The sequence below is a fragment of the Mycobacteriales bacterium genome (genome assembly GCA_040902655.1).
Taxonomy (GTDB): Bacteria; Actinomycetota; Actinomycetes; order Mycobacteriales; family SCTD01; genus SCTD01.
On sequence record JBBDWV010000061.1, the window covers coordinates 1 to 41,185 of the forward strand.

Here is a 41,185-nt window from a genome sequence, read left to right on the forward strand (position 1 = left end):
CCGAGCACATCCTGCTCGGCCTGATCCGCGAGGGCGAGGGCGTCGCCGCGCAGGTGCTGGTCAAGCTCGGTGCCGACCTCAACCGGGTCCGCCAGCAGGTCATCCAGCTGCTGAGCGGCTACCAGGGCAAGGAGTCCGCCACCGCCGGCGGTCCCGCCGAGGGCGCTCCGTCGACGTCGCTGGTGCTCGACCAGTTCGGCCGCAACCTCACCCAGGCGGCGCGCGAGTCCAAGCTCGACCCGGTCATCGGGCGCGAGAAGGAGATCGAGCGCGTCATGCAGGTGCTGTCGCGCCGTACGAAGAACAACCCGGTCCTGATCGGCGAGCCCGGCGTCGGCAAGACCGCCGTCGTCGAGGGGCTGGCCCAGGCCATCGTCAAGGGCGAGGTCCCGGAGACGCTCAAGGACAAGCAGCTCTACACCCTCGACCTCGGCGCGCTGGTCGCCGGCTCCCGCTACCGCGGTGACTTCGAGGAGCGGCTGAAGAAGGTCCTCAAGGAGATCCGTACCCGCGGCGACATCATCCTGTTCATCGACGAGCTGCACACCCTGGTCGGCGCGGGCGCCGCCGAGGGCGCGATCGACGCCGCCAGCATCCTCAAGCCGATGCTGGCCCGCGGTGAGCTGCAGACGATCGGTGCCACCACCCTCGACGAGTACCGCAAGCACCTGGAGAAGGACGCCGCGCTCGAGCGCCGCTTCCAGCCGATCCAGGTCGGCGAGCCCTCGCTGGCCCACACCATCGAGATCCTCAAGGGCCTGCGGGACCGCTACGAGGCGCACCACCGGGTCTCCATCACCGACGGCGCGCTGGTCGCCGCCGCCACCCTGGCGGACCGCTACATCTCCGACCGCTTCCTGCCGGACAAGGCGATCGACCTCATCGACGAGGCCGGTTCCCGCATGCGCATCCGCCGGATGACCGCGCCGCCGGACCTGCGCGAGTTCGACGAGCGGATCGCCAACGTGCGGCGCGACAAGGAGTCCGCGATCGACGCGCAGGACTTCGAGAAGGCTGCGTCGCTGCGTGACAAGGAGAAGACGCTGCTGGGCGAGAAGGCCCAGCGCGAGAAGGAGTGGAAGGCCGGGGACATGGACGTCGTCGCCGAGGTCGACGACGAGCAGATCGCCGAGGTCCTCGCGATCTGGACCGGCATCCCGGTCTTCAAGCTGACCGAGGAGGAGACTGCCCGCCTGCTGCGTATGGAGGACGAGCTCCACAAGCGGGTCATCGGCCAGGAGCAGGCCATCAAGGCGGTCTCCCAGGCGATCCGCCGCACCCGCGCCGGTCTGAAGGACCCCAAGCGTCCCGGCGGCTCGTTCATCTTCGCCGGCCCGTCCGGCGTCGGGAAGACCGAGCTGTCCAAGACGTTGGCGGAGTTCCTGTTCGGCGACGAGGACAGCCTGATCCTGCTCGACATGAGCGAGTACATGGAAAAGCACACGGTCTCTCGTCTGGTCGGCTCGCCTCCTGGTTATGTCGGTTATGAAGAGGGCGGCCAGCTGACCGAGAAGGTGCGCCGCAAGCCGTTCTCGGTGGTGCTCTTCGACGAGGTCGAGAAGGCGCACCCGGACGTGTTCAACACGCTTCTGCAGATCCTGGAGGACGGTCGGCTGACCGATTCCCAGGGCCGGGTCGTCGACTTCAAGAACACCGTGCTGATCATGACGAGCAACCTGGGCACCCGGGACATCTCCAAGGGCTTCAACCTCGGCTTCCAGAAGGACAACGACACCAGCGGTGCCTACGAGCGGATGAAGACCAAGGTCCAGGACGAGCTCAAGCAGCACTTCCGGCCCGAGTTCCTCAACCGCATCGACGACATCGTGGTGTTCCACCAGCTGTCCGAGCCCGAGATCCTGCAGATCGTGGACCTGATGCTGGCCCGGCTCGACACCCAGCTGCGCAACAAGGACATGGGCCTGGAGGTCACTACGGCGGCCAAGCAGCTGCTGGCCAAGAAGGGGTATGACCCGGTGCTCGGTGCCCGGCCGCTGCGCCGCACCATCCAGCGGGAGCTGGAGGACCAGCTGTCCGAGCAGATCCTCTACGGCACGCTGTCGGCCGGGCAGATCGTCGTGGTCGACGTCGAGGCCGCCGAGGGCGCGGAGCAGAAGTTCAGCTTCCGCGGCGAGGCGAAGCCGACCGCGGTGCCGGACGCGCTGCCGGTCGACCTCGCGGGTGGTCCCGCCGCCGAGCAGCAGTAGCACCTGCTCTCCCCTTGCGTCCTGCAGCCAGGGCCGATCCGCGGCGCAGGCTGCAGGACGCAAGGGTCTGCCAGTGCACGGGGTCTGCCAGTGCACGGGGTCTGCCAGTGCACCTCAGGCCGGCAGGGCGTACCACCCGTCCGGGAGCGGCTCGATCAGCCCGTCGGTGACCAGCCCGTCCAGGGCCCGCGCCCGCTGCACCGGCTCGTCCCAGGCCGCCGCCAGCCGGTCCGCCCGTACCGGGCCGGGAGCGTCGCGCAGGACCGCCAGCAGCCGGCCGCGCACCTGCCGGTCGGTTCCGGCATAGGGCTGCGGCCGGCGTAGGGGGGCGTCCAGCTCCGGCCGGCCCGCCGTCGACCAGGCGCACGCCGGTTGCACGGGGCAGGACGGGCAGCGGGGTGCGCGGGCGGTGCACACCAGCGCGCCCAGCTCCATGAAGGCGGCCGAGGCGGTGACCGCCGCCCCGGGATCCTCCGGCAGCAGCGACTCGACCAGCGCCAGGTCGCGCCGGGTGACGGGTGCATCCGCCCGCCCCTGCACCACCCGGGCCACGACCCGCCGGACGTTGGTGTCCACCACCGGCACCCGCTGGCCGTAGGCGAACGCCGAGACTGCGCGGGCCGTGTAGTCGCCGACCCCCGGCAGCTCCAGCAGGTCGGCGACGGAGACCGGGAGCGATCCCCCGTGCCGCTCCACGACCACGACGGCCGCCGCGTGCAGCCGCAGCGCCCGCCGCGGGTAGCCCAGCCGCCCCCACATCCGCACCGCCTCGCCCGGTGGGTCGGCGGCCAGCGCGGCCGGGCTCGGCCACCGCTGGAGCCAGGCGGTGTACGGCCCGACCACGCGGGCGACCGGGGTCTGCTGGAGCATCACCTCGCTGACCAGCACCGCCCAGGCGTCCACGCCGGGTCGACGCCAGGGCAGGTCGCGCGCCGCGTGCGCGTACCAGCCGGTGACGGCGTCGGCGAGGTCGACCACGGGGCGAGCGTAGGCGGCTAGTCTCCCGAGGCGATGGCCCTGCACTGGCGGCCGGTCGGACCGGAGCCCTCGTCCACGTACTGGCGACGTCGTGCCGCCCTGGCGGCGGTCCTGCTCCTGCTGCTGGTGCTCCTGACCCGGCTGCTCTCCGGCGACGACGGGCCGGACTCGGTCGCCGCGCCGAGCCCCGCCCCGCAGCCAGCCTCCCCGCCAGCCGCCCCGACGGCCGTTCCGACGGCGCAGCCCGCGGTGCCCACTGCCGGTCCGAGCCCGCCCGGTCCGCCGATCTGTCAGCCCGAGGCGCTGAAGATCCAAGCCTCCGCCGATCGCTCCAGCTACCGCGTGGGCAGCAGCCCGCGGCTGTCCCTGAGCGTGGAGAACACCGGCGGCGGGCCGTGCACCCGCGATCTGGGCCAGGCGGCGGTCGAGCTGCTGGTGACCTCGGGCGAGGACCGGATCTGGTCCAGTGACGACTGCGCGCCGGGCGGCGCGGAGCGCGTCACGACGCTGCAGCCGCGCAAGCCGGTGGTGCAGCGGGTGACCTGGGATGCCCGCCGGTCCCGCCCGGGCTGCACCGGTGGCAAGGAGCGTGCCGAGCCGGGCACCTACCGGGTCACCGGCCGGGTGGGTCAGCTGCGGGTCGAAGGCGACGCCTTCCGATTCACCCGCTGAGCCGGTCGCTCCTCAAGCCGCTTCGTCGGCGCGTCGAGACCTCCGGAGCGGGGACCCCCGCCGCCAGGTGAGGAGTGCGTCAGTGCAGGACGACCGGGGGCAGCGTCGTCGTCCCCTGCCGCCCGAGTCACTCGCCGGGCTACGGTCCGCCTTCGCCGGTGAGGTCGGCGAACGCCTGCCGCGCCTGCTGCGGCTGCTGCACGTCCCACCCGGCCCGCACGCGCTGCGGGACGCGCACGCCCTCGGCAGCAGCTCGGTCGTCGTCGGCGAGATCGCGGTCTCCCGGTGCGCCCGCGCCCTGGAGGCCGAGCTGGCCCGCGACGCGCCCGACCCTGCTCGTACGACCGAGTTGGTCCGTGAGCTCGCCGGCCGCCTCGAGGGCTGGGTCGGCAGGTGAGTGTCCCGGAGCCGAGTGCGCCGATCACGGTGGTCCTCGTCGACGACTCGCCGGTCCAGCGGCGCTTCCTGCGGGCCGCGCTCGAGGCCGGGCAGGGCCTCACCGTGCTGGGCGAGGCCCGCAACGGCAAGGAGGCGGTGGCGCTGGTCGGGCGGCTGCGCCCGGCGGTGGTGCTGATGGACCTGGACCTGCCGGTCATGAGCGGGATCGAGGCGATCGAGGCGATCATGAGCGCCAGCCCGACGCCGATCGTGGTCTACAGCGCCTTCGTCGGCGGCACCAACAGCGAGAACGCGCTCGAGGCGCTGGCAGCGGGAGCGGTCGACGTCCTCGCCAAGCCCGGGCCGGACGACGACGGCAGCCTCGAGGACTACGCCGAGGTGCTGCGGCGCACCCTGCGCGTAGCGGCCCGTATCCGGGTCATCACCCATCCCCGCGGCCGGCTCCGGACGCAGGGCATGACCGGTTCCGTCCCGGCCCTCGGCGGCGGCAGCCGCCGCCCGCTGGCCGTCTCTGGGCTCTCGCAGGTCCGGCCGGGTCCGCCCGGTGGCCAGGTCCGCCTGGTCGCCGTCGGTGCCTCCACCGGTGGACCGCAGGCGCTGCTCGCACTGCTGGGCCGGCTTCCGGGCGACCTCGGGCAGGCGGTGCTCGTCGTGCAGCACATGGCCGAGGGGTTCATCCCGGGCCTGGCCGCCTGGCTGGACGGGCTGGTGCCGATGCCGGTCGTCGTGGGCGAGAGCGGCCGGAGGCTGGTCCCCGGCACCGTCACCCTCGCACCGAGCGGCGGGAACCTGCTCGTGCAGGACGACCGGCTGCGGGTCCTGTGCACCCCGCCCGCGCCCGGGCAGTTCCACGTCCCGGGCATCGATGTGACCTTCGAGAGTGTGGCCCGGTCGCTCGGTCCGGAGGCGGTCGGCGTGCTGCTCACCGGCATGGGCCGGGACGGCGCGGCGGGGCTGCTCGCCATGCGCCGGCGGGGCGCCTTCACTCTTGCTCAGGACGAGGCCACCTGCGCGGTCTACGGCATGCCGGCGGCGGCGGTGGCCCAGGGCGCCGTGGAGCGCCAGCTGCCGCTCGAGCGGATCGCGCCGGCGCTGCTCGCCTCGCTCGGCCGGACGTCGGTATGAGCACGGCGGCCGTGGTGCTGAGCGACGAGGAGTTCACTCGGCTTCGGCTGCTGCTGTCCCGCTGCGCCGGCCTGGTCTTCGACGAGGGCCGGCGCTCCTCGCTCGGCTACTCGATCCGTGAGCGGCTGCGCGCCACCGGGATCCTCCGCGTCGGGGACTACCTCGACCTCGTCACCGCACCGGGCGCGCCGGAACGCCAGCGGCTGCTCGACGAGGTGACGATCCAGGAGACGCACTTCTTCCGCAATCCGCCGCAGATGCAGGCGCTGCGCACCCACGTCCTGCCCGAGCTGCTCCGCGAGGCGGACGCGCGTGGCCGGCGGCTGCGGATCTGGAGCGCCGGCTGCTCGACCGGGGAGGAGCCGTACACGATCGCGATGATGGTCCGGGAGCTGCTGTCGAGCACGGCCGGCTGGGACATCTCGATCCTCGGCACCGACCTCTCGCAGGCCGCCGTCGCCGCCGCCCGCCGCGCGACGTACGGCGCCCGCGCCGTACGGCTGGCCACACCGGAGCAGCTGGCCCGCTTCTTCGTCCCGGCCGGGGACGGCCGCTTCACGGTCGGCCCGGAGGTCCGCGAGCTGGTCCAGCTGAGCGCTTCGAACCTGGTCCTGGACGCGCCACCCGACGCAGGCCTGGACCTCGTGCTCTGCCGCAACGTGACGATCTACTTCGACCGGGAGACCACCCGGGCGCTCATGACCCGGCTGCACACCGCGCTGCGCAACGGCGGCTATCTGCTGCTCGGCCACTCCGAGACCCTCTGGCAGGTCAGCGAGAGCTTCCGCCTGGTCGCCCTCGGGAGCGCGGACACCGCGGCCTACGTCTACCGCCGGCTGGACGAGCCGGCGCCGCAACGCCGGGCCGTGCTGCCGCAGAGCCGTTGTACCGAGCCGGCGTGCCCGGACCCTGCCGCAGGCACGGCCCCCGTCGGCGACCTGCCCGCCGTCCGCGAGGCGCTGGCCGGTGGCCGGTACGCCGATGCCGCCCGACTGGCGCGGCTGTCCGCGGAGGCGGACCCGCTGCGCGCCGAGGTGCACTACCTGCTGGGCCTGGCCCTGGTCGACCAGGGGCTGGACGGGGAGGCGCTGCCCGCGCTGCGCCGCGCGGTCTACCTCGACCCCGACGCCGGCCTCGCGCACTTCCTGCTGGCCGGCGCGCTGGCCCGCTGCGGCGACCCGGCGGCCGCAGCCCGGGAGTACCGCGCCGCCGCGGCGACGCTCACCCTCGACGGCGACGCCACCGCCCCCGAGCTGGGTGGCCGCAGCGCACGGGAGCTGGCCGAGCTGTGCGCCCAACTCGAGGGACAGCTGTCCCACGGGAGCCGGCGATGACCGGCCTGGTGACCTTCCGGCTCGGTGCCCGCGAGTACGCGACGCCGCTGTCCGACGTGCGGGAGGTGGTCCGGCTGGAGGGGCTGGCCGACCTGCCCGGGATGACGCCGCCGCTCGCCGGAGTGCTCGACCTGCGGGGGACGGCGCTGCCGGTGCTGGACCTGCGCCGAGGCGCGACGTCCGGCCGGCGCGGCGACGTGCTGGTGCTCGAACGCGGCCGCTCCGACGGTCGTGAGGGACTGGTCGACGGCAGCACCGTCGGCGTCGCCGTCGACCAGGTGCGGGCCGTCGTGCCCCGCGAGGGCCTGACGCCGGCCGGCGCCGCGCCGGAGGCGGGGGTGCTCCCGGCGTACGTCGTGGAGGTCCTGCGGGGCGCCGACGGCATCGTCTTCCTCGTCGACCTCGCGCGGATGGTCGACAGCGTCCGTCAGACGTAGCGCTCGAGGATCGAGCTCTCGGCCAGCCGGGACAGCCCCTCACGGACGCTGCGGGCGCGGGTCTCGCCCACGCCCTCCACGACCTGCAGGTCGTCGATGCCGGCCGCCAGCAGCTTCTGCAGCCCGCCGAAGTGCTCGACCAGCCGGTCGACCACCAGGCCGGGCAGGCGGGGGACCTTCGCGAGCAGTCGGTAGCCGCGCGGACTGACGGCCGTCTCCAGCGGGTCGGCCCCGGCCGGGAAGCCGACCGCCTTGGCCACCGCCGACAGGTCGAGCAGCTCGGCGGCGGACAGGCTGTCGAGTGCGGCCAGCGCGTCCTCCAGCCGGCGTGTCCTGCGGCCGCTGCCGGTGACCAGGTAGTCGCGGACCACCAGCTCGCGTTCGCCCTCGACGCCGGCCATCAGCTCGTCCAGCTGCAGGGACAACAGCCGTCCGTCGGTGCCGAGCTCGACGACGTAGCCCTCGATCTCGGTGGCGATGCGCCGCACCATCTCCAGCCGTTGGCTGACCGCCATCGCGTCGCGAACGGTGACCAGATCCTCGATCTCGAGCGCCGACAGCGTCCCGGCGACCTCGTCCAGCCGCAGCTTGTAGCGCTCGAGGGTCGCCAGGGCCTGGTTGGCACGGGACAAAATGGACGCGCTGTCGTCGAGCACGTAGCGCAGCCCGTGGACGTAGAGCGCGATGATCCGCATCGACTGGCTGACCGAGATGACCGGGTGCCCGGTCTGTTTCGCGACCCGCTCCGCGGTGCGGTGCCGGGTGCCGGTCTCCTCGGTCGGGATGTCGGGGTCGGGCACCAGCTGGACGCTGGCCCGCACGATCTTGGTGAGGTCGCCGGTGACGACGACGGCGCCGTCCATCTTCGCCAGCTCGCGCAGCCGCTGCGCGGAGAAGTCGACGTCGAGCTCGAAGCCGCCGGTGGCCAGCGCCTCGACCGTCTTGTCGTAGCCGATGACGATCAACGCACCGGTGCTGCCGCGCAGGATCCGCTCGAGGCCGTCACGCAAGGCGGTGCCGGGGGCGACGGCAGCCAGCGTCGAGCGCAGCAGGTCATCGGCGCTCGTCACCGGCGTCCTTCCTGTCGCTGGGTCTACGGGCGGAGTCTAGGAGCCGATGTCACCGCCGCCGGCCGGCGTATCCGGCCAGCGCCTCCAGGGCCCGGCCGAGGTGCTCGAGCTCGACCATGTGGACCCCCTCGGGCACCGCCGTCCGGCGCTTCGACGAGCCCGGCGGCACCAGGATCCGGCGATAGCCGAGCCGGGCTGCCTCGGCGAGCCGCTGGCTCAGGTGTCCGACCGGGCGGATGTCACCGGACAGCGCGACCTCGCCGATCACGGCGACGTCCGCCGGCATCGCCACCTGCAGACCGGCCGAGGCGACGGCCAGACACACCGCGAGGTCGGTGGCCGGATCGGACAGCTTCGCGCCGCCGACCGTCGCGACGAACACGTCACGGTCCAGGACGATCCCGGCGGCCCGCTCGGTGACGGCCAGCAGCATCGCCACCCGGGAGGTGTCCAGGCCGGTGACGCCGCGGCGAGGATTGCCGGACTGCGTCGTCGCCACGAGTGCCTGCACCTCGGCCGGCACCGCCCGCCGACCGTCCACCGCGAGGGCGACCGCCGTCCCCGGGACCGGCACCTCGCGGTGGCTGCGAAACAGCTCGGAGGGGTCGGGGACCTCGCGCAGCCCGTCGTCGCACTGCTCGAAGCAGACCACCTCGTCGGCCGGGCCGTAGCGGTTCTTCACCGCCCGCAGCAGCCGCAGCGAGGTGTGCTTGTCGCCCTCGAAGGTCAGCACGGTGTCGACCATGTGCTCCATCGCGCGCGGCCCCGCCACGGCGTTCTCGCGGGTGGACTGCCCGATCATCAGGACCGGCATCCGGCGGGCCTTGGCGACCCGCACCAGCACCTGCGTGACCTCCTGCACCTGCGCCATGCCGCCGGCCCTGCCGTCGACGGCGGTGGATGCCACGGCCTGCACGCTGTCGACGATGAGCAGCACCGGGTCGTGTGCCTCGACGTGCCCGAGCAGGCAACCCAGGTCGCTCTCCTCGGCCAGCAGCACCCCGGGCGCGGTCGCGCCGATCCGCCGGGCCCTGAGGCTGATCTGCTCGACGCTCTCCTCGCCGGAGACGTAGAGGACGTTCGTCGTCTTGTTGCGCAGCGCCATCGTGTGGGCGACGTGGTTGAGCAGGGTCGACTTGCCGGCGCCGGGCTCGCCGGCCAGCAGGACGACCTGCCCGGCGACCAGGCCGCCGCCCAGCACCCGGTCGAACTCGGCCAGCCCGGTCAGCTCGCGGGGCGTCCGCTCGGCGGCCACCTCGACCAGCGGCCGGGCCGGGTGCTCGGGCGTCGACCCGGTGCGGGCGGTCTTGAGCCCGGGCAGCGCGCGCACCGCAGCCGCTTCGGCGATCGATCCCCAGGCCTGGCACTGCGGACAGCGGCCGACCCACTTGCCGACGGTGCCGCCGCACTCCGTGCAGCGGTGGGCGGGGCGTTCCCTGCGGGCGGTCGTGGCCATGGCGCGGACGCTAGCGGCGCCGTCCGACATCGCCCCGCTGCCCCGCCGGGCGCTCGGGCTAGTGCGGCGCCGGTGTCTCGCCGACGGTCGAGGAGGCCTTGCGGGTCTTCTCCTCGTCCTCGCCGCCGTGCCCAGCCCCGTGGTCGCCACCGGCCGGTGCCTGCAGGGCAGGTTCCTCGCCGCCCTCGAACCGCTCCCCGGTGTAGACCGGCCGGTCCGTCCTGCCGGTCGTCGCCACCGGCACGAGCACCTCGGTCGTGCCGTTGCGCGCGAAGCGGAAGACCAGGTCGACGTACTCCCCGGGGCGCAGCGGGCGGGTCAGCCCGCGCAGTTGCAGGTGCACCGAGCTGCCGGTCGAGCCCTGACCCGGCACCACGAGCTCGTCGCCGGCGCCGTCGGTCACGACCGCCACCTCCCGCGCCGCCGAGGAGGTCACCTCGATGAGGCGGTCCTCGTCCGGCCCCGCGTTGGCCACGGTGACGGTCGCGCGCGCGTCGTCGCCGATCTCGTAGCGCTCCCCTGAGGAGGGCGCCAGGACACCGACGTTGCGCAGCGCCAGCGCCCCCACCGCCGCGCCGCTGGACTCGGCGTTGCTCCGCTGCTGGTAGGTCTGTGCGTCCAGACTGGCGCCGCAGCCGCTGACGGCGACGGCGGTGGCCGCGGCCAGCAGACCGGCAGCGAGGCGGCGCGGGGCCGGCCGGTCGGACACGATGCTCACGGTGCGTCTCCCTGGGCGAGAAGGGGGAGGTCGGCCGCCAGGTCGGCGGGCCGCACATCTCCCGGGTCACGGACCGGCATGCGGTCGTTGCTGTCGAGGGCAAAGATCACGATGGGCGTGCTCCACACCGTATCCAAGCGGTCCGGAGTGCTGGTGAGGGGCCAACCATTGTCTCAGCCCGGGACCAGGACGGCACCGCGGGCGACCAGCAGGATGACCGAGACGGCCGCGACCAGGATCGCCGCGCGGAACGGTTCCCGCGAGCCCGGCCGGCGGGCGCGCACCAGCCCCCAACCGGTCACGCCCGCCGCCGCGAGCACGGCCAGCAGCGCCCCCGGTCCCGGCTGGCCGGGGCCCGCGGCCAGCAGCCCGGTGGCGGTCAGCAGCAGCAGCGCGGCCAGCGCGCCGGACCGGCGGGAGCCGAGGACCTGCGGCAGGCCGCGGACGCCTGTGGCGAGATCCTGCTCGAGGTCCGGCAGCGCGTTGCACAGGTGCGCCCCGACGCCGAGCAGGGCACCGGCCGCGGTCGCCCACCACGGCGCCAGGGCCCGCTCGGGCAGCGCCAGCGTCACGACCGACGGCACAGCGCCGAAGGCCAGGGCGTACGGCGCCCAGGACAGCAGGGTGCTCTTGAGCCGGGCGTTGTACGCCCAGGCCGCCGCGACGGCCGAGAGGTGCAGCAGGCCGGCGCGCAGGCCGAGGGCCAGGGAGAGCGGCACGCACAGCGCGGCGGCGGCCAGCGCCGCCGTCCGGAGGACACCGACCCGCAGGCTCCCGCGGACCACCGGTTTGTCGGCCCGTCCGGTGCGCCGGTCGCGTGCCGCGTCGATCCAGTCGTTGCTCCAGCCCACCGACAGCTGCCCGCTCAGGAAGGCCGCGCTCAGCAGCGCGCTGCGGGCACCGAGGCCGCTGGACAGCGCCAGAGCCGTCGCGATCGCCGTCACGGCGACCGTCGGCTCGGGGTGGCTGGCGCGCACGAGGGCCCCGGCGGAGGTCACCAGGCCAGTGTCGCGGAGCTGTTGGGACAGTGGCCCATGCGTCCAGCGAAGCCGAGCAGGAGGAACGACCCCCGCCAGTACGACGAGCTGGTCGATCAGTGGTGGGAGCCCCGTGGTGACTTCGCGATGCTGCACTGGATCGCCCACGCCCGGGCCCGGCTCGTCCCGGTCGCGGTACGGGAGGGCAGCCTGCTGCTGGACCTGGCCTGCGGCGGGGGGGTGCTCGCCCCGCACCTGAGGGGCAAGGGCCACCGGCACGTCGGCCTCGACCTGTCGCCGACCGCGCTCCCGCTGGCCCGCGAGCACGGGGTGGTGCCGGTACGCGGCGACGTGCTGGAGCTGCCCTTCGCCGACGAGGTGGCCGACGTGGTGGTGGCCGGTGAGGTGCTCGAGCACGTCGCCGACCCGCCGGTGCTGGTCGCCGAGGCCTGCCGGGTGTTGCGGCCGGGCGGAACTCTGGTGGTCGACACGATCGCTGCCACCTGGTGGGGCCGCTTCTCGTCCGTCACCGTGGGGGAGCGGATCCCCGCGGGGCCGCCCCGGGGGCTGCACGACCCGGCGCTGTTCGTCGACCGCGCGGACCTGGTCGCGGCCGCGGAGCGGGGCGGGGTGCGCCTGCAGCTGAGCGGCCTGCGGCCGAGCGCGACGGAGTACCTCGGCTGGCTGCTGGGCAGGAGGAGGTCGGTTCGCATGCTCCCGACCCGCTCCACGGCCGGCCTGTTCCAGGCGTCCGGCCGCAAAGGCCCCTGACCCCGGCTGAGGAAGGACCCCCTCATGGCCGCAGCCCTCACCGGCGGAGCCCACGCCCTGCCCGCCCCGATGGACCAGCAGCGGTTGTGGGACGGCTTCTTCCGCGAGCACTACGCCGACGCGCCGCTGGCCCGTAAGGTATGGGAGCACTCCGGCATCAGCTCGCGGTGCGGCGTGGTCGACCCCACCGTCGAGGACGTCTCGGGCTGGACGACCGGTGCCCGGATGCGACGCTTCCTGGCCGAGGCGATGCCGCTGGGCAAGCAGGCCGTCGCCTCCGCGCTGGACGCCGCCGGGCTGGACGCCGCCGACGTCGGTCTGTTCACGGTGGTCTCCTGCACCGGCTACGCCACCCCCGGCCTGGACGTCCTGCTGGCCCGCGACCTCGGGATGACCGACAGCGTGCAGCGCCTGCACATCGGCCACATGGGTTGCTACGCGGCGCTGCCCGGTCTCGGCGCGGCCGCCGACTTCGTGACGGCGCGGTCGAAGCCTGCCCTGCTGCTCTGCCTCGAGCTGACCAGCCTGCACGTGCAGCCGGCCGGCGACACCGCCCGCACCGGCTCGCCGACGCCGGAGGACCTGCAGCAGATGGTCGCGCACGCGCTGTTCGGCGACGCCGCGGCCGCGGTGGTGCTCGAGCCGGTCGGGGTGGCCGGGATGGGTGGAGATGCGGCGCCGGGGCTCGAGGTGGTGGACCTGGTGGCCCGCACCGACGTCGGCACCGCCGACCTGATGACCTGGGACGTCACCGACCTGGGCTTCAAGCTGGGCCTGTCGCCGGCCGTGCCGGACGTGCTCGCCCGGCACGCCCGGTCGGTCGTCGAGGAGCTGCTCGGCCGGCACGGACTGGCCGTCGGCGACGTGGACGGCTGGGCGATCCACCCCGGCGGACGCCGGATCGTCGAGGTCGTGGGCGAGGTCCTCGGGTTGGCCGAGGAGCAGCTCGTCCCGTCCTATGACGTGCTCCGCGACGTCGGCAACTGCTCCAGTGCGACGGTGCTGCTGGTGCTCGAGCGGCTCGCCGGCACGGTCGACGTCCCACCCGGCGGGACGGTGGTCGCGATGGCCTTCGGTCCCGGCCTCACGCTGTACACCGCGCTGCTCCGCCGTCGCCGCTGACCCGGCCGGAGCACCCCGGAGCCACTATGTCAAGAGCTGAGAGGCCCTCTGACCTGCGACGACGCGCCTCCGGCCGGTGCCGCCGGGTGTTACCCTTGGCTCGGCGAGAGGGGCTACACACACATGACGTTCGCAGTCGGCGAGACCGTCGTCTACCCGCATCACGGGGCCGCGCTCATCGAGGCCATCGAGACCCGCACCATCAAGGGCGAAGACAAGATCTACCTGGTCCTCAAGGTCGCCCAGGGTGACCTGACCGTTCGGGTCCCCGCGGACAATGCCGAGATCGTCGGGGTTCGCGACGTCGTGGGACAGGCAGGCCTCGACAAGGTCTTCGAGGTGCTCCGCGCCCCTGCGGTCGAGGAGCCGACCAACTGGTCGCGTCGCTACAAGGCCAACCTCGAAAAGCTCGCCTCCGGCGACATCAACAAGGTCGGCGAGGTCGTCCGCGACCTGTGGCGCCGCGACAAGGAGCGGGGCCTGTCCGCAGGCGAGAAGCGGATGCTCTCCAAGGCCCGGCAGATCCTCGTCAGCGAGCTGGCCCTCGCTGAGGGCACCAACGAGGACAAGGCCGAGACCATCCTCGACGAGGTCCTCGCCTCCTAGCCGGCGGCGGGACCTCCATGGACAAGCGTTCGGGCCCGGTTGTCCACCCCTCAGAGGGGGGCGGCGACCCGGGCCCGCGGCGTCTTCCCCTCTCCCGGCCCACCCGCACACCCCGTACGCCGTACGCCGTGCTCGAGGCGCTGCGGCTGCTCGTCGTGGTGTTCTTCGCCGGGGCGGGCTACCAGGTGGGTTCCTCGGTCGAGCCCGACCGCCCGGTCCTCGGCGCGCTCAACGGCACTGCCCTGGGGCTGGTGCTCGGCTCCGGCCTGGGCTACGTGCTGGGCGGGGTCCTCGGCCGCAAGACTGCCGCCACCGCCGAGGTGGCCCGCTCGCGGTTGCGGGACGTGTCGGCCGAGCAGCTGGTCGCCGGCGGCCTGGGTCTGGTCGGCGGCGTGCTGGTCGGCGCGGGCGTGGCCTGGCCGGTCTTCTTCCTGCCACAGGCCTATCTGGCCTTCCCACTGTTCGCCTTCGTGGTCGTGGTGCTCGGCTACTTCGGCTCGCAGGTCGCGATGAGCAAGCGCGAGGGCGTGCTGGCGATGTTCGGCGAGCGGGCCGGCCTCGCGCCGCGCGCAGCCCCGCCCGCGGCGCTGCCCCGCGTCATCGACAGCTCCGTCGCCATCGACGGCCGGGTCCTCGACGTCGTGCGGGCCGGCTTCCTGCACGGCACGATGCTCGTCGCGGGCCCGGTGCTGGCCGAGCTGCAGGGGCTGGCCGACGCCGGCGATGACCTGCGCCGCTCCCGCGGCCGCCGCGGCCTCGAGGTCCTGGAGGCCCTCCAGCGTGAGGACGGCGTGCAGGTCGAGGTGCTCGACCTCGACGTCCCGGGGGTGCACGAGGTCGACGCCAAACTGGTGCGCATCTGCCTGGACCGCGACGCCGCGCTGCTCACGCTGGACACCAACCTGGCCAAGGCCGCAGCGCTGGCCGGGGTGCGGGTGCTGAACCTGCACGCCCTCGCGCTGGCGCTGCGCCCGCCGGTGGCCGCCGGCGATGACGTACCGGTGCTGCTGCTCAAGGCCGGCAAGGAGGCCGGGCAGGCGGTCGGATACCTCGACGACGGCTCGATGGTGGTCGTGGAGGGCGGTCGTGGCCGGCTCGGCCAGGAGGTCGGCGTGCGGGTGACCAGCGTGCTCACCACCGCCAACGGCCGGCTGGTCTTCGGTCGGCCGACCGACGACGACACGACGGCGCCCCCACGAGGCACCCGTACCCCCCGCGCGGCCCCGGGCCGCCCGACGCCGTCGGCCGTCCCCCCGCGGCCGGCCTCGGCCCGGCCCGGTCCCCCGGCGGCCCCGCGCCGCAGCTCGTGAGCCCTGTGGTCGGGGTGCTGGTCCCGGCCGCCGGTCTCGGCGTCCGCCTCGGCGCCGGCGCTCCCAAGGCGCTGCGGACGCTGGCCGGTGAGCCGCTGCTCGTGCACGCCGTCCGCGGCCTGCGCGCCACGCCGTCGGTGGGTCCGGTGGTGGTCGCGGCGCCGGCCGCCGAGGTGACCGCGGTGCAGGCGCTGCTGGCGCCGTACGACGTCGCCGTGGTCGCGGGCGGAGCCGAGCGACAGCACTCGGTGCGGGCGGCGCTCGCGGCGCTGGATCCTGCCGTCGACCTCGTCCTGGTGCACGACGCGGCGCGCTGCCTGGCGCCCGCCGAGCTCGTGGAGACGGTGGTCGCCTGCCTGCGTGGCGGGGCGGAGGCGGTGGTGCCGGTGCTGCCGGTCGCTGACACGGTCAAGTCGGTGGACGGTGCCCGGGTGCTGGCGACGTTGGACCGCTCATCGCTCCGGGCGGTTCAGACGCCGCAGGGCTTTCGGCGTGACGTGTTGGAGCGGGCGCATGCGGCGTCGGTGCAGCATTCGCCGGGACGTCCGGACGCCGCTCCACCTGTCGCGACCGATGATGCGGGGCTGGTGGAGGCGCTCGGGGTCTCGGTGTGCACCGTCGCCGGCCACGAGGAGGCCTTCAAGGTGACCCGTCCGCTGGACCTGCTGCTCGCCGAGGCGGTACTGGCGCTGCGTGCGCCGGCCCAGGGTCGCCATGCCGGCTGACCGGTCGGGAACGGCGCTGCTGCCCCGCGTCGGCGTCGGCACCGACGTGCATCCCTTCGAGCCCGGCCGGCCCTGCTGGGTGGCCGGGCTGCTGTGGGAGGGCGTCGACGGGCTGGCCGGGCACTCCGACGGCGACGTCGCCGCGCACGCCGCCTGCGACGCGCTGCTGTCCGCCGCGGGGCTGGGCGATCTCGGCAGCAACTACGGGACCGGCGAGCCGCGCTGGAAGGGCGCGTCCGGCGCCGACCTGCTCGCGGAGACCCGCCGGCGAGTGGAAACGGCGGGCTTCGCCGTCGGGAACGTCGCCGTGCAGGTGGTGGGCAACGCACCCCGGCTGGGCCCGCGCCGGGCCGAGGCCGAGGCCGCGCTGTCGGCGGTGCTCGGCGCACCGGTCAGCGTCAGCGCTACGACCACCGACGGCCTCGGCCTGACCGGCCGCGGCGAGGGGCTCGCCGCCGTCGCCACCGCCCTGATCGTGACGTCATGCTGAGAGGAGCACCCTGGCGCTGGGGGAGCAGGACGCAAGGGCCGCGCCGGTAGCCTCGGACCTCGTGACCCTGCGCCTGTACGACACCGCGACCCGTGCGGTGCGGCCGTTCGAGCCGCTGCGCCCCGGGCACGCCGGTGTCTACACCTGCGGGCCGACCGTGCAGGCCCGCCCGCACGTCGGTCACCTGCGCAGCGCCATCGCCCTGGACGTGCTGCACCGGTGGCTGCTGGCCAGCGGCTACGACGTCACCTTCGTCCGCAACGTCACCGACGTCGACGACAAGATCATCCACGATGCCGGCCATGCGGGCCAGCCGTGGTGGGCGCTGGCGACCCGGATGACCCGCGCCTTCACGCAGGCCTACGACGCGGTGCAGGTCCTCCCGCCGGCCGCCGAGCCGCGGGTCACCGGCAGCCTGCTGTCGATCCTCGCGCTGATCGAGCGCATCGTCGCCCGCGGGCACGCCTACGCCTCCGGCGGTGACGTCTACCTCTCCGTCCGCACGGTGCAGGGGTACGGCGCGCTGTCCGGCCAGGACCCCGACGCCCTGCGCGCGTCGGAGCAGACGGCGGGCAAGCACGATGCGCTGGACTTCGCGTTGTGGAAGGCGGCCAAGCCCGGCGAGCCGTCCTGGCCGTCGCCATGGGGGCCGGGCCGGCCGGGTTGGCACATCGAGTGCTCGGCGATGGCGGTGGACCACCTGGGCGAGGAGTTCGACCTGCACGCCGGGGGGCTGGACCTGGTCTTCCCGCACCACGAGAACGAGGTGGCGCAGTCCCGCTGCGCCGGTCACCCGTTCGCCCGGCACTGGCTGCACCACGGCCTGGTCACCGTCGCGGGCGGCGGCGGCGAGAAGATGAGCAAGAGCCTGGGCAACTCGACCACCGTCGAGGACGTGCTGCAGACCGTCCGACCGCAGGTGCTGCGCTACGCCCTGGGCGCCGGGCACTACCGCTCCTCGCTGGAGTGGTCGCCCACCACGCTCGCCGACGCCGACTCGGCGTACGGCCGGATCGAGACCTTCGTCCGCAACGCCACCGAGGCGACCACGGGTGTCGAGCCGGGGGAGAGCAAGGCGTCGTGGGAGGAGTTCGTCGCGGCGCTCGACGACGACCTCGGCGTCCCGCAGGCGCTCGCCACGATCCACTCCGGCGTACGCGCAGGCAACGCGCTGCTGGCCGCGCGCGAGCTGCCGGCCTTGGCCGGGACGCTGGCGGTCGTCCGCCGGATGCTCACCGTGCTCGCCCTCGACCCGGTGGAGCAGTGGCCCGACACCGGCGGTTCGCAGCTGTCGGGAGTGGTCGACGCGCTGGTCCAGATCGCGGTGGAGGCGCGGGCCGGTGCCCGCGCCCGCAAGGACTGGGCGCAGGCCGACGCGGTCCGCGACCGGCTGAACGCCTCGGGCATCGTGCTCGAGGACACGATGGTCGACGGGGTCCCCGGCGTCCGGTGGAGGCTGTCTTGAGCAGGGACGCGGCATGACCGGCAAGCAGCGCAGCAGCAGTGGGGGCAGTGGGGGCGGCAGTGGGGGCAGTGGCGGCAGGGGCGTGGCCAAGGGCGGCCAGGGCGGTCGCGGCGCCAAACCCGGCACCCACCGCAAGGGCGCGGCCGTCGGCTCCGGCGGCCAGGGCCGCAGGAAGCTCGAGGGCCGTGGCCCGACACCACCGGCCGAGCAGCGCACCAAGCACCCGGCGGCGCGCAAGGCGGCGGCGGCCGCCAAGCGGGCTGCGCGCGGCGGAGCAAATCCGGCCAGCGCCACCCGTCCGGTCGATCGCGCCGCCGGCCCGCGCGGCGTCCGCAGGGGCGCCGGCGAGGCGCCGGAGACCGTGGTGGGCCGCAACCCCGTCGTCGAGGCGCTGCGCGCCAAGGTGCCGGCCACCGCGCTCTACGTCGTGATCGGCGTCGACGCGGACGAGCGGGTCACGGAGGCGGTGGCGATGGCCGGCAAGGCGCGGCTGTCCCTGATGGAGGTCAGCCGGGCCGAACTGGACCGGATGACCGGACGTGCGCTGCACCAGGGACTGGCGCTGCAGGTCCCCCCGTACACCTATCTGCACCCGGACGACCTGCTGGCGAAGGCCCTTGCTGCGCCTGCGCCGCTGCTCGTCGCGCTGGACGGTGTCACCGACCCGCGCAACCTGGGGGCCGTCGTGCGCTCGGCGGCGGCCTTCGGGGCGCAGGGTGTGCTGGTGCCGGAGCGCCGCTCGGCCGGGATGACTGCCGCGGCCTGGCGCACCTCCGCCGGTGCCGCCGCCCGGCTGCCGGTGGCCCGCTGCACCAACCTGGCGCGCACGCTGAAGGAGTACCGCGACGCCGGCCTGTTCGTGGCCGGCCTGGCGATGGACGGCTCGGTGTCGCTGGACGACCTGGAGCTGGCGACCGAGCCGCTGGTGCTCGTCGTCGGCTCGGAGGGCGAGGGGCTGGGCCGCCTCGTCGCGCAGAGCTGCGACGTGACCGTCTCGATCCCCATGGCCGACGGCAACGAGTCGCTCAACGCCGGCATCGCTGCGGCCGTCACCCTGGCCGAGGTCGCGCGCCGGCGTCGGGCCGGCTGAGTGGGCCCTGCGCCCGCTGTCACCCGATTGCCGAGCCGCGACCGGGTGACACCGCTGCGCCGAGAGGTACGCTGCGATCCGGATGTGGGGCGACTCACAGCCTTTCTGCAGGTGGGGCGGCGTGTCACGCTCGCCGGTACCACTCGCGGAAGAGTTCGGGACGGTGGCCGCAAGGATGCCGGAGCCTGCAGGTCCGACGGCAGGACGGTCCCTCACCGGGTCGTCCGGCGTCAGTTCGTCACCCATGACGGCGAGGGGGTTCCACGACGTGCGGCTGCCCTGCGCGCGGTCCGACGCCGCCGGTGACGAGTCGGAGCCGACGCTGCTGACGGTGGTCCCCGAGCTGGTCGAGGGTGCCGTCCTGGTCGAGGAACTCGCGGTGACGGTCCAGGCCGAGGTGTTGGTGGGCGACGGCGACGTGTCGCTGGTCGACGAGATCGCCCGAGCCGAGGCGCTGGTTCTCGAGCTCGATGCCGAGGTCCACGGCGGCAGGCCGGTGCGTGAGCGCTGGCGCAATCCCGACGGCAAGACCGACGAGGACCTCGTGCTGGAGGTCCGCGGCGGCAGCGAAGCCGCCCAATCCGAGCTGCTCGCCAAGTACCGCGCGTTCGCCCGGGTGAAGGCCCGTTCGTACTTCCTGGTCGGTGCCGACCGCGAGGACATCGTCCAGGAGGGGATGATCGGCCTCTACAAGGCGATCCGCGACTTCAACCCCGAGCTGCAGACGTCGTTCCGGGCCTTTGCCGAGCTCTGCGTCACCCGGCAGATCATCACGGCGATCAAGGCGGCGACGCGGCAGAAGCACGGCCCGCTGAACAACTACGTGTCCTTCTCGCGACCGGCCCTCGGCGAGAACGACGGCGAGCGGGTGCTGTCCGACGTCCTGCCGACGGTGGCGATCAGCGACCCGGCCGATCTCGTCATCTCCGCCGAGCGGATCCGGGCTCTGCAGGCGCACTTCGACGAGGTGCTGTCCGACCTCGAGACCGAGGTGCTGCGCCTGTACGTCGAGGGCAAGAGCTACCAGGAGATCGCCGAGCGGCTCCAGCGGCACGTCAAGTCGATCGACAACGCGCTGCAGCGCATCAAGCGCAAGCTCGAGGGCCACCTGCAGGCCCGCTCGGTCGCCGAATCCGGCTGATCGCTCAGGGGCGGCTGATTGTTCAGAGCCGGCTGATCGCTCAGTGCCTGCTGACGACCTCGTCCGGGACCTCGACCGCGAGTGGCTCCGGCTGGGGCACCTCGTGCGGCGCCCAGCTGCGGAAGCGGTAGGTGGTTCCCTCGTCCTGGACGACGTAAGTCGTGACGCCGCCGCGCTCCCAGTGCAGGACCAGCAGCCCGTAGCGCTCGGCGAGCCGGACGAGGTGATCGACGCTGTCCACGTCCACGACCGGTCGTCCAAGGGTGAGGGCGATGGGCAGCACCGGCAGCAGCAGGTCCTTGTGTCGCTGCCGGATCCGGTCGGCCTCGCTGGCCGGGCTGAGGATGCGGCCCAGGACCAGCAGGACCAGGCCGAGGAACGCGGCCAGCAGCAGGGCGGCAACCGAGACCGTACGGGCGGTGGAGACGTCGACGCTCCGGGCGAGGGCGGACAGCTGGGCGGGGGCGGTGCCGGCCTCCGGCTCGGTGCTGCTGGTGGAGGCGGTCAGCGCCTCCTCGCTGGCCGGCTTGAGGGTGAGGCCGTCGAGTGTGAGGGGCAGCCGGGGGGCGAACTGGCCGCCGCCGTCCATCCAGATCCTGGGGATCACGGTGACGGTCAGGCTGCCGGCCGGGATGCCGATGACGGCCGCGGCCGCCTCGGCCCGGTCCTCGAAGGCGGAAAGGTCGAGGGTGACGCTGCCGTCGTGTTGCGCGGGCAGCGGCCGCGCCGGGGCGAGGTGGAGCGTGGAGCGCCACCCGCTGGCGGTGGACAACTCGGCATCGACGGCGATCCTGCCGGGGCGGCCGTCGTAGGAGTAGGTGACATCGACCGAGTCGGTCAGTGCGCGGAAGACCGGCTGCGGCGCAGTGACGGTCGTGCCGTCATAGGCGGCGGACTCAGGAACCGTTGCGGTGTAGGAGAAGTCGATGCTGGAGTCGACGCTGGCCGGGGCTGCCGCCGTCGTCGTGGTGGGACGGGTCCAGCTGAGCCCGCCGAGGGCGACGCCGAGCAGGCCCACGGCGGCCGCGGTTGCGGCAACCGGACGCAGTGCCGGCGGCAGCGTGCTGAGGGAGGCGGAGGACGTGCTGCGGTGGCGAGACACGGTACGGCGCTCCTTGCGGCGTTGGCGCTTGGTCGTGGCGGCGGCGGCGCCACCGGCGAGCAGGAGGAACGTGTACGCGGCGAGGGCCGGCGGACTGGTCAGCCGCTTCAGCCAGATCCCGCCCTGCGGGATGTGCAGCAGCTCCTTGCCGACCAGATCGTCGAGCGTGGGCTTCTCTGGGTCGAGCCAGGAGTTGTTGTCGCCCTGGAAGACGAAGCGGTCGCCTTCGACGGCGACGATGCGGTGCAGGACGACGGTCTCGAGCATCGGGCTGTAGTAGGCGGCGGAGTCGCCGACGCCGTACGAGGAGGCGGGGCCGACGAGGACGAGGTCGCCGGCAGCGATCCGCGGCTGCATGGAGATGCCGTTGGTGGTGACGACGGAGAGCGTGCCGGTCAGCACGAGGGCGACGGCGCTCATCACGAAGGCCGCGATGAGGCCACCCGCCAGGGCGAGCTTGCTCATCGCGGCCTCCTCGACGTACTGGCCTTGAGGCCGGGGGCGGCCCGCGTCAGCGCGGACCGCCCCCGGTAGGGGACTAGCTGGTGGCGACGACAGTCAGGTTGTCGGCGGCGAGAACGGTCTCGCCGTTGCCGGTGACGTCACAGGTCCAGGTGATGCCGAGCCCACCAGCGCTGGTGCAGGAGTTGACCGTTCCCGTCTCCAGGCGCAGGTCGTCGGAGCGGACCCAGCTGCCGGCGTCCTTCGTGCGCATCGCGACGTAGCGAGCCGTCTTGTCGAGAGTGAACTCGACGCTGTCCAGGTTCTCTGGGTCGGTGCTGTTGGCGTTGTACTGGATGTCGCTCGTCGCGTACGGGCTGATGACCGTGGTGCCGAAGCCGGCGTCGCTCGCTGCGACGGTGTTGCCGGCGGTGAAGGCGGAGCCGGAGGCGGCGACGACGCCGGCGACGGCGACGGCGCCCAGGAGCTTGAAGTTCGTGCGCATAAGGGGTTTCCCTGTCTCTTCGGTAACCCGGCTGACCCCCTGTTGGGGCCCCGTGGCTTTGCGTCCCCGACTCGCACCGGGTTTGCCGTTTCGCTTGACAATCTGCTGCTTCGTCTGGGCGTCGCAAGTTCTGTAGGCAAACTCACCCACCAATATTTCCGGGACGACCGGCCGCGATGGCTCCGGGCGCGGTACCGCCCTCTCCGCCGCTGGCCGACACGGAGATCCACACCAGCCCACCTTCCGAGTCACGGCGACGCCGACCGGAGGGGATGCCGGCCGGCTGGGATGCCGACCGGCTGGGATGCCGGCCGGCTGGGACGCCGGGGGCCCGTCGTTCGGCGTTCCACCACCACCGGCACCGCCCGGGTCGCTGGCCGGTGCCGGGGGCGGGAACGTCCGACTAGGGTTGCTCACCTGCGCCGGATTAGCTCAGTGGTAGAGCAACCGCCTTGTAAGCGGTAGGTCGTCGGTTCAACCCCGACATCCGGCTCCAGCCTGTGCACGCAAGCCCTCTCATGATCAACTCTCATGATCAACGCCGGACTTCCGCGGTTTTCGGCGGACGAGAATGTGCGGAAGGCCGGCGTTGATCATGGGGCGGTACGGTCCGCGGGATTACCGGGTCCGCGGAGTGGCTCCCGCACGCGCCCCGCCGGCGCGCACTGGTCCGCGAGCACTGTCAGTCGTCGGACAGCTGGTAGCGGTTCCCGCCCGATCGCTTGGCCCGGTACATCGCCTGGTCGGCCCGGGCGATCAGGCTCTCGGCGGACAGTCCCTCGTCCTGCGTGACCGCGATGCCGACACTCGCGCTCGGACGTTCCGCCACCTCTGCCGGCACCTCGCACGTCCGCACGCCGTCGAGCACTCGCCCGGCCACGGCCTCGGCCTCAGCCGACTGGTGCAGGTCCTCAAGCAGGACGACGAACTCGTCTCCGCCGAAGCGGGCCACGGCGTCGCAGGGCCGGACGCTGCGTTGCAGCTCCTCGGCGAAGCAGCGGATGAGCTGGTCGCCCGTGGCATGGCCGTACGCGTCGTTGACCTGCTTGAGTCGGTCGAGGTCGATGAACAGCACGCCCACCCGCTGTGGGTGGCGCGCCGTCCGGGCCAGCGCGCGGGAAATCTGCTCGAGGATCACCGGACGGATCAGCAGCCCGGTCAGCGGGTCGTGCAGGACGCGCACGGCCAGCTGGTCGCGGGTGTCACGCAGCTCGGTGTTCAGCGCCTGCAGCTCTCGGGCACGCGCGAACAGGTCGGCTTCGACCTCCTGCATCCGCCGCTCCCAGGCCTGGTCCTCGGCCGGCTCCCCGTGACCCTGTTGCCGCGCGCGGACGAAGTCTGTGACGTCTTCCGCCCGGTGCAGCAGCAGCATGGTGTGGCCGTCCTCGTCCAGGACGGGAACCTGGATCGGACTCCAGTACCGCTCCTCGAAGATGCCGCCGGTGCCGGCGATGTCGTACCGCTGGACGGCCATCGTGTCCGGGCGGCCGGTGTCCCGGGCACGCTCCAGCGAGGCCCGCAGGTTGGCCACCCCGTCGTGCTGCGTGTGGGCAGGCTCCGGGAACACGTCGAACAGGTACCGGCCGAGCAGCTGCTCCCGTGAGTAGCCGGGTAGCGCCCTCAAGTAGGTGTCGTTCGCCTCGAGAATGATCAGATCGGGGCTCAGGACGAGCAGTGGTGTAGGCGCTGCGGCGAAGACGTCCCGGTAGGGGACGTCCTGGTGTTGGGGTGACATCGGTGTCAGTGCCTCGCTCACACGGCAGGATCGGGTTGGCGCCGTACGGCCGAGTCGCCGACGCCCGCACGGCAAGGCCGATCTCGTTGCCTTCCCGCCACCCAACGCTCACCAACCCACGCATCCGGGTGAACTTCACGCTCCGGACGCGCGATTGCCGTTCAGCCCAGGCCAGACCGGCGCCTGGGGTGAACGGGCAGGAGTTGGCCGACCTACTCCCCGGCTCCGCCGACCTGCAGGGCGAGGTACTCCTGCTCGCCGAGGCCCTTCATCAGCGACAGCTGCGTCTCGAGGTAGTCGATGTGCTCCTCCTCGCTGCTCAGGATGTCCTCGAGCAGGAGCCGGCTGACGGTGTCGTCGGCCTGCCGGCAGACGTCGAGCCCGCGGCGCAGCGTCGCGATGGCCTGCACCTCGACCGCCATGTCGGCCTCGAACTGCTCGCGGACGCGCTCACCGATCCGGATCGAGCCGAGCCGCTGCAGGTTCGGATGCCCTTCGAGGAACAGGATCCGGTGGATCAGCAGGTCGGCGTGCTTCATCTCGTCGATCGACTCGTCGTAGCTGTGCTGCGCCAGCCGGCTGAAGCCCCAGTTCTTCTGCATCGCGTAGTGCAGGTAATACTGGTTCGTCGCGCTCAGCTCGTTGGTGAGGACCTCGTTGAGGACCTCGATGACCCGCTCATCGCCCTGCATGCGTCTCCTCGAGTCTGGACCGGAACAGCGACGCTACTAGCCCGCGAGCGCCTCGTCCCGGTGCATCTCGCAGGCGGGAGCGGTCCGACCGCACAGCTCGCGCAGCATCGGGATGCAGCCGCCGCAGCCGGTGCCGGCCCTGGTGGCCCGCACCACGCCGCGCATACCGTCGGCTCCGGCGTCCAGGAGCTGGTCGACGCGGGCGTCGTTGACGCGGTAGCAGTGGCACACCAGCACGGGAGTCAGACCCTTTCCGAGCGAGCGGACGGTGCGGTACGGGGGTGGTCGCCGGGGCGACGAGCCGTAAGGGCAGCCTAACCTTCGTCGTGCCTCTCCTGTCAAGGCCCCAGGGGTTGGCACTTAGGGCATCTTGCCCTAACCTCCAGCGGCATGTCCCGGAGAACGACGGCTCGACCAGCTGGGTGCGCCGCCGTGCGCGCTGCACTCGCCGAGCCGATGCACGCGACCGCACCCGAGCGGGCGGCGTCCTGGCTGCTCGTGGAGCACCCCGGGCCCTGGCCGTCGGACGGGCTGCCCGCCGATCTGCCGGCCGGCGTCGTGGCGGTGCTCGAGCGGGCGACGGAGGCGGGGGTGCGCCCGCAGCTGATCCGGCGCGTCGCGGACCGCCGCCGGGACGTGGCTACCGTGTTCCTCGCCTCCTGCCGCCCCGGCGCCGCCTGGGTCGAGCGCCGGGACCTGCCGGACCTGCGTGCACTGGCCGAGCTCGACGTGGCCCGGCTCGCGGCCGGACAGCTGCCCGGTTTCGGCGCGCCCGATGCCGGACCGGTGGTGCTGGTGTGCACGCACGGCCGGCGGGACGTCTGCTGCGCCCGACTCGGCCGGCCGGTCGCGGCGCTGCTGGACGCGCAGCTGCCCGGTCAGGTGTGGGAGACCAGCCACGTCGGCGGCGACCGCTTCGCGCCGAACGTCGTCTCGCTCCCGGACGGCAGCTACCACGGCGGGGTCGCGTCGGCCGACGTGCCGGCACTGGTCGCCGCCCTCGCCTCGGGCCAGGTCCTGCTGCCGCGGCTGCGGGGACGAGCGGGCCTGCCCCCCGCCGCGCAGGCCGCCGACCACTTCGTCCGGATGCGGACCGGTGCAGCCGCGGTCGATGCCGTACGTCCGGTCACGTGCAGTCCGGTCCGGTCCGGGGAGACGTGCGTCGAGCTCCTCGTCGGCGCAACGCGGTGGTGCGTGCACGTCACCGTCCGGGCGGCAGCCCGTGAGCGGCTGACGTCCTGCGCCGGGGACGGCACTGTCGCCACACCCAACGCGTACGACCTCGTCGCCCTGTGGCAGCTGGCATGACGCTGCTCACCGATCGTCCTGGTGCCAGGGCGGAACCGGCTGCGCCGGCGGCCGTGCGGCTGCGGCTGGGACTGAGCGCGCTGCTGGTCGTCCTGGCCGTTCTCGCCGCTGCCGTCCTCGGGCTCGCGCTCGGCAGCCGCGCGCTCGGCCTGGGCGAGGTGCTGGACGCCCTGCGCGGGCGGGACACCGGTGATGCCTCGATCATCGTTCTGCAGCAGCGCCTCCCCCGAACGCTGCTGGGGCTGGTCGTGGGCGCGGCGCTCGGGATGGGCGGGGCGGTGGCGCAGTCGCTGACGCGCAACCCGCTCGCCGACCCAGGACTGCTCGGCGTGTCCGCCGGAGCGGCTCTCGCCATCGTCTGCGGCGCGTTCGTCTTCGGGATCACGACGCTGGCGCCGCAGCTGCTGCTGGCCATCGCCGGCGCCACCGTCGCCGGCTGCCTGGTGCTGCTGCTCGGGACCAGCGCCGCGGTGGCGCGTACGCCGCAGGGACTCGCGCTGGTGGGGGTGGCCCTGTCGGCGATGCTGGGCTCGATCGCCTCGACCGTGGTCCTGCTGGACGCGCAGACGCTGGACGAGTACCGCTTCTGGCTGGTCGGCTCGCTCGCGGGACGCGGGTCCTCCACGCTCACCACGGTGGCCTGGCCGCTGGCGGCCGGCGCCGCTCTGGCCTACCTGTCCTCCCGCAGCCTGGATGCGCTGGCGCTCGGCGACGAGGCCGCGCAGGCGCTGGGGGTGCGACTGCGCCGGGCCCGCTTGACGGCAGGTGCGGCCGTGGTCGTGCTCACCGGCGCGGCCGTCGCCGCTGCCGGGCCGCTCGCCTTTCTCGGCCTCGCCGTCCCGCACGCCGCCCGTGCGCTGTCCGGGCCGCGGACGGCCTGGCTGCTGGGCCTGTCGGCCGGCCTCGGCGGCGCGCTGCTCGTGCTCGCCGATGTCATCGGCCGGCTGGTCATCCGCCCCAACGAGCTGCCGGCCGGTGTCGTCACCGCCCTTGTCGGCGTGCCGCTGGCCCTGGTGCTGCTGCACCGTGCACGCGCCGGCGGCCAGGCATGAGTGTCCGCACCCCGGCTGGGGAGGTGCTGCTGACCGCCGGCCACGGCCGCGTGTCGGTCCTCGTCCACCGGCGCAGTGCGGCCGTCACCGGCGGACTGCTGGCCGCCGTCGTCGTCCTGGCCGTCCTGTCCACGGCCCTGGGCACCCGACTGCTGCCGGTGTCGGACGTGCTGGCCGGGCTGGCCGGTACCGCGGATCGTGCGGTGACGCTGACGGTCCGGGAGTTCCGCCTCCCGCGCACCGTGGTCGCGGTGCTGGTCGGGTCGGCACTCGGCATCGCGGGGGCACTGACCCAGGCCCTGACCCGCAACCCGCTCGCCTCGCCGGACGTGCTCGGCGTGGTCAACGGGGCCAGTGCCGGGGCGGTCGCCGTGCTGATCACGGCGGGGGGCGCGACCGCCGGCTACGGCGGCGCCGCCGCCGGGCTGTCGAAGGTGGGGGTGCCGCTCGGAGCGGTCGCGGGCGCCCTGCTGTCCGCCGCCCTCGTGCTGGGCATCGCCTCCCGGCGGATCGGTGCGCTGCCCGCGACGCAGCGTGTCGTGCTCGTGGGGATCCTGCTCAACGGCGTCTTCCTCGGCCTGGTGCAGTGGTCCCTGACGGTCGGCGACGTCGACCAGGCCACCAAGGCCGCCGTCTGGTTGACCGGCAGCCTGCACGGCCGGGGGTGGGAGCACGTGACCGCCCTCGGCGTCACGCTGGCGGTGCTGCTGCCACTGGCCCTGCTGCTGCGCCGGCCGCTCGAGGCCGTCGTGCTGGGGGAGGACGTCGCGGCGGCGCTCGGCATCCCGGTCCGCCGCCTGCGGCTGGTCCTTTTCGTGCTGGCCTTCGCCCTCGCCGGGACGGCCGTCGCCGCCGCCGGGGCGATCAGCTTCGTCGCGCTGCTCGCGCCGGCCGTGGCCCGCCGGCTGACCCGCCGCTCCGCCCCGCTGCTGCCGGCTGCGCTGACCGGCGCCGTGCTGCTGCTGGCCGCCGACCTGCTGGCCCGGCACGCCCTGCCCGGCCACGAACTGCCGGCGGGCGCGGTCACCGCGCTGGTCGGCGCGCCCGCCCTGCTCGTCCTGCTTCTGAGAGGCCGCACATGACCGCGTCCCACGTCACCGCGCTGGACGGCACCGCGCCGCACCTCACCGCCGGTCCGTACGACACCGGCGTGCACCCCGCATCCCGGCTCGTGACCGAGCACCTGACGCTCGGCTACCGCAGCGACCGGCAGGTGGTGCGGGAGCTGGACCTGAGCGTCCCCACCGGCGCGGTCACGGCCATCGTCGGCGCGAACGGCTGCGGGAAGTCGACGGTGCTGCGAGCCCTCGCGCGGCTGCTCCGGCCGCAGGACGGGGCCGTGCTGCTCGACGGGCAGGACCTGCACCGGCTCCCCACCCGCGACGTCGCGAGGCAGCTCGGGCTGCTCCCGCAGGGCCCGGTGACCCCCGACGGCATCACCGTGAGCGATCTGGTCGGGCGCGGGCGCACCCCGCACACCAGCGTCTTCCGGCAGTGGTCGAGCGCCGACCAGCGGGCCGTGGACGACGCCCTCGCCACCACCGGTCTGACCGCTATGGCGCACGAGCAGGTCGACAGTCTGTCCGGCGGGCAGCGGCAACGCGCCTGGCTGGCGATGGTCGTTGCGCAGGACACCTCGCTGCTGCTGCTCGACGAGCCGACCACCTACCTGGACATGGCCCATCAGCTCGACGTCCTCGAGCTGGTGCGGGACCTGCACCGCGTCGGCCGGACCGTCGTGATGGTCCTGCACGACGTGAACCAGGCCGCCCGCTACGCCGACCACCTGGTCGCCATGCGCGACGGCCGCATCGTGGCCGCCGGCTCCCCGTCGGCGGTGCTCACGCCGGCCCTGATCGCCGACGTCTTCGGTGTCCGCTGCCGAGTGCTCACCGATCCCGACGGCGACACGCCGCTGATCGTCCCCGTCGCCCGGCTCTAGCCGGCCGGCCCTTTCCGTGTCCGGCGATCAGCGCCGGACGCTCTCCCACCCGAAAGGCACTGCGATGACCGCACGATTGCTCCTCCGCCGCCCGATGGCTGCTGCCGCGGCAGTAGCGCTGCTCGCCGCCTGCGGCGGCACCGGCAGTGAGCCGACCAGCACGGCGCAGGAGCAGGACGTCTCCGCCGACGCCGCCTTCCCGCGCACCATCTCCCACGACAAGGGCAGCACCGAGATCCCGCAGCGCCCGGAGCGGATCGTCGCGCTCGACAACAGCCTGGTCGAGGCCGTCGTCCTGCTCGACCGCCCCCTCGTCGGCGGCATCTCCAGCTACCGCGACCTCAAAGGCTTCCCGCCCTACCTCGGCGACGCCGTCGAGGACACCGAGGAGGTCGGGCCGCTGGAGACGCCGGACCTCGAGGCGATCGCGGCGCTCGAGCCGGACGTCATCGTGTCGGCGACCGTGCGGCACGACGCGCTGTACGACGAGCTCAGCAAGATCGCCCCGACCGTCTTCGTCAAGACGACCGGCCCGCAGTGGCGCGAGAACGTCACCTTCCTCGGCGAGGTGCTCGGTGCCGAGGACAAGGCGTCCGAGGAGCTGGCGGACTACAAGCGGCGCGCCAAGGAGGTCGGGGACGCCATCAACGCCAAGGCGGACAACCCGACGATCTCCATCGTCCGCTTCCTGGACGGACCGACCCGGCTGATGCAGAAGTCGTCCTTCATCGGTCACATCCTGGTGGACGCCGGGTTGGCCCGGCCGGACAGCCAGGACGTCGAGGACTTCGCCGCCGAGGTCGGTGAGGAGCAGATCCGCCAGGCCGACGGCGACCACATCTTCGTCACCAGCTACTCCGGTGGAGAGCCGTCCAAGGAGCGCTTCCTGCGCAACCCGCTGTGGGCACAGCTCGAGGGGGTCAAGGCCGGCAACGTGCACGAGGTGGCCGACGAGATCTGGATGACGTCGGTCTCCGTCCAGGGCGCCCAGCTCGTCCTCGACGACTTGGCCAAGATCTTCGAGGTGGACGACGCCAGGTCCTGACCGCTCCGCCGCGGCTCCGCCCAGCGCCACTGGGCGGAGCCGCAGGGACCCGGCTGCACGCGCTCGTGCGGCGCACGGTTCAGTGGGAGTCGTGCAGCAGGCCATCCGCTCGTCGATCCGGCTCCTGATGCTCGGTGCGCCGGGCTCGGGCAAGGGCACTCAAGGCACCCGTCTGGCGGAGCGCTACCGCGCCCGGCACGTCTCCACCGGTGACCTGCTGCGGGCGCAGGTGGCGGCCGGGACCGACCTCGGCCGGCAGGCCCAGCCGTTCATGCACCGCGGCGACCTGGTCCCGGACGAGCTGATCCTGGGGATGGTCCTGGAGGACGTGCTGGGGGCCTCGTCACCGCCGAGCTACGTGCTGGACGGCTTCCCCCGCACCGTCGCGCAGGCCCGCGCCGCCTACGAGAAGGCGGTCGCCACCGACCGGGTACTGGACGCCGTGCTCTGCCTCGACATCGACCACGACACCCTGATCGAGCGACTCGACCAGCGCCGTCTGGAATCGGGTCGGGCCGACGACGACGAGCGGACCGTCCGGCACCGGATCGAGGAGTACGAGCACAAGACCCTGCCGTTGCTCGACTACTACGCAGGCCGGGACATCCTGATCCGGATCGACGCCGCCGGTGAGGTCGACGACGTCACCGCCAGAATCTGCGCCGCGCTCGACGCGTTCCCGGCTCGCGGGTAGCGCTGATCCACCTTCCCCGCAGGTGGCGTAACCGTCACGTCTAGGGCAGACTCCTGGCTACAGGTTGAGACAACAGCCGCCGGGATTCTCGCGCCCGCGGCTCCCGCGCCTCGGTGCGTGGCCCTGTCGTGCTCGCGGAAGGTCGACTCATGTCGTCGGACCACAGCTCTCCCGCTCGGCCCTCGCAGGCCGAGCTCACCGCCCTGCAGTTGCAGGCGATCGACGGTTGGAACCGCGGCCGCCGCGCGGCGGAAGCCGCGGCCGACAGCGAGGTCCTCACCCGGGAGAGGCGACTGGACGTCAGCCGTCGCAACCAGGCCCGCAGAAGGGAACACGAGGCGGTGCTCGCCCGTGCGGCCGAGCAGCTGCGCACGAGCGGCGGCCTGCTGGGCCGGGTGGAGCTGCGGGCCGTTCTCGCCCACCGCAACGAGTGGCTGCGGACGAAGGTCGCCAGCCGCCTGGCCGTCCGCGGCATCGCTGTCGTCGGGGAGTTCGACGACGGCGCCGACGCCGCGGGCACGATCGTCGTCGAGCAGCCCGACCTGGTGCTCGTCGAGGACCGGTTGCCCACGTTGTCGGGTCTCGAGGTCCTCAGCCGGGTGCGCTCCTTCTCCCCGCGCACCGTCGTCGGCGCACAGGTCCTGGAGGGCGAGGGCATCCAGCAGCTCGTCGACGCCGGGGCGCAGGCGGTCTTCACCCGACGGAACCCGCCCGCCGAGATCGCCGACCTGCTCGCCGACTGCCTCCAGGGGAGCCGGCAGCTGGTCGCGACCGGCTGATCCGCTCCAGCGGCAGACCACGGCTGCGCCACGGGCGCGTCGCAGGCCTTGCGGTGCGCCGCGCTTGCGGTTACACAGCCTGGGTGACCTCCGAGCAGGATGCCTGGGTGGCGCAGCTGGCGTCCCAGCTGTACGAGCGGGACGTCGCCAGCCGCGCGCTCGGCATCACCTTGAGTGATGTGTCCTTCGGCCGGGCCACCGCCACCATGCGGGTGACGCCGCAGATGGTGCAGGGCCACGGCACCTGTCACGGCGGCTACCTCTTCCTGCTGGCCGATACCGCGTTCGCCTGTGCCTGCAACACGACTGGCCGGTTCGTCGCGTCGGGCGCGGACGTGGAGTTCCTGGCCCCGGTGCGGGCCGGTGACAGACTGGTCGCCACTGCCGTCGAACGGGTCGTACGCGGGCGCCGCGGGATCTACGACGTCACCGTGCGGCGGGGCGAGGAGACGGTCGTCGAGTTCCGCGGTCGCAGCCGTTCCTCCCCGCCGGGTCCCGCCTGAGGGAGCCGGGCTCGAGGGACGCGGGTCGGACCGGCACGGTCCGGACGTGACATCCTCGGCGGCGCGGGTGCGCCGGCTCCCGCGCCTGTGCGGCCGACGGTGGCCGGACAGCGTCGTCGCATGAAGGAGCGTCCCGCGTGTCCGCACGCATGTCCGCGCTCGACAGCGCGCTCCACCAACTGTCCCAGGCGGTCGAGCAGCTCGAGCTGGACGAAGGTCTGCACGAGCTGCTCGCGACCCCGCGCCGGTCGATGGAGGTCGCCGTCCCGCTGCGGCGCGACGACGGCACGCTGAAGGTCCTCAAGGGCTACCGCGTGCAGCACAACTTCTCCCGCGGACCGGCCAAGGGCGGCATCCGCTTCCACCCGGCGACCGACATGGACGAGGTCCGCGCGCTGGCGATGTGGATGACCTGGAAGTGCGCCCTCATCGGCATCCCGTACGGCGGCGCCAAGGGCGGTGTCGCGTGCGACCCGAGGGCGATGTCGCGCAACGAGCTCGAGCGGGTCACCCGCCGCTACGCCAGCGAGATCATGCCGATCATCGGTCCGGAGAAGGACATCCCGGCCCCCGACGTCGGCACCGACGAGCAGACGATGGCCTGGATGATGGACACCTTCTCCGCCCACAAGGGCTACACCGTCACCGGTGTCGTCACCGGCAAGCCGGTGTCGGTCGGGGGTTCGGAAGGTCGCGGCGGCGCCACCAGCCGCGGCGTCATGTACGCCGCCTTCTCCGCGCTCCGTGAGGCCGGCGTCGACCACCGCGGCGCGACCGTCGCCGTGCAGGGCTTCGGCAAGGTCGGCGGGCTCGCGGCGCAGTACCTGCACGACGCGGGCTGCCTGGTCGTCGCGGTCTCGGACTGGAAGGGCGGCGTCTACAACGCCAAGGGCCTCAACCCGGCCGCCCTTCTCGCGCACCTGAGGTCGGGGGCGGACACCGTGGTCGGGTTCCCCGGCACCGACACCATCAGCAACGCCGAGCTGCTCGAGCTCGACGTCGACATCCTGGTGCCCGCAGCACTCGAGGGAGTGATCAACGACGAGAACGCCGACCGCGTCAGGGCATTCTTCGTCGTCGAGGGCGCCAACGGCCCGACCACGCCGGACGCCGACAGGATCCTGGAGGGCAACAACGTCCTGGTCGTCCCGGACGTGCTGGCCAACTCCGGTGGCGTCGCCGTGTCCTACTTCGAGTGGGTGCAGGACCTGCAAGCCTACTTCTGGTCCGAGGACGAGGTCAACGACCGGCTCAAGGCGCTGATGGAGTCGGCGTACGACCAGGTCTCGACGATGGCACACGAACGGCGGATCTCGCTGCGCACGGCAGCGCAGACCATCGGCGTGGGCCGGGTGGCGCAGGCGCACCGGACCCGCGGGCTCTATCCCTGACGCACCTCTACCGTGGCCGCCGCGCGAAGGCGTCCGCCGCCTGGCGCAGCTCGGCGGGCAGCGGCACGCCCGAGCGGCGCAGCGCGTCGGCGAGCCCGCCGGTGCTGGCCGGGTCGGTGACGGCGGGACCGAGCAGGCGGTCCGCCCCGGCGGCCGGCTCCTCCTCGGCGGGCGGCGCCGTACGCGCGTTGCTGCTCGCCAGCGGTCGCGGTGCGGTCAGGTCGGACTGGCCCGCGTCGGCGCCGGGCAGCACCACCAGGGCGCTGGACACGGACCGCTCACCGCCGTCGGAGGGCCGGTTCGCGACCAGCCCGTTGAGGAACAGCTCCGAGGAGCCGCCGCCGTCCAGGTTGATCGCGTCGCGCGCGCCGAGGGAGAGCATGAAGTCGGCCAGCTCGCGCAGCGTCATGCCGGCGCTGTAGGAGCCCTGCCGGCCGTCCACGACGACCAGCAGCAGCTGGCCGGCGTCGGTGACGCCGACGGCGGTCCGCGGGTGCCGGTCGAAGAAGGCGCCGCTGCCGTTGACGTCGCCGGCGACCCGGCGCCCGACGACCAACAGCGGGTTGCCGCCCAGGACGTCGACCGCGCCCGGGAAGCCGAGCCTGGCCGACAGCTGCACCGACTGGCCGGTGCCGAGCGAGCGGATGAACTTGTCATTGCCGTGGTAGCGGTTCGCGGTCAGCATCGCACCGGTCGTCGGGACGACGGGGCGCTCACCGCCGCACCGGGTACCGGTGACCTGCAGCGACGTGGACACCGTGCCCTGCCCGGTCATGGTGCGGCCGCCGGTGGGCGCCAGTCCGGCGTAGCAGGCGCCGTTCGGCGGCACCTCCAGCAGCGCGCCGTCGGCGGTGAAGGCGGCGAGCAGGTCGCCGTACGGCCCGCCGCTGTTGACCTGCGGCACGTCCAGCGTGGTCGTGCCGGTGTCCGACGCCGTGCTCACCTCGACCCGCAGATCCGGGTAACCCATGCGTACGTCGGCGCCGTGGGCGTCGAAGGACAGCGCCCGGCCGAGTGTCTGCGGCGTCTGGGCGAGGCGGCCGTCGTTGGCGAACATGTGCACCGGGCGACCGGAGGACAGCGCGTAGTCGCCGTTGATGCCGAGGACGGCGCCGGAGCGGCGGGTCATGCCGGACACCGCCTCCAGGCCCTGGAGCCGGCCGCCGGCGAGCACCGTCTCCGGCGTCGACGCGGCGGCCAGATCCACGGTCGCGACGTGCGCCGTCCATGGCCCGCGCGGGTCGCGCACGACGTCGTGCCGCACCCCCGGCGCGAGGCCCGGCACCCGGCGCACGACCGGCCGGTCGCCGGCCAGCCCGAACCTCGTGGTCTGGTACGGGCTCGGGAAGTTGCCGACGCGGAAGAACCACGTGCCGGCACGGAACAGGCCGGGCGTGTCCCGGCCGTCGTGGTCCCAGTCGCCGGAGATCGGGATGTCGCCGCGCAGACCGAAGTCGAAGATCCGGTGGGTGGGGCCGGAGCTGACCGCGTCGCGCTGGTACCACCGCACGCCGCGGCGTACGCCGATGTCGGTCCGGCCGTTGCCGTCCCAGTCGCCGACCACTGCGACGTCACCGGGCAGGCCGTAGCCGAAGATGCGGGCCGGGCCGCTGAGGTTGACGTCGCGGACGTACCACCGGCCGCCGCGGAAGACGCCGATGGTGTCGATCCCGTCGCCGTTCCAGTCGCCGAGAACCGGCTGGTCCCCCTTCAGCCCGAACCGGACGGTGCGGGCCGTGCCGCGCTCGTCGTCGCGCAGCAGCCAGACGCCGTCCTTGAACAGGCTGACCGTGCCGATCCCGTCCCCGTCGGTGTCGCCGGCCACCGGCTGCCAGCCGGCGACGTGCTCGCGGTAGGACCGGTTCGGCCCACCGTCGAGGGCGTCGCGCAGGTACCAGGTGTCGCCGCGACGCACCCCGATGCGGTCGTAGCCGAGATCCGGGGGCGCGGTCACGGCGGCCTGGCTGTCCTGGGCCGCGGCCGGGGAGGCCGCGACGAGGGCGGGCAACGCGGGCGCGGCCAGGACCGCGGCCAGCGCGGCGACGAGCAGGGGGCGGTCGGGGAGGCGCACGAGGGGGGTCCTTCTGCAAGCGGGGGGTTCGTCCGGGGTGCCCGACTGTCACACGTGATGTCGGGTCCGGCAGCCGAACCCGAAAGATGTCACCTGGGCGTCACAGGGCTGTGTCCGGGCGCCGCTGTGCTTTCATGGCCGCACGGCGAACTACAACCGTGGAACTCGTGGTCCGCGGCGACGGCAGGAGGACCGATGAGCGGCTCGACACCGGCACCTGTGCCGGCGGCGGCACCGGCGACGGGTGAGGGCCTGACCGAGCGGGAGGCCGCGATCCTGGGCTTCGAGCGCCAGTGGTGGAAGTACGCCGGTGCCAAGGAGACCGCGATCCGCGACCTGTTCGACATGAGCGCCACCCGGTACTACCAGGTGCTCAACGCCCTGATCGACCGGCCCGAGGCGCTGGTCGCCGACCCGATGCTGGTCAAGCGGCTGCGTCGCCTGCGCTCGACCCGCCAGCGCACCCGGTCCGCGCGCCGGCTCGGTCTGGACACCTGAGCACCGGCATGACCCGCGGCGCCTCCCCCTGGAGCGACCCGGCGGTGGATGCCGGCTTCGCCGCGGCCTATGGGGCGGGCGCCCCGTCCGAGGAGCATGGGCAGCTGCTCGTGGGGGATCCTGTCCCCGTGGACGAGGTGCCGGAGCAGCCTGCTGCGACGCAGCAGGACGAGTTCGCCGAGGCCGCGGATGCCGCGGCCCGGCCGATCACCCGGACCGGCCGGCGGGCCCGCGCGCCGCAGCCTGCCCGGCTGTCGCCGGCCCGGGCGGTCGGGGGCGCGGCCGTCTCCGTCGCCGGGGTGCTGCTCGGCATCGGCACCCTGCTGTGGCTCAGTGACGACCCGTCGCGCGGACCCGGTCCTGTCGTGCAGGCCGAGCCGGAGGCGCCGCCGCCACGGCTGATCGCACCGGTCGATCCACCGGCGCCGGCACCCGCGCCGGTGGAGGCAGCGCCGTCCGCGGCCCCTGCGTCGCCCGCGGCCCCTGCTTCGTCCGCGGCCGCTCCGGCCGCGCCGTCGGTCGTCGTCCCGGTCACGGTGCTCAACAACTCCCGCCGCGACGGCCTGGCCGAGCGTGGTGCCGCCCGCTTCCGGGCCGGTGGCTGGCCGGTGGCCGCGACCGGCAACTTCCGCGGCCGCATTCCCGTCACCACCGTCTACTACGAGCCGGGCCAGCAGGCTTCGGCCCGGGCGTTCGCCGAGCGCTTCGACGGGATCGCGCGGGTGCGTCCGCGATTCGCCACCCTGCCGGCCCGCGGGCTGGTCGTGGTGCTGACGCGGGAGTACTCCGCCTGACCGGCCGCGGGCTGCTCGTCCTGGCCCTCGTCCTCACCGCGTGCGGCGGAGCCGACACGCTGAGCCCGGCTGCGCCGTCCACCTCGCTCACCGTGGAAGCCGTTCCGCAGCCCGATGCGCCGGCGCAGCGTTGGACGTTGACCTGCGACCCGCCCGGCGGGACCCATCCCGACGCCACGAGGGCCTGTCAGGACCTGGCCGCGCAGGAGACGCCGTTCGCGCCGCTGCCGGCCGATGCCGTCTGTACCCAGGTCTTCGCCGGACCGCAGACGGCGACGGTGACCGGCTCCTATCGCGGTGAGCAGGTCGACCTGCGGCTCTCCCGCACCGACGGCTGCCGGGCCTCGCAGTGGGATCGGCTGGGCGCGTTGCTGCCACCCGCGGCCTAGTCTGCGCCGATGATCGACCCGCTCGCCGTCCTGCGCGCCCACCTGGCCGGTGCGGTCGTGGCGCTGGACTACGACGGGACGCTGGCCCCCGTCGTCGAGCGGCCGTCCGAGGCGGTGCCGGCGGCCGGCGCGGTGGAGGTCCTCGCGGCGCTGGCCCCACAGGTCCGGACGCTCGCCCTGGTCACCGGACGGCCGGCCGAGGTCGTCGTCGGGCTCGGTGGGCTGACTGCCGTTCCCGGCCTGCTGGTCCTCGGGCAGTACGGCGCGCAGCGCTGGTCCGGGGGTGAGGTCAGCACGCCGCCGGCCCTGCCCGGGGTCGCGGTCGCCCGGCGGGCCCTGCCGCCGCTGCTCGCGCCCGAGGGGGCCGAGCTGGAGGACAAGGGCATCTCGCTGGTGGTCCACACCCGGCCGGCCCCGGACCCGCCCGGTGCGCTGGACCGGCTGGCGCCGGCGGTGGCTGCGGTCGCCGCCGAGGCCGGCCTCGAGCTGCACCCGGGCCGCCTCGTGCTGGAGCTGCGCCCGCCCGGCTACGACAAGCGCCGGGCGCTGCTGTCGCTGTGTGAGCCGCGCCCGTCCGCGGTGCTGTTCGCGGGCGACGACCTGGGTGACGTCGCGGCGTACGACGCCGTGGACGAGCTGCGGGCCGGCGGTGTGCCGGGGGTGCTGGTGTGCAGCGACAGCGAGGAGGGGCCGGCGGTGCTGCGCGCGCGGGCCGATGTCGTGGTCGACGGTCCGGCCGGGGTCGTCGAGCTGCTCCGCTCGCTGCTGAGCCGAGCGGATCGCCAGTCCGAAGTTCGCTAGCCGAGCGCCGCCAGCTGGGCGGCCAGCCAGCCGGCCGGCGGGAGCGCGGTGGCGGCCGCCGCAAGCTGCTTGGTCCGTACGCTGCGTGCTGCGGCGTCCTCGGACAGTGCCGTGTGCAGCGCTTCGGCGGTCTGCGCGACGTCGAAGGGGTTGACCAGCTCGGCCCACTCCCCGAGCTCGTCGGCGGCGCCGGCCTGCCGCGACAGCACCAGTGACAGGCCCCGCTCCGACAGCACCGGCCCCTCCTTGGCGACCAGGTTCATGCCGTCACGCAAGGGGTTCACGACCAGGACGTCGGCCAGCACGTACGCGGCGAGGGAGCGCGCGTGGTCGTCCCGCACCTCGAGGTGCACCGGCAGCCAGTCGGCCGAGGCGAACTCCTCGTTGACCTCCCGCGCGACCCGCTGCACCGCACCGGTGTACTCGCGGTACTCCGGCAGGTCGTGTCGCGACGGGTAGGCCAGGGCCAGGTGCACCACCCGGCCGCGCCACTGCGGCCACCCCCGCAGCAGCTCGCGGTAGGCCTCCAGCCCGCGCACGATGTTCTTGCTCAGCTCGGTGCGGTCGACGCGCAGCAGCAGCTGGCGGTCGCCGATCAGCTCGCGCAGCAGCGGGAGCCGCGCCTGCACGTCGGGCTCGGCCGCGCGGGCCTGCAGCTCGTCCCCGTCGACACCCAGCGGGTGCACCGACACCCGGGTCGCCCGGCCGTCGTGCCGCAGGACCGCGCCGTCCCACGACGCGCCGAGCAGCTCGACGCAGCATCGGGCGAAGGCGTCCGCCCAGCGGGTCGACAGGAAGCCGACCGCATCGGCAGCCAGCATGCCGAGGAGCACCTCGCGGCCCACGTCGTCGGGCAGCAGGCCGAAGTACTCCGGCGGCGCCCACGGGGTGTGGCTGAAGTGCCCGATCTTCAGGTCGGGCCGGCGCTCCCGCAGTTGCCGTGGGGTGAGCGCGAGGTGGTAGTCCTGTACGAGGACCGTGGCGCCGGGTGCGGCACCGGCCGCGAGGGCAGCGGCGAAGGCCTGGTTGTAGGACCGGTAGGCGCGCCACTCCCGCCGGCTGCGGGCGTCGAAGACGGGCGCGCTGGCGGTCGCGTAGAGCAGGTGCGCGACGAACCAGAGGGTGGAGTTGGCCACCCCGTTGTACGCGCGGTCGAAGGTGACCGGGTCGATGTCCAGCATCTGCACCCCTGGCGCGACGCACCCGCCACGGACCGCCCGGACCGCCCGCCGGTCCGCGTCCGACAGCGCGGAACAGATCCACAGCGCGTCCTCGGCGAGCGAGGCGCCGGCGATCGCCGACACCAGCCCGCCGCCGCCCCGCCGGCCGACCAGCGCGCCGCCGTCGTCCTCGGCGTAGGACAACGGTCCGCGGTTGGAGGCCAGCAGCAGCGACGCGGTCACCCCGCGGAGGTTAGTCCGCCGCCGGGTACGCTTGCCCCTCACAACTGCACAGCACGCTCATCCCGAGGGGCACCAGGGACACGGCCCGACGACGCCCCGGCAACCAGCGCGACCACTGCGCCAGGTGCCAATTCCGTCCCGTACGACGTCCGTACGGGAAAGATGAGGAGAATTCGTGACGCTGCTCGACATCCCCGCCGCCTTCGCCGGCTCTCCGGCCCGCGCGCTGGTCTGCCGCGAGTGCGGCCACGAGGTCCCGCTCTCCCCGGTGCACGTGTGTGAGCGCTGCTTCGCCCCGCTCGAGGTGAGCTACGACGAGGACAAGCTGCGGCTGGTCACCCGGGAGAGCATCGAGGCCGGCCCGCAGAGCATCTGGCGCTACGCCGGGCTGCTCCCCGCGGGCCAGGACGAGACGACCCGGGTCAGCCTCGGTGCCGGCATGACCCCGCTGCGCGAGGCCCGCAACCTCGCTGCCGCCCTCGGCATGAAGAAGCTGTGGGTCAAGGACGACAGCGCCAACCCGACCCATTCGTTCAAGGACCGCGTCGTCTCGGTGGCGCTGTCGGCGGCCCGCGCCTTCGGCTACACCACCGTGTCCTGCGCCTCCACAGGCAATCTGGCCAACTCCGTCGCCGCCCACGCCACGCAGGCGGGCCTGCGCGCCGTCGTCTTCATCCCGAACGACCTCGAGCAGGGCAAGGTCGTGCAGACCGCCGTCTACGACCAGACCCTGGTCGCCGTCGAGGGCAACTACGACGACGTCAACCGCCTGTGCAGCGAGATCGCCGAGAACGAGGACTGGGCCTTCGTCAACGTCAACGTCCGGCCCTACTACGCCGAGGGCAGCAAGACCCTCGGGTACGAGGTGGCTGAGCAGTTGGGCTGGCGGATCCCGCCGCAGGTCGTCATCCCGATGGCCTCGGGCTCGCTGTTCACCAAGGTGGACAAGGCCTTCGGCGAGCTGGTCAAGCTCGGCCTGGTCGGGGAGTCGCCGTGGAAGATGTACGGCGCCCAGGCGACCGGCTGCTCACCGATCGCCACGGCCTACGAGAACGGTTGGGACTCGGTCAAGCCGGTCCGGCCGTCGACCATCGCGCGGTCGCTCGCGATCGGGAACCCGGCCGACGGACCGTACGCGCTCGATGCCGTCCGACGCACCGGCGGCGCAATGGGGCACGTTTCCGACGAGCAGGTCGTGGCGGGGATCCGGTTGCTGGCCTCCACCGAGGGGCTGTTCGCCGAGACCGCGGGCGGTGTCACTGTCGCGACGCTCCGGCAGCTGCTCGAGCGCGGCGAGATCGACCCGGAGGCCGAGACCGTCCTGTTCAACACCGGCGACGGGCTGAAGACCCTCGATGCGGTGGCCGGCGAGGTCGGTCCGACCACCACGATCGCCCCCTCCTACACCGCCTTCGCAAAGACCGGTTTGGCCTAGCCGGTGCGCGTCGTGTGGTCCCTGCTGCCGGCGGTGCTGGTGCTGCTGGCCGGCTGCAGCCGTGCCGAGCCGGCGCCGCCCACGACGCCGCTGGACGAGCGGGTCCGCGCGACGCTCGGCGGCGTCGAGCTGCTGCTCGAGGTGGCCGACGACGAGCAGGAGCGCGCGGTGGGCCTGATGCGACGCACGTCCGTCCCGCCGGGCACCGGCATGGTGTTCCGCTACGACGAGCCGGTCGACGCGCGCTTCTACATGTACGACGTGCCGATCCCGCTGCGGGCGGTCTTCGTGCGCGACGGCCGGGTGATCTTTTCTGTGCTCATGTCCCCGTGTGAGCTGGACGTGCCGCAGGACTGCCCGACGTACGGCCCGGACGAGCCGTTCGACACCGTCGTGGAGACGGCGCCCGAGACGCTGCCGGACGTGCAGCCGGGTGATCGGCTGAAGCTCGAGGTCTGAGGAAGGTCGGGAGCGGCTGTGCCCGACTGGGACAGGGGGGGGGGGGGGGGGGG

At 73.6% G+C, this 41,185-nt stretch carries 42 protein-coding genes, 1 tRNA gene and 2 riboswitches; of the genes, 31 read left to right on the forward strand and 12 right to left on the reverse strand.

Translation table 11 applies throughout. The annotated features are described in order from the left end of the window. Positions 1-2,207 (forward strand): ATP-dependent Clp protease ATP-binding subunit (locus WD794_17100; GenBank protein MEX2292031.1); only part of this gene is annotated, 2,207 nt, incomplete at its 5' end. Positions 2,208-2,321: 114 nt separating this feature from the next. Here the strand turns inward: WD794_17100 and WD794_17105 are convergent. After that, positions 2,322-3,185: an A/G-specific adenine glycosylase gene (locus WD794_17105; protein MEX2292032.1), complete on the reverse strand. Its 864-nt coding sequence runs from the start codon at positions 3,183-3,185 to the stop codon at positions 2,322-2,324. 33 nt (positions 3,186-3,218) lie between these two features. Here WD794_17105 and WD794_17110 point away from each other — a divergent pair, with 33 nt between their 5' ends. From WD794_17110 to WD794_17130, 5 genes are all read left to right on the forward strand, one after another. Next, complete coding sequence (locus WD794_17110; protein MEX2292033.1) at positions 3,219-3,857, forward strand: hypothetical protein; 639 nt, start codon at positions 3,219-3,221, stop codon at positions 3,855-3,857. Positions 3,858-3,939: 82 nt separating this feature from the next. Next, positions 3,940-4,254, forward strand: coding sequence for a hypothetical protein (locus WD794_17115; protein MEX2292034.1), 315 nt, complete (start codon positions 3,940-3,942; stop codon positions 4,252-4,254). After that, positions 4,251-5,381, forward strand: a complete 1,131-nt coding sequence (cheB, locus tag WD794_17120) for a chemotaxis-specific protein-glutamate methyltransferase CheB (GenBank protein MEX2292035.1) — start codon at positions 4,251-4,253, stop codon at positions 5,379-5,381. Before WD794_17115 ends, cheB begins: the two co-directional genes overlap by 4 nt. Further along, complete coding sequence (locus WD794_17125) at positions 5,378-6,715, forward strand: CheR family methyltransferase (protein MEX2292036.1); 1,338 nt, start codon at positions 5,378-5,380, stop codon at positions 6,713-6,715. Before cheB ends, WD794_17125 begins: the two co-directional genes overlap by 4 nt. Continuing rightward, positions 6,712-7,152 carry a chemotaxis protein CheW gene (locus WD794_17130; GenBank protein MEX2292037.1) on the forward strand — a complete coding sequence of 147 codons (441 nt, stop codon included), beginning with the start codon at positions 6,712-6,714 and terminating at the stop codon, positions 7,150-7,152. The genes WD794_17125 and WD794_17130 overlap by 4 nt, the downstream gene beginning before the upstream one ends. Here WD794_17130 and disA read toward each other — a convergent pair. The 4 genes from disA to WD794_17150 form a co-directional block, all read right to left on the reverse strand. After that, positions 7,143-8,222, reverse strand: a complete 1,080-nt coding sequence (gene disA, locus WD794_17135; protein ID MEX2292038.1) for a DNA integrity scanning diadenylate cyclase DisA — start codon at positions 8,220-8,222, stop codon at positions 7,143-7,145. The genes WD794_17130 and disA overlap by 10 nt on opposite strands. Before the next feature lie 49 nt (positions 8,223-8,271). Continuing rightward, a complete protein-coding gene (gene radA, locus WD794_17140; protein ID MEX2292039.1) occupies positions 8,272-9,678 on the reverse strand; it encodes a DNA repair protein RadA in 1,407 nt (468 codons plus the stop codon). 58 nt (positions 9,679-9,736) lie between these two features. Continuing rightward, positions 9,737-10,396, reverse strand: coding sequence for a copper chaperone PCu(A)C (locus tag WD794_17145; GenBank protein MEX2292040.1), 660 nt, complete (start codon positions 10,394-10,396; stop codon positions 9,737-9,739). Between the two features lie 173 nt (positions 10,397-10,569). Next, on the reverse strand, positions 10,570-11,394 hold the full coding sequence (locus WD794_17150) for a UbiA family prenyltransferase (GenBank protein ID MEX2292041.1): 825 nt from the start codon (positions 11,392-11,394) through the stop codon (positions 10,570-10,572). Positions 11,395-11,430: 36 nt separating this feature from the next. Between WD794_17150 and WD794_17155 the strand changes: the two genes are divergently transcribed. The 9 genes from WD794_17155 (at position 11,431) to sigH (ending at position 20,093) form a co-directional block, all read left to right on the forward strand. Beyond that, the gene (locus tag WD794_17155) at positions 11,431-12,144 is read left to right on the forward strand and encodes a methyltransferase domain-containing protein (protein MEX2292042.1); all 714 of its coding nucleotides are present in this window, start codon (positions 11,431-11,433) and stop codon (positions 12,142-12,144) included. A 24-nt stretch (positions 12,145-12,168) separates the two neighbouring features. Beyond that, the gene (locus WD794_17160) at positions 12,169-13,266 is read left to right on the forward strand and encodes a 3-oxoacyl-[acyl-carrier-protein] synthase III C-terminal domain-containing protein (GenBank protein ID MEX2292043.1); all 1,098 of its coding nucleotides are present in this window, start codon (positions 12,169-12,171) and stop codon (positions 13,264-13,266) included. A gap of 123 nt (positions 13,267-13,389) precedes the next feature. Then, positions 13,390-13,872, forward strand: a complete 483-nt coding sequence (locus tag WD794_17165; GenBank protein ID MEX2292044.1) for a CarD family transcriptional regulator — start codon at positions 13,390-13,392, stop codon at positions 13,870-13,872. Between the two features lie 128 nt (positions 13,873-14,000). Beyond that, positions 14,001-15,182 (forward strand): TRAM domain-containing protein, encoded by a 1,182-nt coding sequence (locus WD794_17170; protein ID MEX2292045.1) that lies wholly within the window; start codon positions 14,001-14,003, stop codon positions 15,180-15,182. Continuing rightward, a complete protein-coding gene (gene ispD / locus WD794_17175) occupies positions 15,179-15,907 on the forward strand; it encodes a 2-C-methyl-D-erythritol 4-phosphate cytidylyltransferase (protein MEX2292046.1) in 729 nt (242 codons plus the stop codon). The genes WD794_17170 and ispD overlap by 4 nt, the downstream gene beginning before the upstream one ends. Then, complete coding sequence (gene ispF / locus WD794_17180; GenBank protein ID MEX2292047.1) at positions 15,897-16,397, forward strand: 2-C-methyl-D-erythritol 2,4-cyclodiphosphate synthase; 501 nt, start codon at positions 15,897-15,899, stop codon at positions 16,395-16,397. The genes ispD and ispF overlap by 11 nt, the downstream gene beginning before the upstream one ends. A 61-nt stretch (positions 16,398-16,458) precedes the next feature. Next, complete coding sequence (cysS, locus tag WD794_17185) at positions 16,459-17,862, forward strand: cysteine--tRNA ligase (GenBank protein ID MEX2292048.1); 1,404 nt, start codon at positions 16,459-16,461, stop codon at positions 17,860-17,862. Positions 17,863-17,875: 13 nt separating this feature from the next. Beyond that, a complete protein-coding gene (gene rlmB, locus WD794_17190; GenBank protein ID MEX2292049.1) occupies positions 17,876-18,952 on the forward strand; it encodes a 23S rRNA (guanosine(2251)-2'-O)-methyltransferase RlmB in 1,077 nt (358 codons plus the stop codon). Between the two features lie 244 nt (positions 18,953-19,196). Next, positions 19,197-20,093, forward strand: coding sequence for an RNA polymerase sporulation sigma factor SigH (gene sigH, locus WD794_17195; GenBank protein ID MEX2292050.1), 897 nt, complete (start codon positions 19,197-19,199; stop codon positions 20,091-20,093). A gap of 40 nt (positions 20,094-20,133) precedes the next feature. Here sigH and WD794_17200 read toward each other — a convergent pair whose 3' ends face one another. Both WD794_17200 and WD794_17205 read right to left on the reverse strand, forming a co-directional pair. Beyond that, the gene (locus WD794_17200; protein ID MEX2292051.1) at positions 20,134-21,660 is read right to left on the reverse strand and encodes a DUF5305 family protein; all 1,527 of its coding nucleotides are present in this window, start codon (positions 21,658-21,660) and stop codon (positions 20,134-20,136) included. Between the two features lie 73 nt (positions 21,661-21,733). Beyond that, complete coding sequence (locus WD794_17205; GenBank protein ID MEX2292052.1) at positions 21,734-22,141, reverse strand: hypothetical protein; 408 nt, start codon at positions 22,139-22,141, stop codon at positions 21,734-21,736. A gap of 18 nt (positions 22,142-22,159) precedes the next feature. Further along, positions 22,160-22,238: riboswitch (cyclic di-GMP riboswitch) on the reverse strand. A 324-nt stretch (positions 22,239-22,562) separates the two neighbouring features. Between WD794_17205 and WD794_17210 the strand changes: the two genes are divergently transcribed. Further along, positions 22,563-22,637: transfer RNA gene (locus WD794_17210), tRNA-Thr, on the forward strand. 186 nt (positions 22,638-22,823) lie between these two features. Here WD794_17210 and WD794_17215 read toward each other — a convergent pair. From WD794_17215 to WD794_17225, 3 genes are all read right to left on the reverse strand, one after another. After that, entirely contained in the window at positions 22,824-23,897 is a 1,074-nt protein-coding gene (locus WD794_17215; GenBank protein MEX2292053.1) for a GGDEF domain-containing protein, read from the reverse strand. 191 nt (positions 23,898-24,088) lie between these two features. Then, a complete protein-coding gene (gene bfr / locus WD794_17220; GenBank protein MEX2292054.1) occupies positions 24,089-24,568 on the reverse strand; it encodes a bacterioferritin in 480 nt (159 codons plus the stop codon). A gap of 36 nt (positions 24,569-24,604) precedes the next feature. After that, positions 24,605-24,805: a (2Fe-2S)-binding protein gene (locus tag WD794_17225; protein ID MEX2292055.1), complete on the reverse strand. Its 201-nt coding sequence runs from the start codon at positions 24,803-24,805 to the stop codon at positions 24,605-24,607. Between the two features lie 195 nt (positions 24,806-25,000). Between WD794_17225 and WD794_17230 the strand changes: the two genes are divergently transcribed. The 9 genes from WD794_17230 (at position 25,001) to WD794_17270 (ending at position 33,282) form a co-directional block, all read left to right on the forward strand. Continuing rightward, positions 25,001-25,876 (forward strand): sucrase ferredoxin, encoded by an 876-nt coding sequence (locus tag WD794_17230; protein ID MEX2292056.1) that lies wholly within the window; start codon positions 25,001-25,003, stop codon positions 25,874-25,876. Further along, positions 25,873-26,928 carry an iron ABC transporter permease gene (locus WD794_17235; protein MEX2292057.1) on the forward strand — a complete coding sequence of 352 codons (1,056 nt, stop codon included), beginning with the start codon at positions 25,873-25,875 and terminating at the stop codon, positions 26,926-26,928. Before WD794_17230 ends, WD794_17235 begins: the two co-directional genes overlap by 4 nt. Then, positions 26,925-28,010 carry an iron ABC transporter permease gene (locus WD794_17240; protein MEX2292058.1) on the forward strand — a complete coding sequence of 362 codons (1,086 nt, stop codon included), beginning with the start codon at positions 26,925-26,927 and terminating at the stop codon, positions 28,008-28,010. Before WD794_17235 ends, WD794_17240 begins: the two co-directional genes overlap by 4 nt. Continuing rightward, positions 28,007-28,870 carry an ABC transporter ATP-binding protein gene (locus tag WD794_17245; GenBank protein MEX2292059.1) on the forward strand — a complete coding sequence of 288 codons (864 nt, stop codon included), beginning with the start codon at positions 28,007-28,009 and terminating at the stop codon, positions 28,868-28,870. Before WD794_17240 ends, WD794_17245 begins: the two co-directional genes overlap by 4 nt. A gap of 64 nt (positions 28,871-28,934) precedes the next feature. Beyond that, a complete protein-coding gene (locus WD794_17250; protein ID MEX2292060.1) occupies positions 28,935-29,915 on the forward strand; it encodes an iron-siderophore ABC transporter substrate-binding protein in 981 nt (326 codons plus the stop codon). 91 nt (positions 29,916-30,006) lie between these two features. Next, entirely contained in the window at positions 30,007-30,609 is a 603-nt protein-coding gene (locus tag WD794_17255; protein MEX2292061.1) for an adenylate kinase, read from the forward strand. A gap of 149 nt (positions 30,610-30,758) precedes the next feature. Further along, positions 30,759-31,388, forward strand: a complete 630-nt coding sequence (locus tag WD794_17260) for a response regulator (protein ID MEX2292062.1) — start codon at positions 30,759-30,761, stop codon at positions 31,386-31,388. Between the two features lie 83 nt (positions 31,389-31,471). Then, positions 31,472-31,891 carry a hydroxyphenylacetyl-CoA thioesterase PaaI gene (gene paaI / locus WD794_17265; protein MEX2292063.1) on the forward strand — a complete coding sequence of 140 codons (420 nt, stop codon included), beginning with the start codon at positions 31,472-31,474 and terminating at the stop codon, positions 31,889-31,891. A 137-nt stretch (positions 31,892-32,028) separates the two neighbouring features. Next, complete coding sequence (locus tag WD794_17270; protein MEX2292064.1) at positions 32,029-33,282, forward strand: Glu/Leu/Phe/Val dehydrogenase; 1,254 nt, start codon at positions 32,029-32,031, stop codon at positions 33,280-33,282. A gap of 7 nt (positions 33,283-33,289) precedes the next feature. On the opposite strand, the gene WD794_17275 is transcribed toward WD794_17270, so the two are convergent. Next, a complete protein-coding gene (locus WD794_17275; protein MEX2292065.1) occupies positions 33,290-35,353 on the reverse strand; it encodes a phosphodiester glycosidase family protein in 2,064 nt (687 codons plus the stop codon). A 195-nt stretch (positions 35,354-35,548) separates the two neighbouring features. Here WD794_17275 and WD794_17280 point away from each other — a divergent pair, with 195 nt between their 5' ends. The 4 genes from WD794_17280 to otsB all read left to right on the forward strand — a co-directional run bounded on the left by WD794_17280 (position 35,549) and on the right by otsB (position 37,835). Further along, positions 35,549-35,851 (forward strand): DUF3263 domain-containing protein, encoded by a 303-nt coding sequence (locus tag WD794_17280; protein MEX2292066.1) that lies wholly within the window; start codon positions 35,549-35,551, stop codon positions 35,849-35,851. Positions 35,852-35,859: 8 nt separating this feature from the next. Then, positions 35,860-36,645: a LytR C-terminal domain-containing protein gene (locus WD794_17285; GenBank protein MEX2292067.1), complete on the forward strand. Its 786-nt coding sequence runs from the start codon at positions 35,860-35,862 to the stop codon at positions 36,643-36,645. 92 nt (positions 36,646-36,737) lie between these two features. Continuing rightward, positions 36,738-37,034 carry an SSI family serine proteinase inhibitor gene (locus tag WD794_17290; protein ID MEX2292068.1) on the forward strand — a complete coding sequence of 99 codons (297 nt, stop codon included), beginning with the start codon at positions 36,738-36,740 and terminating at the stop codon, positions 37,032-37,034. A gap of 9 nt (positions 37,035-37,043) precedes the next feature. Next, on the forward strand, positions 37,044-37,835 hold the full coding sequence (gene otsB / locus WD794_17295) for a trehalose-phosphatase (GenBank protein ID MEX2292069.1): 792 nt from the start codon (positions 37,044-37,046) through the stop codon (positions 37,833-37,835). Here the strand turns inward: otsB and WD794_17300 are convergent. Then, on the reverse strand, positions 37,832-39,238 hold the full coding sequence (locus tag WD794_17300; protein MEX2292070.1) for a trehalose-6-phosphate synthase: 1,407 nt from the start codon (positions 39,236-39,238) through the stop codon (positions 37,832-37,834). The two genes, otsB and WD794_17300, sit on opposite strands and share 4 nt — an antisense overlap. A gap of 54 nt (positions 39,239-39,292) precedes the next feature. Then, positions 39,293-39,407, forward strand: a riboswitch (SAM riboswitch). Between the two features lie 6 nt (positions 39,408-39,413). Here WD794_17300 and thrC point away from each other — a divergent pair. Further along, entirely contained in the window at positions 39,414-40,673 is a 1,260-nt protein-coding gene (gene thrC / locus WD794_17305) for a threonine synthase (GenBank protein ID MEX2292071.1), read from the forward strand. A gap of 12 nt (positions 40,674-40,685) precedes the next feature. Next, on the forward strand, positions 40,686-41,132 hold the full coding sequence (locus tag WD794_17310; GenBank protein ID MEX2292072.1) for a DUF192 domain-containing protein: 447 nt from the start codon (positions 40,686-40,688) through the stop codon (positions 41,130-41,132). Positions 41,133-41,185 lie beyond the last annotated feature (53 nt).

Excerpts from the sequence above, each read along its gene's own strand:
- sigH (MEX2292050.1), top strand. The coding sequence starts at position 19,197 with ATGACGGCGAGGGGGTTCCACGACGTGCGGCTGCCCTGCGCGCGGTCC.
- WD794_17280 (MEX2292066.1), top strand. The coding sequence starts at position 35,549 with ATGAGCGGCTCGACACCGGCACCTGTGCCGGCGGCGGCACCGGCGACG.
- rlmB (MEX2292049.1), top strand. The coding sequence starts at position 17,876 with ATGACCGGCAAGCAGCGCAGCAGCAGTGGGGGCAGTGGGGGCGGCAGT.
- WD794_17250 (MEX2292060.1), top strand. The coding sequence starts at position 28,935 with ATGACCGCACGATTGCTCCTCCGCCGCCCGATGGCTGCTGCCGCGGCA.
- WD794_17165 (MEX2292044.1), top strand. The coding sequence starts at position 13,390 with ATGACGTTCGCAGTCGGCGAGACCGTCGTCTACCCGCATCACGGGGCC.
- WD794_17110 (MEX2292033.1), top strand. The coding sequence starts at position 3,219 with ATGGCCCTGCACTGGCGGCCGGTCGGACCGGAGCCCTCGTCCACGTAC.
- WD794_17130 (MEX2292037.1), top strand. The coding sequence starts at position 6,712 with ATGACCGGCCTGGTGACCTTCCGGCTCGGTGCCCGCGAGTACGCGACG.
- WD794_17200 (MEX2292051.1), bottom strand. The coding sequence starts at position 21,660 with ATGAGCAAGCTCGCCCTGGCGGGTGGCCTCATCGCGGCCTTCGTGATG.
- WD794_17240 (MEX2292058.1), top strand. The coding sequence starts at position 26,925 with ATGAGTGTCCGCACCCCGGCTGGGGAGGTGCTGCTGACCGCCGGCCAC.
- WD794_17160 (MEX2292043.1), top strand. The coding sequence starts at position 12,169 with ATGGCCGCAGCCCTCACCGGCGGAGCCCACGCCCTGCCCGCCCCGATG.
- WD794_17155 (MEX2292042.1), top strand. The coding sequence starts at position 11,431 with ATGCGTCCAGCGAAGCCGAGCAGGAGGAACGACCCCCGCCAGTACGAC.
- WD794_17245 (MEX2292059.1), top strand. The coding sequence starts at position 28,007 with ATGACCGCGTCCCACGTCACCGCGCTGGACGGCACCGCGCCGCACCTC.
- ispF (MEX2292047.1), top strand. The coding sequence starts at position 15,897 with ATGCCGGCTGACCGGTCGGGAACGGCGCTGCTGCCCCGCGTCGGCGTC.
- otsB (MEX2292069.1), top strand. The coding sequence starts at position 37,044 with ATGATCGACCCGCTCGCCGTCCTGCGCGCCCACCTGGCCGGTGCGGTC.
- WD794_17235 (MEX2292057.1), top strand. The coding sequence starts at position 25,873 with ATGACGCTGCTCACCGATCGTCCTGGTGCCAGGGCGGAACCGGCTGCG.
- WD794_17260 (MEX2292062.1), top strand. The coding sequence starts at position 30,759 with ATGTCGTCGGACCACAGCTCTCCCGCTCGGCCCTCGCAGGCCGAGCTC.
- radA (MEX2292039.1), bottom strand. The coding sequence starts at position 9,678 with ATGGCCACGACCGCCCGCAGGGAACGCCCCGCCCACCGCTGCACGGAG.
- WD794_17285 (MEX2292067.1), top strand. The coding sequence starts at position 35,860 with ATGACCCGCGGCGCCTCCCCCTGGAGCGACCCGGCGGTGGATGCCGGC.
- WD794_17125 (MEX2292036.1), top strand. The coding sequence starts at position 5,378 with ATGAGCACGGCGGCCGTGGTGCTGAGCGACGAGGAGTTCACTCGGCTT.
- WD794_17205 (MEX2292052.1), bottom strand. The coding sequence starts at position 22,141 with ATGCGCACGAACTTCAAGCTCCTGGGCGCCGTCGCCGTCGCCGGCGTC.
- bfr (MEX2292054.1), bottom strand. The coding sequence starts at position 24,568 with ATGCAGGGCGATGAGCGGGTCATCGAGGTCCTCAACGAGGTCCTCACC.